The following is a 55,714-nucleotide window of genomic DNA, read 5'->3' as shown; positions in this document are numbered from 1 at the left end:
GGACGAAGGCGTCCCGGCCGAACAGTCCGGTGCGGACGGCCGCCCACTCCGGGGTGCCGGTCGCGTCGTCGAGGTACACCTCGTCGACCGTGCCGATCTTGGTGCCGTTGCGGTCGAACGCCTTGCGGCCGATCAGGCTGCGCGGATCGATATCGGTCTGCACGGTCCCTCCATTTGGTCGCAACTCCTCCGTAATGACTACGAAAGTGCATATTTGAAGAAGGGGCCACTCGAGGGAGTCCCGGCAACCTCGCTGGTAGTCTGGTTTCCGGCTGCTGACCCTGTGCGGGAGAGTCCTCCGAGAACGCTCGTACCGAGCCTCTCGGTGGCGCCGAAGGAGCAAATCCTCCCCGGAATCTCTCAGGCAGACGTACCGCACGGACGAGGCCACTCTGGAAAGCAGGGCGGGCGTCGGACCGGTGTGCCGGAACCCCTCCTCACCGACGGTGAAAGCCGGGACTCCACGGGCAACCCCCGGGAGACCCGGTGAAGCTCTCAGGTTGAGATGACAGAGGGGGAGGCCGTCCGGGTGCCCGCGCCGTGGCACCCCTCGTAGGTCGCGAGACCAGGAGGCCTCCGCAGATGACCGCCCACCGCATTCCGCTCAGCCAGCTCGAGAGCGGCATCCCCTTCGAACAGCGCCACATCGGCCCCGACGCCGAAGCGCAGGCGAAGATGCTGGCCCAGGTCGGCTACGGCTCGCTGGACGAGCTCACCGCCGCCGCGGTGCCGGACGTGATCAAGAGCGCCGAGGCCCTGGGCCTTCCGGCCGCCCGCACCGAGGCCGAGGTCCTGGCCGAGCTGCGCACCCTCGCGTCGCAGAACAAGGTCATGAGCTCCATGATCGGCCTCGGCTACTACGGGACCTTCACCCCGCCGGTGATCCTGCGCAACGTCATGGAGAACCCGGCCTGGTACACCGCGTACACCCCGTACCAGCCGGAGATCTCGCAGGGCCGCCTTGAGGCGCTCCTCAACTTCCAGACCGTCGTCGCCGAGCTCACCGGCCTGCCCACCTCCGGCGCCTCCCTGCTGGACGAGGGCACCGCGGCCGCCGAGGCCATGACGCTGGCCCGCCGGGTCGGCAAGGTCAAGGGCGGGGTCTTCCTCGTCGACGCCGACGCGCTGCCCCAGACCATCGCGGTCATCGAGACCCGCGCCGAGCCCACCGGGGTCGAGGTCGTCGTCGCCGACCTCTCCGAGGGCATCCCGGCCGAGGTCGCCGAGCGCGGTGTCTTCGGCGTGCTGATCCAGTACCCGGGCGCCTCCGGTGCGGTCCGCGACATCAAGCCGCTCATCGACGCCGCCCACGAGCTCGGTGCGATCGTCACGGTCGCCGCCGACCTGCTGGCCCTGACCCTGATCACCTCGCCGGGCGAGCTGGGCGCGGACATCGCGGTCGGCACCACCCAGCGCTTCGGCGTCCCCATGGGCTTCGGCGGCCCGCACGCCGGCTACATGGCCGTCCAGGACAAGCACGCCCGCTCCCTGCCGGGCCGCCTCGTGGGCGTCTCGGTGGACGCGGACGGCAACAAGGCCTACCGCCTGGCCCTCCAGACCCGCGAGCAGCACATCCGCCGCGAGAAGGCCACCAGCAACATCTGTACCGCGCAGGTGCTCCTCGCGGTCATGGCGGGCATGTACGCCGTCTACCACGGCCCCGAGGGCCTGCGGACCATCGCCCGCCGCACCCACCGCTACGCGGGCATCCTGGCCGCCGGTCTGCAGGCCGGCGGGGTCGAGCTGGTGCACGGCGCCTTCTTCGACACCCTCACCGCGCGCGTTCCGGGCCGGGCCGCCGAGATCGTGGCCGCGGCCGCCGAGCGCGGGGTCAACCTGCACCTCGCCGACGCCGACACCGTCTCCGCCGCGGTGGACGAGACCACCCTGCGCGCCGACATCGAGGCCGTCTGGGCCGCCTTCGGCGTCACCGCGGACATCGAGGCGCTGGACGAGACCGTCGCCGACGCGCTGCCGGCCGGCCTGCTGCGCTCGGACGAGTACCTGACCCACCCGGTCTTCCACCAGCACCGCTCCGAGACCGCGATGCTGCGCTACCTGCGCAAGCTCTCGGACCGGGACTACGCGCTGGACCGCGGCATGATCCCGCTGGGCTCCTGCACCATGAAGCTCAACGCGACCACCGAGATGGAGCCGGTCACCTGGCCCGAGTTCGGCCAGCTGCACCCCTTCGCCCCCGTGGAGCAGGCGCAGGGCTACCTCACGCTCATCCGCGAGCTGGAGGAACGTCTCTGCGAGGTCACCGGCTACGACAAGGTCTCCATCCAGCCGAACGCCGGCTCGCAGGGTGAGCTGGCCGGCCTGCTGGCCGTCCGCGCCTACCACCGCGCCAACGGCGACACCCAGCGCACCATCTGCCTCATCCCCTCCTCCGCGCACGGCACCAACGCCGCCAGCGCCGTGATGGCGGGCATGAAGGTCGTCGTCGTCAAGACCGCCGACGACGGCGAGGTGGACGCGGACGACCTGCGCGCCAAGATCGAGCAGTACCGCGACGAGCTCGCCGTGCTGATGATCACGTACCCGTCCACCCACGGTGTGTTCGAGGAGCACGTCGCCGACATCTGCGCCCAGGTGCACGAGGCCGGCGGCCAGGTCTACGTGGACGGCGCGAACCTCAACGCCCTCGTCGGCCTCGCCAAGCCGGGCCACTTCGGCGGCGACGTCTCGCACCTGAACCTGCACAAGACCTTCTGCATCCCGCACGGCGGCGGCGGCCCGGGCGTCGGCCCGGTCGCGGTCCGCGCCCACCTGGCGCCGTACCTGCCGAACCACCCGCTCCAGCCCACCGCGGGCCCGGAGACCGGGGTCGGCCCGATCTCGGCCGCCCCGTGGGGCTCGGCCGGCATCCTGCCGATCTCCTGGTCGTACGTGCGCCTGATGGGCGGCGAGGGCCTCAAGCGCGCCACGCAGGTGGCCGTGCTGGGCGCGAACTACATCGCCAAGCGCCTGGAGCCGCACTACCCGGTCCTCTACACCGGTCCGGGCGGCCTGGTCGCGCACGAGTGCATCATCGACCTGCGCCCGCTGTCGAAGTCCACGGGCGTCAGCGTGGACGACATCGCCAAGCGCCTGATCGACTACGGCTTCCACGCGCCGACGATGTCCTTCCCGGTGGCCGGCACCCTGATGATCGAGCCCACCGAGTCCGAGGACCTGGTGGAGCTGGACCGGTTCTGCGACGCGATGATCGCGATCCGCGCCGAGATCGAGCGGGTCGCCTCCGGCGAGTGGCCGGCGGACGACAACCCGCTGCACAACGCCCCGCACACCGCGGCGGCCCTGGGCGGCGAGTGGACGCACCCGTACACCCGTGACGAGGCCGTGTTCCCGGCCGGCGTGTCCACCGCGGACAAGTACTGGCCGCCGGTGCGCCGCATCGACGGTGCCTTCGGCGACCGCAACCTGGTCTGCTCCTGCCCTCCGCTGGACGAGTACGACAACTGATCCGCGGGCCGGCAGGCCCGCGGACACGGCCGAGGGCCGGTACGGGACGATCCCCGTACCGGCCCTCGGCCGTTGTGCGCAGTGCCCCGTCCTCAGGTGCCCGGCGGCCGCCCCGCGTCAGGCGGCGCGCATCACCTGCGAGGCCGCCAGCGGGCGGTGCGGGGCGATGATCTGGCCGTCCGGCAGCAGCTCGCCGGTGTCCTCGAAGAGGAGGACGCCGTTGCACAGCAGGCTCCAGCCCTGCTCCGGGTGGTTGGCCACCGGCCGGGCGGCTTCCCGGTCGGCGGAGTCGGCTGACGGGCAAGCTGGCTGGTGCTGGCACATGGATGCGTTCTTTCGCTGCGGTGTGGTGAGTGTGCTGCGGCTCGATGCGGTGTTCATGGCCGCCCCCCGTATCGTCATTCGGTCGGTCCGGGAACAGTGTTCCCCCACGGCGGTCGTTCCGCAGGGATTTCCCGGTAGCTGTCCTCACCGATTGATGACGCATCACTCGTGCGGGCGGTTCAGTTCAACTCCCCTGCCTTTTCGGGTGGTTCGCGGCTGGCCCGGGCGGGCTAGTCCGAATGGCGTACCTGCTCAGGCGGGGGTGGCCAGGGCGGGAGGCATCAGCCGGTGGGTGAGCACCGGCAGTAGTTCCGAGACCGGGTGCGGCCGGTACGCGGCGATGCCGGGCGGTGCCGGGGCCAGGGGGACCAGCAGGTCGGCGGGGGCCGGCAGGCCCGCAGCCGGGTCGGCTCCCGCGGACCGGTGCAGCCAGAGCGTCAGCATGTACAGCTCCGGCACGGACAGCAGGCGCGGCTGGAACGGCGTACCCAGCGACTCCGCCTGGCGCAGGGCGCGTTCGGTCGCGGCCACGTACGGTCCCTCGAAGAAATGGGAGAAGACCCAGCCGTCCGCCGTGAGCCGGGTGTCGGCCGCGGCCACGAACCGGTCGCCGCTGCGGATGAGGAACCGCCAGCCCGACAGCCGGGTGCGGGGCGGCCGGCCGCCGGCGGCCCGCGACAGGTTCAGCCGCTCCAGGACGTGGACGGGGAGCGGGAGTTCGGCGGTCACCGGCCCCTGCAGCGAGCGCAGGGAGGGGGTGTGCGCCTCATGGACGGCCAGGGGTGAACCGAGTGCCGCGAGAACGCTGCGCAGGGCGGGCGCGGGGGCCGGGGGGACATGCAGCGGCATGGTGGGTCGCCTCTCACTTGGGAGACCTGGGGAAACGGGGGACTGCAGAGAGTGCGGACGGCGCTGTCGCATTCTGGGGCCGGAGGGGGGCTGAGGGGCAATGGCCGCGCGCCGACTCCGTGCCTCGATTGCGAGTTTATACGACACGTGTTCACGCAGTGTTTCGGCTAGCTGTCCCGGCTATTGCCGGCAAGGCCCATACCGGACCCGCTGCGGTGGATTTCATGTCGAAGGGGCGCGGGATTGCCGCGCTGACCTCGGAGGTTACCTGAAGGGTGCTCGGCTGGAAAGCTCTGGTATTCACGGCGTGGCACGGTCTGCGGGAATGTGCGGACCGGGGATTGCAGGGGGAATATGCCGAAGCGCCCCTTCGGCCAAACCGGCGCGCGCTCCCGGCGGGAACCGCACTGCGGGCGTTATCGATCATCCGTGCGGGGCATCATCGACCGTAACGCGACGGCCGGGAACCAGGGGCCGCCCAGTCGAGGAGGGACGCTTCGATGGGGGAGAAGGTCGTGGCAGGCGATTTCGACCTGTCCGATCGGCAACGGTATCGGAGGAAGCTCCACGAGTGCCTGGAGGGACTGGGGCGCCTGTTGGCGGAGAAGAGGTTCGATCGCCCGAAGAATCTGATGGGGCTGGAGATCGAGCTGAATCTCGCGGGTTCCGACGGACTGCCGAGAATGATGAATGCGCAAGTGCTGGACCGGATTGCCAGTCCCGATTTCCAAACGGAACTCGGGATGTTCAATCTGGAGGTCAACATTGTCCCGCACCGGATCGGCGGCCGGGTATTCGACCAGCTGACCGAGGAGCTGGAGGCCGGTCTCGGCTACGCGCACCGGCAGGCCGCCCAGATCGACGCCGGGGTGGTGATGATCGGCATTCTGCCGACCCTCGCGCACGCCGATCTGGTCTCGGCCAACCTGTCCGAGGTGGACCGGTACGCCCTCCTCAACGACCAGATCGTGGCCGCCCGCGGCGAGGACTTCACCCTCGACATCGACGGGGTGGAGCGGCTGACCTGCACGACCACCTCGATCGTGCCCGAAGCGGCCTGCACCTCGGTGCAGTTGCACCTCCAGGTCACCCCGGGCCGGTTCCCCGCCGTGTGGAACGCGGCGCAGGCGGTGACGGCCGTACAGATCGCGGTGGGGGCCAACTCGCCCTTCCTCTTCGGCCGCGAGCTGTGGCGGGAGTCCCGGCCGCCGCTGTTCACGCAGGCCACCGACACCCGGCCGCCCGAACTCCAGGCCCAGGGGGTCCGGCCGCGCACCTGGTTCGGCGAGCGCTGGGTGGACTCCGCGTACGAGCTGTTCGAGGAGAACGTCCGCTACTTCCCGGCGCTGCTGCCGCTGTGCGACGAGGAGGAGCCGCTGCGGGTGCTCGACGAGGGCGGGGTGCCGCGCCTCCAGGAGCTGGTGCTGCACAACGGCACGGTGTACCGGTGGAACCGGCCGGTGTACGGGGTCGCGGACGGCGTGCCGCACCTGCGCGTGGAGAACCGGGTCCTGCCCGCCGGGCCGACCGTCGTCGATGTCGTCGCGAACGCGGCCTTCTACTACGGGCTGGTGCGCGCCCTGGCGGACGAGGCCCGGCCGGTGTGGACCCGGATGTCCTTTGCCGAGGCCGAGGCCAACTTCGACGCCGCGTGCCGGTACGGGATCGACGCGCGGCTGCGCTGGCCGCGGCGCGGCCGGGGCGGGGGGCTGGCGACGGTGCCGGCGGACCGGCTGGTCCTCGACGAGCTGCTGCCGATGGCTGCGGCCGGGCTCGACGCCTGGGGCATCGAGCCGGCCGACCGCGACCTGTACCTGGGGATCATCGAGGAGCGCTGCCGGCGCCGGGTGAACGGGGCGACCTGGCAGGTGGACGCCTTCCACCGGGCCCGGGCGGCCGGGATGTCCCGGGAGGACGCGCTCGCCGCCCTGACCCGCCGCTATGCGGAGCTGATGCGGGGCGGGGAGCCGGTGCACACCTGGCCGGCGGGGCCGGCGGAGGGGGAGCTCGCGCAGCCGGCGGCGGTCAGCCGCGGCCGCCGGCCCTGACGGTGTCGAGGGTCGCGGTGTGGATCCGGGCGGGGTCGCGGACGCGGTAGGCGGCCCCGCCGGTGGCCCGGACTCGGCCCGGGCGGCCCGGAACTCGGCCCGGAACTCGGCCCGGACCTGGCCCGGGGCGTACGCGTGCCGGGCCGCCCGGTGGTGGACGGCGCGCACGGTGTCGTGCAGGCGTCCATGCGGGTGCGGCCCTCGTGGCCGGGCACCACCGCCCTCCGGGATCCGCAGGAGAGTGCACCCACCGCGGTCACCAGCCGCGCGGGGGAAGTGCCGTGAGCGGGCAGGCGGGGACTCCGTGGCGTGTGCGCCTCCCCGTGGGGCGACTCTCCGCGGACCGCGACGACGAGACGGGCAGGCAAGATGGGGAGGCAGGCGCCCTCCCGGCCGCTCGTGTGCGCGATCCTCGTACGCGTCGGCGAGACCCCAGCGGGGCCGGCGGGGCGGAGGAACGGCACAGGTGAACGGGAGTCAGTCGTGCGGGCACAGCCGGGGCAGGACGTCGGACCTTCGCTCGGAACCGGGTCCGGCCGGGGAATCCTCAGGTCGGAGACGGCGCTCGTGCTGGCGCTGTCGCTCGGGGCCAGCGGGGTGTCCGCACTGATCAGTTTCGTCGGCTCGCTGACCCGGCCGGGCGGTCTCAAGGACCAGGCGGCCACCCTCAACGGCTCCTACGCCCCGGGCCGGCCGTGGCTGGACCTGGCCTGGCAGCTGTTCGGGATCGCCACCGCCCTCGTCCCGGTGCTCCTGGTGGCGCACCTGCTGACCCGGGAGGGGGCCGGCGGGCTGCGCGAGCTCGGCTTCGACCGGTCGCGGCCCTGGCCCGACCTCGGGCGGGGGGCCCTGGTCGCCGCCGGCATCGGAAGTGCCGGCCTGGCCTTCTACCTGGCCGCGCGGGCCTCGGGGTTCAACCTGACGGTGGTGCCCGAGGCGCTGCCGGAGGTGTGGTGGAAGTACCCGGTGCTGGTCCTGTCCGCGGTGCAGAACGCGGTGGTGGAAGAGGTCATCGTGCTCGGCTACCTGCTGCGCCGGCTCGGGCAGCTGGGCTGGGGGCCGACGGCGGCGCTGCTCGCGAGCTCCGCCCTGCGCGGCTCGTACCACCTCTACCAGGGGATCGGCGGGTTCATCGGGAACATGGTGATGGGCGTCGTGTTCGTACTGCTCTACCGCCGGTGGGGGCGGGTGGGCCCGCTGGTGGCCGCCCATGCGCTGCTCGACGTCGTGGCCTTCGTCGGGTACGCGCTGCTGGCCGGGCACGTCGGCTGGCTGCCCACCCCCGCCAAGGGCTGAGCCCGGGGGTTTCCCGGGCCCGGCGCTACGGGGTGCTGAGCAGTTCGCCGTCGATCACGGTGCGGGCGCGGCCGGTGAGCAGGGTGCGGTCGCCGCGCAGGCTGACGCGGACCAGGCCGGTGCGTGCGGAGCCCTGGAATCCGGTGAGTTCCGTACGGCCCAGGCGGGCGGCCCAGAACGGGGCGAGGGCGGTGTGCGCGCTGCCGGTGACCGGGTCCTCGTCGACACCGACGGCGGGGAAGAAGCCGCGGGAGACGAAGTCGTGGCCGCGGTCCGGGTCCTCGGCGGCGGCCGTGACGACGACCCCGCGCCGGGAGTAGGCGCGCAGCGCCTGCAGGTCCGGGCGCAGGTTCCGCACGCTCTCCTCGTCGCGGAGCTCGACCAGCAGGTCGCCGATGTGCTCGGCGGTGTCGTGCACCGAGAGGATCTCGGCCCCGAGGGCCTCGGCGATGGCGGGCGGGGTCTCGACCGGGGTCAGGGAGGAGGTCGGGAAGTCGAGGGTGAGGCTGCCGTCCCCGTGGATCTGCACGCCGAGGATCCCGCAGCGGGCGGCGAACCGGACCGTGTCCTTCGCCAGGCCGGTGGTGGCCAGGACGTGGGCGGTGGCGAGGGTGGCGTGCCCGCACATGTCCACCTCGGCGGCCGGGGTGAACCAGCGCAGGGCCCAGTCGGCGTCCCCGCCGGGCGGCAGCCGGTGGGTGAAGGCGGTCTCGGAGAGGTTGACCTCGGCGGCCACGTTCCCGAGCCACTCGTCGGCGGGGAACCCGTCCCCGTCGAGGACGAGGACCCCGGCCGGGTTGCCGTGGAAGGGGCGGTCGGCGAAGGCGTCGACGATTCGGATGCGCATGCCACCGAACCTAGGGCGCGGGCCGGACCGGGTGCCAAGGCCAATCCGGTTTCGATGGCCTTGTCGTAAGCGTTGTTCCGATATATCGTTGAAGCATCGCAAGCGATCGATGATCGGTTGTGACTGTTCTGCAACAGCGATGACGAAAGGAGCGCAGTCATGCGTTCACATGGACACGGGCAGGGTCACGGGCACGAGTACGGCCGGGGCCACGGCCACTGCGGGCTGGGTCATCAGGAAGGCGAGTTCGAGCGTCGGCGCGCGGCCTTCGGGCCGTTCGGACCGCCCTTCGGCGGCGGCGGCCCCTTCGGTCGCGGCGGCCGGGGCGGCCCGCACCGCCGGGCCCGGCGCGGCGACGTACGGGCGTCGATCCTGGCGCTGCTCTCCGACCGGCCCATGCACGGCTACGAGATGATCCAGGAGATCGGGGAGCGCAGCGGCGGGGCCTGGAAGCCCAGCCCCGGCTCCGTCTACCCGACCCTCCAGATGCTGGAGGACGAGGGCCTGATCAGCAGTGCGAGCGAGGGCGGCAAGAAGCTGTTCACGCTCACCGACGCGGGGCGCACCGAGGCCGAGGCCGGCCCGGACGCGCCGTGGGAAGAGGCCGGGCGCGGGGTCGACTGGGAGGCCGTGAACGAGATCCGCCAGGCCGGCTTCGGGCTGATGGAGGCGTTCGGGCAGGTCTGGAAGACCGGCTCGCCCGAGCAGCGCCAGAAGGCGATCGCCGTGATCGGCGAAGCCCGCAAGAAGCTCTACCTGATCCTGGCCGACGAGCACTGACGGACGAGCGCGGGGCGGACGGGTTCTCGGTCCGGCCGTTCTCCCGGCAGGCAGCAGCGCCCCGCGGACGCTCCGCGGGGCGCTCCTGTGCGTACGGGGGCGGCGGGGCCGGTCAGGCGACCAGGCCGGCGAGCTTGCGCAGGGATTCGGTGAGGGCGGCGGTGGCCGAGTCCTTGAGCTTGCCGGCCATCAGGGAGACCGCCGCGCCCGTGAACTCGCCGTCGATCCGCACGGTCGTCGCCGCACCGTCGGGGACGAGCGTGTAGCGGGTGCCGACGATCACGCCCATCGGGCCCTTGCCGCGGATGGCGAGGACCCGCTCCGGCTCCAGGGCCTCGACGGTCCAGGTCACCTCGGCCGGGAAGCCCATCATCTTCATGTTCTCCTCGAAGGTGGTGCCCACCTCCAGGGTCTCCGGGCCGCCCTTGGGGAAGGCGGTGTGGGTCTGGCTCCACTGGCCGTACGCGCCCCAGTCGGTCAGCTGGGACCAGACCTTCGCGGCGGACGCCTCGATGCGTGATTCCGCGGTGACTTCGGCCATGCGACCACCCCTTGTCGACGATTCGTGCCGCGGAAGGTAGTGCGGTCGGCGGAAACATTCAATACTGACGGCCTGTCAGAAAATCGCGGCCGGGATGCGTCCCGCGCGGGGCGCGTGCGGGGTCCGTCTCAACAGGTGTCACCAGGGTGACGGTGCTGACCTCGGCTGTCATGATGGCCGGATGCAAGCGTCAGGGAGAAATGCCGGGCTGGGACTCGCTTTGGTCTCGGCCCTCGCCTTCGGTGGTTCGGGTGTCGCGGCGAAGCCGCTGATCGAGGCGGGTCTCGACCCGCTCCACGTGGTGTGGCTCAGGGTGGCCGGCGCCGCCCTCGTGCTGTCCCCGCTGGCCTGGAAGCACCGGTCCCTGGTACGGCGACGGCCCGCCCTCCTCGCCGGGTTCGGCCTGCTCGCCGTGGCCGGCGTCCAGGCCTTCTACTTCGCCTCCATATCCCGGATCCCGGTCGGGGTGGCCCTGCTCCTGGAGTACCTCGGCCCCGCCCTGCTGCTCGGCTACATCCGCTTCGTGCAGCGCAAGCCGGTCAGCCGGGCCGCCGCGGGCGGCGCCGCCCTCGCGGTGGCCGGACTGGCCTTCGTCGTCGAGATCTGGGCGGGCCTGAGCCTGGACCTGCTCGGCGTGCTGCTCGGCCTGGCCGCCGCGTGCTGCCAGGCCTGCTACTTCGTCCTGGCCGACCAGGGCAGCGACGGCAAGGAAGAGGCGCCCGACCCGCTCGGGGTCATCGCGTACGGCATGCTCGTCGGCATGCTGGTGCTCACCGTCGTCGCCCGCCCGTGGGGGATGGACTGGGCGGTGCTCGGGGGTTCCGCCTCCATGAACGGCACCGAGGTGCCCGCCCTGGCCCTGCTGGGCTGGGTGGTCCTGGTCGCGACGGTCTTCGCGTACGTCACCGGCGTGGTCTCGGTGCGCAAGCTCTCCCCGCAGGTGGCCGGGGTCGTGGCCTTCCTGGAGGCCGTCACCGCGGTGGTCTTCGGCTGGGTGCTGCTCGGCGAGCGGCTCTCCACCCCGCAGATGATCGGCGGCGCCCTGGTGCTCTTCGGCGCCTTCGTCGCCCAGACCGCACGGCCGGCCGCCGCCGCGCCCGAGCCGGTGGCGGCCGGCGGGCCCGCCGCGGCCTCCGGTACGGGCTCCGGTCCGGCCGCGCTGGATCACGAGACCACCTCCGCATAGGCTGCGGACCATGCTGTCGACCGTGCTTCCGCCGCCCGCCGCCTAGCGGGCGGCCGGCGTTTCGTTTTCCTGCCGGCCCGCCCCGGGTTCTCCCCGGGGCGGGCTCGCGGCTGCCCGCGTCCGGAAACCAGTGACCTCCTGTCCTGCCTTCCTGATTCCGCGGAGAAGCACCCGTGTCGAAGTCCTCTTCCTCGTTCCCGATGTCCCAGGCGCCCGAGGCGTCCCAGGCGTCCCCTGCGTGCCCGGGGTCCCGTGTGTCCGCGACGTCCGCCACGACGTCCCCGCGTGCCCGGGCCGCGCGGCTGCCCGTGTCCCCGCTCGGGCGGAGCCTGCTGTCCCTGATCGTGGCCGGGGCGGCCTGGGGGACGGCCGGAGCGGCCGCCTCCCTCCTCTACCTCGCCAGTGACCTCGGCCCGCTCGGCCTCACCTTCTGGCGCTGTGCGGGCGGGCTGGTGCTGCTGCTCGGCGCACTCGCGCTGCGGCCCCGGCGGGCGGCCGCCGCCGGCCCCTCGCGGCGGTCCATGGCCCTCACCGGCCTGCTGTTCACCCTCTTCCAGGCCGCGTACTTCGCCGCCGTACTGGAGACCGGGCTCGCCGTGGCCACGGTGGTCTGCCTGGGCGCCGGACCGGTGCTGATCGCCCTCGGGGCGCGCTTCGGCATGGGCGAGCGGCTCGGGCTCGGCGGGGCGCTCGCCGTCGGCGGGGCCCTGGCCGGGCTCGCCGTCCTGGTGCTCGGCAGCGACGGGGGCAGCGTCCGGCCCCTCGGGATCTGCTACGCCCTGCTCTCCGCGGCCGGATACGCCGGCATGACCCTGCGCACGCGGGCGGCCGGCCGGCGCGGGGCCGCCGGGGACCCGCTGGTCACCACCGCCTGGTCGCTCGCGGTGGGCACCGCCGTACTGCTGCCGCTCGCCCTGGCGGAGGGGTTGCTGCCGGCCACGGCCGAGCCGGGCCGGGTGCTGGCGCTGCTGTTCTACGTCGCGGCCGTGCCCACGGCGCTGGCGTACGCGCTGTACTTCACCGGGGCGGCCGCCGTCCGCGCCGCCACCGTCTCCGTGATCATGCTGATCGAGCCGGTGAGCGCGGCCGCGATCGCGGTGCTGCTGCTGGGCGAGCGGCTGACGGCGGGCACGGTCGGCGGGACCGTCCTGCTGCTCGCGGCCGTGTGCGCGCTGACCGTGGCCGAGGCGCGCCGCCCGGCGGCGGCCGCCGCCTGACCGGCGGGCGGACAGGGCGGTGCCCGGGCAGCAGACCCCCGTCCAGCTGCCCGGGCACGTGTGCGAGGAGCCCCCGCCGTCCGGGATCGGCGACCCCGTGGCTCAGAGCGCCTTGATGTAGTCCGGGACCTCTATGCCGTCGGCCAGGTCGGCCGCCGGAATGGGGGTGCCGTACGTGCGGGGCACCGGGACCACGCCCGCCCAGTGGGGGAGCGAGAGGTCCTCGGGGTCGTCGTTCGGGCCGCCCGTGCGGATCTTCGCGGACACCTCGCGCAGGTCGAGGCGGATCACGGCGGTGGCGGCGAGCTCCTTGGCGTCGGCCGGCCGGGAGTCGGCCGAACGGCCCGGGACGACCTGGTCGACGAGGGCGTCGAGGGCCGTCCGCCGCTCGGCCTCGTCCGTGACCTGGTAGGCCGTGCCGTGCACGACGACCGAGCGGTAGTTCATGGAGTGGTGCATGGCGGAGCGGGCCAGGACCAGGCCGTCCAGGTGGGTGACGGTCAGGCACACCGGCAGTCCGGGGTCGGCGGCGGCGCCCGCCATGCGCAGCGGCCGCGAGCCGGTGGAGCCGTGGACGTAGAGGGTCTCGCCGACCCGGCCGTAGAGGGTCGGCAGGACGACCGGGGCGCCGTCGCGGACGAAGCCCAGGTGGCAGAGGTAGCCCTCGTCGAGGATGGCGTGCACGGTCTCGTGGTCGTAGGCCGCGCGCTCGCGGGAGCGGGTGGGCACCGTGCGGTCGGTCGGCTCGTAGGTCCCCGGGGGCGTGGTGGGGTCGTTGTCGACGGACATTGCGCTCTCCATTGCACTAGTGCATACTTGCGTTTGTGCTAGGAGAGTACAGGATCAGTGGGCGTCGTGCATCGGAGATCGCGGACAGCGTGGAGCAGGGGGTGGGTTCGGGCGCGCTGGCGCCCGGCGCCCTGCTGCCGCCCATGCGGGAGCTCGCGGCCGCCCTGGGGGTGAACCCGAACACCGTGGCCGCGGCCTACCGCGCCCTGCGCGAACGGGGGGTCATCGAGACCGACGGCCGCCGCGGCAGCCGGATCCGCGCCCGCCCGGCCACCGCCCCCCGCGATGCCGTACGGGTGGACGTGCTGCCCGGCGTACGCGATCTCGCCGCGGGCAATCCGGACGTGGCGCTGCTGCCCTCGCTGACCGAGGCGCTCGCCGCGGCCGCCCGGCGCAACGAGGAGCAGCCGGGGCTCTACGGGTACGGCGACACCGTGGTGCCGGAGCTGGAGCGCCTGGCGGCGGAGGGCTTCACCGCCGACGGGGTGCCCGCCGGGCCGGTCGCCGTCACCTCCGGCTCCCTGGACGCGATCGAACGGGCCCTGGCGGCCCACCTCAAGCCGGGCGACTCCGTGGCGGTCGAGGACCCGGGCTGGAGCAGCCTCCTCGACCTGCTGCCCGCCATGGGCCTGCGGATCCTGCGCGTGGGCGTGGACGAGGAGGGGCCGCGTCCCGAGGACGTGGCGAGGGCCCTGGACGCCGGGGCCCGGGCGCTGATCGTCACCGACCGGGCGCAGAACCCGACCGGGGCGGTGATCACGGCCGGGCGGTGCGCGGCCCTGCGGGAGCTGCTCGCGGACCACCCCCGGCTGCTGGTCATCGACGACGACCACGGGCACGCGATCGTGGACCAGCCCCTGCACAGCCTGGCCGGGGCCACCGGCCGCTGGATCGTGGTGCGTTCCACCGCCAAGGGGTACGGGCCCGACCTGCGGCTCGCGGTGGTCACCGGGGACGGCACCACCCTCGACCGGATCCGCGGGCGCTTCCGGCTGGGGCCCGGCTGGGTCAGCCGGCTGCTCCAGTACGCGGTGATCCACCTGTGGTCGCAGCAGGCCGTGGACCCGGCGGCCGTGGCGGCCTCGTACACCCGGCGCCGGGACGCGCTGATCGGGGCGCTGTCCCGGCGGGGGGTGGAGGCGTACGGGCGCAGCGGGCTCAACGTGTGGGTGCCGGTGGCCGACGAGACCGGGGCCGTGACCAGGCTGCTGCAGGCGGGCTGGGCGGTGGCCCCGGGGGCGCGGTTCCGGGTGGACGCGCCGCCCGGGATCCGGCTCACGGTGTCCACGCTGGCCGATGCGGACATCGAGCCGCTGGCCGAGGCGGTGGCGGCCGCGGCCCGGCCGGCGCCGCCCGGCCGCTTCTACTGACGTCTGCCGACCTCTGCTGGCGTGTGTTGACGTCTGCTGACGTCTGCTGACGGGGGTCAGGCGGTGCGGGGGCGGGTGCGGCTCTGGGTGAGGGCCGCGCCCGCCAGCACGATGAGCGCGCCGACCGGCGTGTTCCAGTGGATGGCCTCGTCCAGGAGCAGGACGCCGGCCGCGGTCGCGATCACCGGGATGAAGTAGGTGACCATCTGGGCCGTGGTCGGACCGACCTCGGTGACCAGCCCGTACTGCATCTGGAGCGCGAGGCCGGTGCCGAGGGCGCCGAGCGCGAGCACGGCCAGTGTGGGCACGAGCGGGAAGCCGGCGGGGGCCGTGGTGACCAGCGGGGTCACCGCGGCGAGCTGCACCGTGGCCAGGGCCAGCTGGCCCGCCGTGAGCGCGATCGGGGAGCCGGGGGTGCCGGCCAGGGTGCGGCGTACGTAGATCCAGCCGACGGGGTAGCAGAACGAGGCCAGCAGGGCCATCGCCGTGCCCGCGGGGTCCACCCCCGAGAAGCCCTGCCAGGCGCCGAGCACCGTCAGCACGCCGAGGAACCCGAGGCCCAGCCCCGCCACCCGGCGCCGGGTGGGCCGGTCCTCGGAGAGCGCCACGAGCGAGAGCGCCATGCCCCACAGCGGCGAGGTGGCGTTGCAGATCCCCGCGAGACCGGAGGGGATGGTCAGCTCGGAGTACGCGAAGAGCGTGAACGGGAGGGCGTTCAGCAGGACCGCGGCGACCGTGAGGTGGCCCCAGGTGCGCAGGCCGCGGGGAAGGGGCTCGCGCCGGACCAGCAGGGCCGCGCCGAGGACCAGGGCGCCGGAGAACACCCGGCCGAGCGAGACCTGCATCGGGGCGTAGCCCTCGGTGCCCAGCTTGATCAGCAGGAAGCTGAAACCCCACACCACCGAGAGGATGCCGAAGCGGATCCGCCAGTCGAGGGCGGGCCCGGCTGCGGGCTTCGCGGTGGGGGCGGTGGTGGTGGCCGGGGCGGTGGTGGTGGCCGGGGCGGCCGGTCGGTGCTGCGGGGCTGCTGGTGCGCTCATGTCCCCACCCTGCTGGCCTGGACTTCTTAGCACAAGCGAGATTTCGTGGACTGGAAAGCGTAGTGTTGCTTACATGTTGAACCTGGAGCGCCTGCGCACCCTCGACGCCCTCGCCCGCCACGGCTCGGTCAGCGGCGCGGCCGAAGGGCTCCACGTCACCACGTCCGCCGTCTCCCAGCAGATGGCCAAGCTGGAGCGCGAGGTGGGGCAGCCGCTGCTGGCGCGCAACGGCCGGGGGATCCGCCTCACCGACGCCGGCCGGCTGCTCGCCGGGCACGCGGCGCGGATCATCTCGCAGGTGGAGCTGGCCCAGGCGGACGTGGAGGCCCAGCGCGGCTGCGCGGTCGGCGAGCTGAGGGCGGCCGCGTTCCCCACGGCCCTGCGCGGGCTCTTCCCCGCCGCACTCGCCGCCCTGCGCAGGGACCACCCGGACCTGCGGGTGCACACCCGGGAGGTGGAGCCCGAGGAGAGCCTGGCGGCGGTGGTCCGCGGGGACCTCGACCTGGCCGTGGGCATCGACTGGTACAACAAGCGGATGCCGGTGCCCGGCGAGCTGCTGCGGGCCCCGCTGCTGGAGGACCTGGCCGACGTGGCGGTGCCGGCGGACCACCGGCTGGCCGACCGCCCCGAGGTCTCCCTCGCCGAGTTCGCCGAGGACGAGTGGATCTCCTGGAACGAGGGCCAGTTCTGCCACGAATGGCTGGTGTTCACCCTCCGCGGGCAGGGCATCGAACCGCGCATCCGGCACATCGCCGAGGAGCACCACACCCAACTCGCCTTCGTCGCCGCCGGACTCGGGGTCTGCGTGACCCCGAGGCTGGGCCGCGGCCCCGTCCCGGACGGGGTCCGGCTGCTGCCGGTGCGCGACCCCGTCCGGCGGCACATCTACGCGGTCTGGCGGGCCGATGCGGACCGCCGGCCCTCGGTGCGCGCGGTCGTCGCCGCGCTGGAGGCGGCGGGGGCCGCGTACCCCGCGCCGCCCCGGCTTGGCGGCCCCGGCCCCCAGGCGTAGTCCGGAGGCCACGAGACTGCCGGCGGCATCGCGGCGGTGTCCGGGTTCGGCACCGAGGAGGGCGGCGGGGCCGGCCCGCCTCTTCGAAGGGAGGTGACCTGCTGCGTGTCCGCCCTCAGCGCTTGCGGAAGTCCCAGGAGACGACCGAGTCCGGGGTGAGCCGGATCCATGCGTGACGCCCGTCGTGCGGCATCTCCGGGATGCCGAAGTTCTTGGCGGGGAAGAGGCGTTCGGCCTCCGCCAGCTCGGGGCAGGGCTCTCCGGTGCGGGGTGCCTCGCCCACGAACTCGGCCGTGCCCGAGAGCTCCACTCCGCGCAGTTCGTCGTACGACTCGCCCGCGTCCACCAGCACCGAGATCCGCGGGTCCTTGCGCAGGTCGGACCAGCGGCGGCTGCGGGTGATCGAGTACAGCCACAGGGAGGTGCCGTCCCAGGCGAACCAGAGTGCGCCGACGTGCGGCCGCCCGTCGGCGGAGACGGTGGCGACCCGGCAGGTGCGCTGCTCCGCGAGGAAGGCGTCCACCTCCTCGCCGGTCATCATGATCCGCCGGCCGCGCCGCTGGGTCTCGTCCATCCGCCGTCCACCCCTTCACATCTGACTGTGTGTCAGGAAGCATGGGGGATCGGCCGCGAGGGCGCAATCGTGCGGGCGCACCGCCCCGCGCACGGGCGTACGCCCCACCGCGCGGCCGGACACCGGACCGCGGCCGGACACCGGACCGCCGCGCACACCAGGGGGAGACCCGCCATGGACCGGGACGACCGGCTCGCCGCCCTGCTCCACCCCGCCCGCACGGTCCTGCTGACCGTCGAATGCCAGCAGGGAGTGGTGGGCCCGGACAGCGCCCTGCCCGAACTCGCCAAGGAGGCACGGGATTCGGGGATGCTCGACCGGGTGGCCGCACTGGTGCGCGCCGCCCACCGGGCCGGTGTGCAGGTCGTGCACGCGGTGGCCGAGCGGCGGCCCGACGGCCGCGGGGCCAACGCCAACGCCCGGCTGTTCCGAGCCGCCGGGCGGCTGCCCGTGCAGCAGCTGACCGGGTCGGCGGCGGTACGGGTCGCGGATCCCGTCGAGGTGGCGGGGGAGGACCTGGTGGTGCGGCGGCTGCACGGGCTCTCCCCGATGGCGGGCACCGATCTGGACGCGCTCCTGCGCAACCTCGGGTGCCGCACCCTCGTCGTCACCGGGGTCTCCTCCAACGTGGCGGTCCCCAACACCGTCTTCGACGCGGTGAACCTCGGCTACACGGCCGTGGTCCCGGCCGATGCGATCGCCGGGGTGCCGGCCGCGTACACCGCCGAGGTGGTCCGCAACTCCCTGTCCCTGGTGGCCACCATCACCACCGCCGAGGAGGTCGCGGCCGCCTGGCGGCCGGCGGGCTGACACCGCCCGTCCCGATCCTCTCCGCCGCGGCGCCCGCGCGGCGTCCGGTGGATACCCTGGGGAAATGCTTACAGAAGTGACAGCGACCCGCTACGTCACTCCCCTGCGGGAGGGCGGCTCGCTGCCGGGGATCGTCGAGGCGGACGACCTCGGCACGTACGTCATGAAGTTCACCGGAGCCGGCCAGGGGCGCAAGACCCTCGTCGCCGAGGTCGTCTGCGGCCGCCTGGCGCAGCGGCTGGGCCTGCGGGTGCCGCAGCTGGTGCAGATCCAGCTCGACCCGGTCATCGGGCTGGCCGAGCCGGACCAGGAGGTCCAGGAGCTGCTGAAGGCCAGTGGCGGCCTCAACCTCGGGATGGACTACCTCCCCGGCTCGATCGGCTTCGACCCGCTCGCGTACCAGGTGGACCCGGCGGAGGCGGGCCGGGTGGTGTGGTTCGACGCGCTCGTCAACAACGTGGACCGCTCCTGGCGCAATCCGAACATGCTGGTCTGGCACGGCGAGGTGTGGCTGATCGACCACGGCGCCACCATGATCTGGCACCACAACTGGCCGGGTGCGCGGGCCGCGGCGGAGAAGCCGTACAACGCCTCCGACCACGTCCTGGCCCCCTTCGGCCCGGACTTCGAGGCGGCGGCCGCGGAGCTCGCCCCGCTGGTCACCGAAGAGCTGCTCGGCGAGGTCGTCGCCGAGGTGCCCGACGCGTGGCTGGCCGACGAGCCCGGATTCGCCTCGCCCGACGAGGTCCGCCGGGCGTACGTGGACACGCTGCTGCCGCGCGCGGCGGTGATCCACCAGCGGATCTCGATGGAGGCCCAGGTCAAGGCCCCGTCCAAGCCGCCGGGCTGGCTGACCGACCACCTGACCGAATGGCCCCACAAGAAGAAGAGCGACAGCAAGTGAGCAAGCGGGACGTCTTCGAGTACGCGCTGGTGCGCGTCGTGCCCCGGGTCGAGCGCGGCGAGTGCTTCAACGCCGGTGTGATCGTCTACTGCCGGGCCCGGTCCTTCGTGGCCGCCCGCACCCACCTCGACGAGGCCAAGCTCCTCGCCCTGGACCCCGGGGCCGACGTGGCGGGCGTCCGGGCGGCCCTGCACGGGGTCCAGGGGGTCTGCGCGGGCGGCACCGCGGCCGGCCAGGCCGCCGGGGACGACCCGGGGCGCCGGTTCCGCTGGCTGATCGCCCCGCGCAGCACCGTCGTGCAGCCGGGTCCGGTGCACACCGGTCTGACCGCGGACCCCGAGGCCGAGGTGGAACGCCTGCTCGACCTGCTGGTCCGCTGATCCGCAGAGTCGGACCCGGGCTCGAAGCCCTGGCAGCCGGGTGCCGTTGACACCGGGTGCCAGGGCTTCTAGCGTCTCCAGCGCTGAAGCTACTAAGCGGTTGCTCACCTTCGGGCGGCCGTGTCTCAAGGGCGAGGAGATCCAGCATGTCCACCACCGAGCAGCGCGTAGCGATCGTGACCGGGGCGGCCCGGGGCATCGGCGCCGCCACTGCCGTACGCCTGGCCGCCGAGGGCCGGGCCGTCGCCGTCCTCGACCTCGACGAGGCGGCGTGCAAGGACACCGTCGAGGCCGTCACGGCGGCGGGCGGCCGGGCCCTCGCGGTCGGCTGCGACGTCTCCGACAGCGAGCAGGTGGCGGCCGCGGTGGAGCGGGTGGCCGCGGCCCTGGGCGCCCCCACGATCCTCGTCAACAACGCCGGGGTGCTGCGCGACAACCTGCTCTTCAAGATGAGCGACAACGACTGGGACACCGTCATGAACGTGCACCTGCGCGGCGCGTTCCTGATGGCGAAGGCCTGTCAGAAGCACATGGTCGAGGCGAAGTTCGGCCGGATCGTGAACCTGTCCAGCAGCTCCGCCCTCGGCAACCGCGGCCAGGCGAACTACGCCGCGGCCAAGGCCGGGCTCCAGGGCTTCACGAAGACCCTCGCCATCGAGCTCGGCAAGTTCGGCGTCACCGCCAACGCCGTCGCCCCCGGCTTCATCGCCACCGAGATGACCGCCCAGACGGCGGCCCGCGTCGGCATGGGCTTCGAGGACTTCCAGGCCGCCGCCGCCACCCAGATCCCGGTGGCCCGGGTCGGCCGGCCCGAGGACGTCGCGAACGCCATCGCCTTCTTCACCGGCGAGGCGGCCGGCTTCGTGTCCGGCCAGGTCCTGTACGTCGCCGGCGGCCCGCTCAACTGACGGAGGTAGTGGCATGACCGCAGCATCAGCGCCCGCCGACGGAAAGGTGGCCCTCGTCACGGGGGCCAGCCGCGGCATCGGCTACGGGGTCGCGGAGGCGCTCGTCGCCCGCGGCGACCGCGTCTGCATCACCGGACGCAACGAGGAGGCCCTCAAGGAGGCCGTGGAGCGCCTCGGGGCCGACCGGGTCATCGGGGTGCCCGGCAAGGCCCACGACGAGGCCCACCAGGCCGTGGCGGTCGAGCGGACGATGGAGGCCTTCGGGCGGGTGGACTTCCTGGTGAACAACGCCGGGACCAACCCCGTCTTCGCCCCCCTCGCCGACATGGACCTGGGCGTGGCCCGGAAGGTCTACGAGACGAACGTGATCTCGGCGCTCGGCTTCGCGCAGCGGACCTGGCACGCCTGGCAGAAGGACCACGGCGGGGCGATCGTGAACATCGCCTCCATCGCCGGGGTGGCGCCCTCGCCCTTCATCGGGGCCTACGGCATGAGCAAGGCGGCGATGATCAACCTGACCCTCCAGCTCGCGCACGAGATGGCCCCGGGGGTCCGGGTCAACGCCATCGCCCCGGCCGTGGTCAAGACCAAATTCGCCCAGACCCTGTACGAAGGGCGCGAAGCGGAAGCCGCTGCGGCCTATCCGCTGGGCAGATTGGGCGTTCCGGCCGATATCGGAGGTGCTGCCGCATTCCTCACATCCGACCAGGCGGAGTGGATCACGGGACAGACTTTGATTGTCGATGGTGGAATCTTTCTGAATGCCGGAGTTGGATGACCGTTATTCGGACGAATTCCCCGCCTGACCGGTGCCAAATGCATCCCTAATATGTACGGAACCGGTCAAGTGCCCCACGGGTCCTCCCCCCTTGGATTCGTGGGGCACTGCGGTATCGTTCGCCGATCCCCTGGCTGATCGAGGAGCGTGCACGTGTTCAACCGGACCAGATGTCTGCAGACCGCTGCGGCCCTTGCGTCCATATCCCTGCTCGCCGGTTGCGGCCTGCTTTCGGAAGACGACGAAAAGGGCAACCAGAAGATCGTCGTCGGAACGACAAGCAAGCCGACCACCCTCGATCCCGCAGCGGCCTGGGACGGTTCCTGGGAGCTTTACCGGAACATCTACCAGACCCTCCTGAGCTTCCCGACCGGCGCTGCGAAGCCCGAGCCGGACGCCGCCCAGAGCTGCGAGTTCACGGACTCGGGCAACGAGTCCTACCGGTGCACCCTGCGCAAGGGCCTCAAGTTCTCCAACGGCGAGGCGCTCGACGCCAAGGCCGTCAAGCACTCGTTCGACCGGATCTTCGCCATCGGCTCCAAGGTCGGTCCCAAGGACCTCTTCGGGAGCCTGGACAAGGTCGAGACCAGCGGCGACCTGACGGTGATCTTCCACCTCAAGACGCCCGACGCGACCTTCCCCTTCGTCCTCGGCTCCCCGGCCGCCTCGCTGGTCGCGCCCAAGGACTACCCGGCGGACAAGCTCCGCGAGGACGGCCGGGTCACCGGCTCCGGCCCGTACCTCCTCAAGGAGTACAAGGACGGCAAGGAGGCGGAACTCACCCGCAACCCGGACTACGCGGGCTTCGCCGACCGCAAGAACGACGCGGTGACGATCCGGTACTTCGAGGACTCCCGCGACATGGTCAAGGCCCTCAAGGCGAAGGAGATCGACGCCACCTACCGAGGCCTGACCGCCGAGCAGATCAAGGACCTCAAGAGCTCCGAGTCCCGCAAGGCGGGCGTGCAGCTCGTGGACAACGTCGGCGCCGAGATCCGCTACCTGGTCTTCAACCCGGCCGACTCGGCCGCCGCCAAGCCGGCGGTGCGCGAGGCCGTCGCCCAGATCGTGGACCGCGGGGCCCTCGTGGCCAAGGTCTACCCGGGCATGGCCGAGCCGCTGTACTCGATGGTCCCCAAGGGCGTGGCGAGCCACAAGACGCCCTTCTACGACCGCTTCGGCCACCCCGACGTGACCAAGGCCAAGCGGATCCTGCGCAAGGCCGGGATCACCGACACGGTCGACCTCACGCTCTACTACACGACCGACCGCTACGGCTCCTCGACGGCCCTGGAGTTCGCCGAGCTCAAGCGCCAGCTGGAGGCCAGCGGCCTGTTCAAGATCACCCTGCGCGGGCAGCCCTGGAAGGCCTTCCAGGCCGGCTACAAGAACGGCGAGTTCCCGGTCTTCGGCCGCGGCTGGTTCCCGGACTTCCCGGACCCGGACAACTTCATCGCCCCGTTCGTCGGCAAGCAGAACGCCGTCGGTACCCCCTACGAGGCCAAGGAGATCACCGACGAGCTGCTGCCCAGGTCCCGCCGCGAGAGCGACCGCGGGGCCGTGGACGCGCAGTTCAACCGGGCCCAGGAGATCCTCGCCGAGGACGTCCGCCTGCTGCCCCTGTGGCAGGGCAAGCTGTACGTCGCCGCCGGCGAGGACATCGCGGGCGCCGAGAGCGCCCTCGACCCGCAGACGGTCATGCAGATGTGGGTGCTGTACCGCAAGACCAGCTGGTAGCGGTTCCGGCCGGGGGGCCGGGAACGGAGGCGGGTGGGCCGCTGTCAGTGGCCGCCGGTAGGTTCGGGGTGTGCGTTGCAGAACGCCGCGAAGTGCTACCGGAGGTTGTTGACGTGACCGAGATCCTGCCCGAGTCCTGGCTCCCCGTCCTCGGCGAGGAACTGGAGAAGCCCTACTTCAAGGAGCTGACCGAGTTCGTCGAGAAGGAGCGGGCCAACGGGCCGGTGTACCCGCCCCGGGACCAGGTGTTCGCGGCGCTGGAGGCCACCCCGTACGAGCAGGTCAAGGTGCTCGTGCTGGGCCAGGACCCGTACCACGGCGCCGGCCAGGGCCACGGCCTGTGCTTCTCGGTGCAGCCCGGCGTGAAGACCCCGCCCTCGCTGCGCAACATCTACAAGGAGATGCAGTCCGAGCTCGGCCTGCCGATCCCGGACAACGGCTACCTGATGCCGTGGGCCCGCCAGGGCGTGCTGCTGCTCAACGCGGTCCTCACCGTCCGCGAGGCCGAGCCCAACTCGCACAAGGGCAAGGGCTGGGAGAAGTTCACCGACGCGGTGATCCGCGCCGTGGCCGAGCGGCCGGACCCGGCCGTCTTCGTGCTCTGGGGCGCGTACGCGCAGAAGAAGCTGCCCCTGATCGACCAGGAGCGGCACGTCGTGGTCAAGGGCGCCCACCCCTCCCCGCTGTCGGCCAAGAAGTTCTTCGGCTCCAGCCCCTTCACCCAGATCAACGAGGCCGTCGCGGCGCAGGGCCATGAGCCGATCGACTGGCGGATCCCGGACCTGGGCTGATGCCGGCCCGCGCCTGGGCGTGAATGGCACGGCGGCCCGTTAGCGTCTTGATGATCACATCGGGCGCACGCCGCAGGAGGCCGCAGTGACGGAGCAGCAGGAGGCGTCCCAGGACGCCGTCATGACCAGGATCGGCCAGGCGATCATGCTGCTCCACGCCGGGGACCGGGAGGAGGCCCGCAACCGGCTCGGCGCGATCTGGGTGGAGATCGGGGAGTACGGGGACCCCCTGCACCGCTGCACGCTGGCGCACTACATGGCCGACGCGCAGGACGACCCCGCCGACGAGCTCGCCTGGGACCTGCGCGCGCTCAACGCGGCCGACGGGCTGGGCGGCGACCGGCCCCCGGGCCCCGGGGCCGCCGCCGAGGTCCGCTCCTTCTACCCGTCGCTGCACCTGAACCTGGCGGCCGACTACGTGAAGGTGCAGCGGCCCGAGGCGGCCCGGGTCCATCTCGCCCGGGCCCGGGCCGCCTCCGCGGCACTGGCGGACGACGAGTACGGCAACGGCGTACGGGCCGCCATCGCGCGCCTGGCGCAGCGGCTGGAGCGGGACGGGGGCGGAACCGGGCCGGGTCCGTACCCGGGCCGGTTCCCGTGACCGGGCCGGGTCACTCCCCGTAGACCCCCGAGCAGATCCGCGACTCGGGGCTGTCCTTGTGCCACTTGCCGAACTTGCGGCCCAGCGCGCACACGTCCGCGGCCTCCGCCGGCAGCTGCGGCAGGTCCTTCACCCGCGGCGGCCGGCCCTTGGCGTGCTCGGGCCGGTCCGGATGCTCCGGATGCCCGCGGTGCACCCGGCCCGGCTCCGGGGCCTGCGCCTGCGCGGGCGGCTGCGGATCGGCCGGCAGACCGGCGGCGGGGATCACCGGCGTCCGCTCCTGCCGCTCGGCCGGGTCTTCCGCCCCCGCGGATCCGGCGGTCCGGCGCCCGGCGCCGGCCGCCTGGCCCCCCACGGCCTCCAGGGCCTCCAGTGCGGGCGCCTGCACGACCACCGGGTCGGGCGCGGCCCCGCCCCGTGGAGCATGTTCGGGCGGCTCCCCGGAGGATGCCGCGGGCTGCACCGCGACAGGGTTCACATTCACACAGCCGGAGACCGCGGAGACCGCACAGGCCACCCCGAGCAGCAGCTTGGTCGTGGTTCGGTTTCGATGCACTCACGCAACTCTGCTGTGCTCCGCCCCGCTTGCGGAAACCCGGAGGCGATATTCACCCCGCACGGGTGAGCGCTCATTCGCCGGTGACGCCGTCGATCTGCTCGCGCAGCAGGTCCGCGTGCCCGTTGTGGCGGGCGTACTCCTCGATCATGTGGGTGTAGATCCAGCGCAGGCTGAACTGCTCGCCCGCACGGGAGCGGTGCACCGACAGGTCGTCCAGGCCGTGCCCGGCCGCGATCTTCCGGGCCCGGGCGATCTCCGCCTGCCGGACGGCCTCGGCATCCGCGAAGGTGTGCTCCTCCGTGACGTGGAAGTCCCCGTCCCGGTCCGCCTCCGTGGAATACAGGTCGGGCAGATCCAGCCCCTCCAGCACCTCCGCGAACCACCAGCGTTCGACCTCGGCGAGATGGCGCACCAGCCCGAGCAGGGTCAGCTCGGACGGCGCCAGTGCGGCCCGCCGCAGCTGTGCGTCGTCCAGGCCCGCGCACTTGAGCGCGAGGGTGGCCCGGTGGTAGTCCAGCCAGCCTTCCAGCATCTCGCGCTCGGCGGCGGTGGTGGACGGTTCGGAGCGTTCTGTAATGGTCATGGCGGTCATCCTGGGGGAACGCGCAGCTCAGCGCCAGGGATTAAGCTGCGGGGCATCGGATCCACTGCCGTGGCGAGCGCCGCGGGACAGCACAGGGAGGCACCCGGTGAAGGTCGGCTGCATCGGACTCGGAGACATCGCGCAGAAGGCCTACCTCCCGGTCCTCGCGACCCGGCCGGGCCTCGAACTGCACCTGCAGACCAGGACCCCGGCCACCCTCGCCCAGGTGGCCGCCCGCCACCACGTACCCGCCGAGCGCTGCCACACCACCCTCGACTCGCTCATCGCCGAGGGGCTCGACGCGGCCTTCGTGCACGCCCCCACCCCCGTCCACCCCGAGATCGTCACCCGCCTCCTGGAGGCCGGCGTACCCACGTACGTGGACAAGCCCCTCGCGTACGAGTACGCGGACTCCCGGCGCCTGGTCGAACTGGCCGAGGCGCGCGGGGTGTCGCTCGCCGTCGGCTTCAACCGCCGCCACGCGCCCGGCTACGCGCAGTGCACCGAGCACCCGCGCGAGCTGATCGTCATGCAGAAGAACCGGGTCGGGCTGCCCGAGGACCCCCGCACCCTGGTGCTCGACGACTTCATCCACGTCGTGGACACCCTGCGCTTCCTGCTGCCCGGCGAGGCCGACCACATCGACGTGCGCGCCCTGGTCCGCGACGGGCTCATGCACCAGGTCGTGCTCCAGATGTCCGGGGCCGGGTTCACCGCGCTCGGCATCATGAACCGGCTCTCCGGCTCCACCGAAGAGGTCCTGGAGGTCTCCGGGCAGGACACCAAGCGGCAGGTGTTCAACCTGGCCGACATCGTCGACCACAAGGGCCAGCCCTCCGTCCGGCGGCGCGGGGACTGGACCCCGGTGGCCCGCCAGCGCGGCATCGAGCAGGTCGTCGACACCTTCCTGGAGGCCGTGGCGCTCGGCAAGACGGTCAGCGCCCGCGACGCCCTGCTCACCCACGAGCTGTGTGAGCGAGTGGTGCTGACGGCGCTGGAACAGGCCCTCTGACGGCCCGCACCGCCTCGCCCGCGCACCACAGGGCGAGCACCAGCAGGGACCCGTACACGGGCCAGTTCCCGAAGCGGACGTAGAGGGTCGTCCCCTGCACGAGGGGCAGTTCGTAGACGGCCGCGGTGCGCTCACCGGTGCCCAGCGGGCGCCCGATCCGTGCGCCCGCGGGCCCGTGGACGGCGCCGACCCCGGTCAGGGTCGCGTGCACCACGGGCCGGCCCGTCTCGGCGGCGCGCAGCGCGGCCAGGGAGGCGTGCTGCTCCGGCGCCCAGCTGCCCTGGAACGAGGAGGTCGCGGACTGCGCCACCAGGAGCGCGGCACCCTCCCGCGCCAGGTGCCGGGACATGTCCGGGAACGCCGACTCGAAGCACACCAGCGGGCCGAAGCGCACCCCCTCCCGGCCGGGCAGCGCCATCAGCACGGGGCCGCTCCCGCGCTGCCGGTCCTCGCCCGCCGCCCGGCCCACCGAGGTGGCCCAGCCGAGCAGCGCGCGGGCGGGTACGTACTCCCCGAACGGCACCAGCCGCATCTTGTCGTACCGGTCCCCGGTCGGGCCCTGCGGGCCGATCAGCAGCGCGCTCTTGTATATGCCCGCCGGCCGTCCGTCCGCGCCCCCGCCCCGGGCGTCCACGTTCACCAGCAGCGGGGCCCCGACCCGCGCCGACAGCGCCGCCAGCCGGCGCACCAGGTCGGGACGCCGGGCGGGATCCGCCCCGACGCTGCTCTCGCCCCACACGACGAGGTCCAGCTCCCGGCCCGCCAGCCCCCGGGTCAGCCGCTCCCCGGCCGTGAAGCGCCGTTCCACCGCGTCCGGGCCCTCCACCACCCCCGGCTGCACCAGGGCCACGCGCAGGCTCCCGTACGCCCCGGGCTGCGGGGCCGCCACCCAGACCGCGCCGGTCAGCACCGCGCAGCCCGCGGTCCCGGCCAGCGCCACCCGGCGGGCCCGGCGCGCCGACACCAGCAGGGTCACCGCGCAGTTGACGGCCACCACCACCAGCCCGACCAGCCACACCCCGCCCACCGACGCCAGCCGCAGGGCCGGCGGCACCTGCCACTGGCTGGCCCCCAGCAGTCCCCACGGCCCCCCGAGCCCCTGCCAGGAGCGGACCAGCTCCGCCAGCAGCCAGCCGGCCGGCAGCACCGCCAGGGCCCGGGCCGCGTCGGAGCCCGAGGGGTCCCCGCCGAGCAGCCGTCGCACCAGCAGGCCCCAGGGGATCCAGAGCAGCCCCAGCAGCGCCGCCAGCGGCAGCAGGAACACGTGCAGGCTCGGCAGCAGCCAGTGGTGCAGGGCCACGATCAGCCCGCAGCCGCCCAGCCAGGCCTCCAGGGCGGCCTGCCGGGGCGTGCGCGCGGTCCGCAGCAGGAGCAGCCACGGCACCAGGCACACGTACGCGAACCACCACAGGGAGGGGGCGGGAAAGGCGAGGGCCGGCAGCGCCCCCGCCGCCGGGGCCGCGCCGAGCCGCCACCTGCCCCCGGGGGGATCCTGCGGGCCGGCCGGGAATCGCATGACACGCCTCCGCTTACAGTGTGGGCCCGCAGGGCGGGCCGGACGACTCAGGCGGCGAAATGGCGCCAGCGCTCCGAGACCGTGACCCGGCGCAGCCGCCAGCCTTCGTAGGTGCGCGCGAGGGCGAAGGAGTAGCGGCCGCCGGCCACGAAGTTGGGCGCCGTGGCGGTGTCGGTGTCCCCGGTCAGCCGCATCGGGTTGACGAAGTCCGCGAGGACCTCGGCCCGGTCGCCGGGCGAACCCCCCAGGTCCTCCAGGGAGATCCGCCGGTTGACGATCAGGTGCTGGCGCACCGGGAACATCCGCATGGTCTCCGCCAGCCAGTCCGCGACCTCCCCGGCCGGTCCCTCGATGCCGCCCGCCGAGCGGTAGTCGGCGCGCCCGTCCGGGGTGAACAGCCCCCGGTACCCCGTCCAGTCCCCGTCGTCCACGGCCACGGCGTACCCGGTGATCACCGCGTCCACCGCCAGCCGGTCCATCACCGTCGCGAGATCCACACGCTGCGTCATCGGGTCAGTGTGGGACAGCGTGCCCGCCAGGCCAAGGGCCGTGCGGGCACCGGAATCCCGCAGCCGCCCTCAGTGGCCGGAATGCGCCTCCCGCTGCCGTACGACGACCAGGAACGCGTCCGAGGCCAGGTCCATCACCACCTCCGCCGCGACGCCCTCGCGCAGCCGCTCGGCCGCGTACTCCTCCGCCGGCCAGCTCCCGCGCGGACTCCCCGCCGGGAACCTCTCCAGTACCACTCGCCGTCCCATGGACACCCCCAACTCGTCTGCCCGGTGCCGCCCGCCCTGCCTCGTCCGGGGCGGGTCCGCCAGGCACAACGACGCGGGGCCCGCCCGGGAACGTTCCCGGGCGGGCCCCGCCGCCTGCGTCCGGCCGCCGTCAGCCGGCCGACTCGCCGGCGTGCGGGCTGAGGGCGCCCGTCGCGACCAGGGCGAACAGGGCGATGCCGAGCAGGATGCGGTAGACCACGAACGGCATGAAGGACTTCGTGGTGATGAACTTCATGAACCACGCGATGACGGCGTAGCCCACGACGAAGGCGATGACCGTCGCGAAGATCGTCGGCCCCCAGGAGACGTGCCCCTCGCCCGCGTCCTTCAACTCGTAGGCGCCGGAGGCCAGTACGGCCGGGATCGCGAGCAGGAAGGAGTAACGGGCCGCCGCCTCGCGGGTGTAGCCCATCAGCAGGCCGCCGGAGATCGTCGCACCCGACCGGGAGACGCCCGGGATCAGGGCCATGGCCTGGCACACGCCGAAGATCAGGCCGTCCCGGACGCCCAGCTCCCGCAGGGACTTGCGCTCGCGCACCACCCGGTGCCGGCCGCCCGTCTCGTCACGGGCGGCGAGCCGGTCGGCGATGCCCAGGACCACGCCCATCACGATCAGGGTGGTCGCGATGAGCCGCAGGTCGCGGAACGGGCCCTCGATCTGGTCCTTGAGCGTGATGCCGAGGACGCCGATCGGAATGGAGCCGACGATCACCAGCCAGCCCATCTGGGCGTCGTGGTCCCCGCGCATGTTCCGGTCGAACAGGGACCGGAACCAGGCGGAGACGATCCGCATGATGTCCTTGCGGAAGTAGATGAGGACGGCGGTCTCCGTGCCGATCTGGGTGATCGCGGTGAAGGCCGCACCGGGGTCGTGCCAGCCCGCGAACGCCGCGGTCAGCCGCAGGTGCGCGCTGGACGAGATGGGGAGGAACTCCGTGAGCCCCTGGACGAGACCGAGGATTAGGGATTCGAACCAGCTCATGTCGGGGTGCGCTCGTCCTTAGTGATCGTGGGCAGGTCGGGTCCGATGCTAGGGCCCGTAGGTGACGCCCCCGACCACAGGGGTGACCGCGGGGGTGACCGCAGGGGGGCGCTGCGGGGCCAGCCGGTGCCGCTTGCGCCAGGCCACCGCCGCCGCCACCAGCCCGGACACCGCGATGAAGCCGAACGAGGCCAGGAACGCCGGCGAGGCGGGGGAGGCCGCACTGCTCCCGGCGATCACGTACGCGGCCGTGTTGGGGACCGTGCCCACCGCGGTCGCGAGCAGGAACGGCAGCCAGCCCACGCGGGACACCGCCGCGCAGTAGTTGGCCGCCGCGAAGGGCACCCCCGGGAAGATCCGGACCGCGAGCACCGAGCGGAAGCCGTGCCGGCCGAGCTGCCCGTCGGCCGCCTCCAGCCAGCGGCCGCGCACCAGCGGCCGCAGGGCCTCCCGGCCCAGTCCGCGGCCGAGCCCGAAGGCGATGCCCGCCCCGAGGACGGTGCCGGCCACCGCAGCGCCCAGGCCCAGCCAGGAGCCGAACAGCGCCCCGGCCGCGAGGTTCAGCAGCGGCCGCGGCACGAACGCGGCCGTGCACAGGCCGTACAGGGCCGCGAACAGCAGCACCGCGGCCCCGGCCGGCAGCGCGGGCGGCAGGCCCTCGGCCAGCAGCCGCTGGGGCTCGTACAGCAGGACGCACGCTCCGGCCGCCGCGAGCAGGACGACGAGCAGCGACAGCCGGGTCCACGGCGCGAGCAGGAAGGACATCCGGGGAGACTAACCGACACATATGTGTGATCGCCGTAATCGGGCTCTCATACGGACGGAGGACGGAGGGGGAGGGGGTGCACGGCGGGGGGCGGCGCAGCGCCGCGCGCTGTGCCGAGGGCCGCCGCCCGCAGGGAAATCCGTTCGACGGGGACGGCCGCGGACGGCATGATCGGGGGCATGTCCCGGTCCGCCTTCGCCCCCGCTCCGTCCGCAGTCGCGGACGCGCCGAAGGCTGCCGTCCCGCCCGTCGCCACCGCGGCCGCATCGCCCTTCGACGGCGCACGAAGCTGACCCTTCCCGGATCGTCCGGCGGACCCCGCAGGGGGAGGGTCGGCCAGGCCCAGGGGTCCCGCTTCCACCACGTTCCGGGAAGGAACAGGCTTCAGCCATGCCCAAGACGGCATTCGTGCGCACCAAGCCGCACCTGAACATCGGCACCATGGGCCACGTCGACCACGGCAAGACCACCCTCACCGCGGCCATCACCAAGGTCCTCGCCGAGCGCGGCGGCGCCTCCTTCGTGCCCTTCGACCGCATCGACCGGGCCCCCGAGGAGGCCCGCCGCGGCATCACCATCAACCTCGCCCACGTCGAGTACGAGACCGGCACCCGCCACTACGCCCACGTGGACATGCCGGGGCACGCCGACTACGTCAAGAACATGGTCACCGGCGCGGCCCAGCTGGACGGGGCGATCCTCGTGGTCTCCGCCCTCGACGGGATCATGCCGCAGACCGCCGAGCACGTGCTGCTCGCGCGGCAGGTCGGCGTGGACCACATCGTCGTCGCCCTCAACAAGGCCGACGCCGGAGACCCGGAGCTCACCGACCTCGTCGAGCTGGAGATCCGCGAGCTGCTCACCGCGCACGGCTACGGCGGCGACACCGTGCCCGTCATCCGGGTCTCCGGACTCGGCGCCCTGGCGGGGGAGCCGCGCTGGACCGCGGCGATCGAGGCCCTGCTCGACGCGGTGGACACGTACGTGCCGACTCCGGTGCGCTACACCGCGGCGCCGTTCCTGCTGCCCGTGGAGAACGTGCTGACGATCACCGGGCGCGGCACCGTCGTGACCGGCGCCGTCGAGCGCGGCACGGTACGGGTCGGGGACCGGATCGCCCTGTTCGGCGGGGACGGCGAGCCGGCCGAGACGGTCGTCACCGGGCTGGAGACCTTCGGCAAGCCAATGGAATCCGCCGAGGCCGGTGACAACGTGGCGCTGCTGCTGCGCGGGGTGCCGCGCGACGGGGTCCGGCGCGGGCACGTGGCCGCCGCCCCGGGCAGCGTCCGCCCGCGCCGCCGTTTCACGGCGCAGGTGTACGTGCTGTCCGCCCGCGAGGGCGGCCGCAGCACCCCGCTCGGCACCGGCTACCGGCCGCAGTTCCACCTCCGCACCGCGGACGTGGTGGGCGAGGTGGACCTCGGGGCGGCGGCCGTGGCCCGGCCGGGCGAGACGGTCGCCATGACCGTGGACCTGGGCCGCGAGGTGCCCCTGGAGCCCGGCCTCGGCTTCGCGATCCGCGAGGGCGGGCGCACGGTGGGGGCGGGGACGGTGACGGAAGTCCTCTGAGGCGTCCGGGTGCCCGGGTGCCCGGGCACCTCCGGGTACCCCGGCGCCCCCGTGGTGCGGCGGCTGCGTCAGACTGCCGCCACACCAGCAGGCACGGGACGGGAGCGCAGACATGGGCGGTACGGCACTGGTCCTCGGCGGGGGCGGCCTCGCGGGGGTCGGCTGGGAGGCGGGCGTCCTGCACGGCCTGGCGGAGGGCGGAGTGGACCTCTCCACCGCCGGACTGGTGATCGGCACCTCGGCCGGCGCCGTGGTCGGGGCCCAGCTCGCCTCCGGGCTCCTCGGCCCCGCCGAACTGTACGAGCGCCAGCTCGGGGACGCCTCCGGGGAGGCCCCGGCCAGGCTCGGGCCCGGGGTGCTCGCCCGGTTCGCCGTGGCCATGCTGCGCGAGCGGGACCCGCTCGGGTACGCGCGCCGGGTCGGGGCCTTCGCCCTGGCCGCCGACACCGGCGCCGAGGCGGAGCGCCGCAAGGTGCTCGCGGCCCGGCTGGTCTCGCACGACTGGCCCGAGCGGCGGCTGCTCGTCACCGCGGTGGATGCCCTGACCGGCGAGCTGCGGGCCTTCGGCCGGGACGGCGGGGCCGGGCTCGTCGACGCGGTCGCCGCGAGCTGCGCGGTGCCGGGGGTGTGGCCGCCGGTCACCATCGGCGGGCGCCGGTTCATCGACGGCGGGGTCCGCTCCGCGACCAACGCGGACCTGGCCGAGGGCTGCGAGCGGGTGGTCGTCCTCGCCCCGCTGGCCGCGGGGGCCGGGGTCCTCCCGTCGGCCCGCACCCAGGCGGAACGCCTGCGGGCCGGCGGGGCGCGCGTCCTCCTCATCACCCCCGACAAGGCGTCCCGAGCCGCCTTCGGGCGCAACGTGCTGGATCCGGCGCGGCGGGATCCCGCGGCGCGGGCGGGACGGGCGCAGGCGGCCCGCCACGTGGCCGAAGCGGCGGCCCTCTGGCACGGGTGACCCCGCAGGGCGCAATCCGGCCCCGGGGGCGTTCGAGGCGCGGGGTCCGGGGCGGGCCCCGGTCCGGGAAGGGGCGGGGCGGGAAGGGCCCGCACAGCAGGGAGAATGGGCGCGTGGACGAAGCAATGCCCGTGATGCGCACCGTCGGCGGCGGCACCGCCAAACTCATGCCCGACCTGGACCGCCCCCACGCCTGGCTCCTCACGGTCGACGGCGCCCCCCAGTCGTACGTGGACCTCGACGCCCCCGGACACCTCGAGTTCGAGTACGTCCGCCGCCTCGGGCACGTCCTGGACGGCGCAGCCGAGGAGGGCCGCCCCCTGGACCTCGTCCACCTCGGCGGCGGCGCCTGCACCCTCGCCCGGTACGCGGCCGCCACCCGCCCCGGCTCCCGCCAGCAGGTGGTCGACGCCGACGCGGAACTCCTGGCCCTCGTCGCCGAGGTGCTCCCGCTCCCGCCGGACTCCGGCATCGCCGTGCACGCCGCCGACGCCCGCGCCTGGATCGCCGCCGCCCCCGCGGACAGCGCCGACGTCCTGATCGGGGACGTCTTCGGCGGCTCCCGCGTACCCGCCGCGCTCACCTCCGTCGAGTACGCGCGCGAGGCGGCCCGGGTGGTGCGCCCGGACGGGATCTACGCGGCGAACCTCGCCGACGGCGCGCCCTTCGGCTTCCTCCGCTCGCAGCTCGCGAACTTCGCCGCCGCCTTCGCGCACCTCGCCCTGGTCGCGGAACCCTCCGTGCTGCGCGGCCGGCGCTTCGGGAACGCGGTCCTGCTGGCCTCCCACCGCGAGCCCGACCTCGGCCCGCTGGCCCGCCGCTGCGCCGCCGACGCGTTTCCGGCGAGGGTCGAGGAGGGCGCCGAGCTGGCGCGCTTCATCGGCGGGGCCCGGCCGGTCGGGGACGCGGACGCGGTCCCCTCGCCCCAGCCCCCCGACGGAGCCTTCAGCCTCGGCTGAGCGGCAGACCGGCCCCCCGCTCCGGCGCGGGCCGCGGACCGCGGCCCGTGGGGCCGGGTCGTCGGCTGCGCTGCCGGTTCACGACCCCGCAGCGGCCTCCGCCGTACCGGCAGCGGTCACGGCGGGCGCCGGTCCGCCCGGTCCGCCCTGCCCCGTCGGCGCGCCCCCGCGGGCCGCGGCCGGCGACGGGCGGCGGGTCATGCGGCGTACGTCCGGGACGAGCAGCACCGCTGCGGTGACGAGGACGACCAGGCAGGCGCAGCCCCACAGGGCCTGGGTGCGGCCGACGGCCGAGGCCACCGGGCCGGCCAGGGCGGTGGCGAGCGGCAGCATGGACAGCGAGCCGAACGCGTCGTACGCGGAGACCCGGGAGAGCTTCTCCTCCGGGATCTCCTGGTGCATGGTCGTCATCCACGAGACGCCGAAGACCTCGATGGCGGTGCCGCTCACGAACATGACCGCGCACAGCCCCCACACCGGCAGCGGCACCGCCAGGGCCGCCGAGGGCAGGGCGAGGGGGAACACGCACAAGGTGGCGGCGAGCAGCAGCCGCCGCGGCTTCCAGCGCATCATGAGCAGCGCCCCGGCGAGGCTGCCCGCGCCGAACATGCCGAGCGCGATGCCCCAGGGCGCCGCCCCGCCGAGCGCGTCGCGCGCCACCAGCGGCCCGTAGACGGACTCGGCCGCTCCGACCACGGCCACCACGACGGAGAACTGGAGCACGATCGCCCACAGCCACGGGCGGCTGACGAACTCCCGCCACCCCTCGCGCAGATCGGCGAGCAGCCCGCCGCCGGGCGCCCGGTCGGGTATGTGGCTCACGTCGAGGAAGGACCGGAGCGCGCCCGCGAGGGCGAAGGCGGCCGCGTCCACGGCGAGCACCCAGCCGGGGCCCATCGCGGCGATCATCGCCCCGCCCAGTGCGGCCCCGCCGATGCCGGCGCTGTTCATCGCCAGCCGGAACACGGCGAAGGCCCGGGCCGCCTGCTCGCCGGTGACGGTGGACATCAGCATGCCCTCGGCCGCCGGGTTGAAGAAGGCCTGTCCGGTCCCGCCCAGGGCGCTGAGCAGCATCATCTGCCACAGCTGTGCCTGGCCGGTGAGGACGAGCAGGGCGAAGGCTCCCTGGGAGACGCAGTTGAGGGCGTTGGCCGCGACCATGACCCGGTGCCTGGGCAGCCGGTCCGCGATCGCGCCGCCGACGAGGAGGAACAGCACCAGCGGCAGGGTGCGGGCGGCGGCGACCAGTCCCACGTCCGCGCCCGAGCCCCCGCTCTGGATCACGGCGAAGGCCGCCGCGATCAGGGCGCCGTGGCTGCCCAGGTTGGTCACGACCGCGGCGGCCGTCAGCAGGGTGTAGTTGCGTCCCGCCCAGGCGGGGCGGCGTGCGGCGGCGGTGGGAGAGGTCACCTCGGGACTATCCCTGCCGGGGGCCGGGAATCCAAATGGATTCCCGGCCCCCGGCGGTCACCGGCGGGGCCGGGTCACCGGTTCACTGCCCGCCGACGAGGCGGACCGTGCTCATGATCTTCTTCGAGGTGGCCGAGGGGATCTCGTCCTTGACGCTGTCCGGGGCGACCAGCACGAAGCTCGCGTAGTCGCCCTTGGCGGTCTTGAAGCTGAAGGCCAGCCCCTTGCCGTCGGTGTCGCACTTGCCGGTCTTCTTGAGGCCCTTCGCGGTGGCGCTGGCCCAGTGGCCCTTCAGCCCCGACTTGCTGGTGTAGGGCTTCGCCTTGGAGACCTTCACGGTGCCCTTGGGCGCCTTCTGCGCGAAACCGGCCCAGACCCAGTTGCCGGCCTCGTTGCGCGCCGCCTCGGCGGTGCTCTTGGCGCCCTGGCCGCCCTTGGTGCCGGCGTCGGCGAGGCTGGTGTTCTCGGTGTAGCCGTCCTTGTTCGCGTCCGTCGTGCACCACTCCTCCTTGAGGGTGGCGGTGCCCGACATGCTCACGACCGGCATGCCGTCGTTCTTCTTGGCGTCGGAGAAGCCCCGGGAGACGCCCGGCTTGTCGACCTTCCACTCCGGCGGCACGTCGAAGGCGACCCCGTACTTGGGGTTGGCGACGACCTTCCAGCCCGGGATCTGCGGCGGGATCTCGCCGCCGGCCCGCGGGTTGGCGGTGGGAGAGGCCGGTGCGGAGGAGACCGGCGCGGTGGGCTTGCCGTCGGCCTCGTCCTTCTTGCCGTCGTCCTTGTTGAGGACGATGCCGGCGGTCACGGAGGCGGCGGCCACCACGGCCACGGCCGCGCCGATCGCGATCATCGCGGTCGTGTTGCGGCGCTTGGGCGGCTCGGGCTGGCCGTAGGCCCAGGACTCGGCCGTCGGCGGCTGCGGGTAGCCGAACTGGCCGAACTGGCCCTCCGGCGCGGGCTGCTGCGGGTACCCGTACGCGCCCGGCTGCTGGGCCGGCGCCTGCGGGTAGCCGTAACCCCCCGGCGGCGGGGCCTGCGGTGCAGTCTGCTGGGGGTAGCCGTAGCCACCCGGCTGCTCAGGAGCAGGCTGCTGGTAGGGGTTCGGCTGCCCCGGCTGCTGGTACGGGTTCGGCTGCCCGTTCTGCGCGTTCTGCTCGCCCCCGGGCGGCTGCTGTTCTGGCCACATGGCCAGTAACCATAAAGGGGGAGCGGACCCGGGGCTACGGCCGCCCCCCGGCGCCGGGTCTGGCCAAGCCCACCTACTCGTGGGTAACATCCTGGCCCATGAGCGCTGATCAGATGAACGTGGGCGAACTGCTCGCCGCCACCGTGCCGATGGCCCGCACCCTGAACCTGGAGTTCCTGGAGACCACCCCGGACCGCGCCGTGGTGCGCCTGCCGGACCAGGCCGCCTACCACAACCACGTCGGGGGACCGCACGCCGGCGCCATGTTCACCCTGGCCGAGTCCGCGAGCGGCGCGATCGTCCTCGCCGCCTTCGGCGACCAGCTCCACCGCGCCGTGCCGCTCGCCGTGAAGGCCGAGATCGGCTACAAGAAGCTCGCCAAGGGCGTCGTCACGGCGACCGCCGTCCTCGGCCGCCCGGCCGCCGAGGTCGTCGCCGAGCTGGACGCCGGCGGCCGCCCGGAGTTCCCGGTCACCATCAGCATCCAGCGCGAGGACGAGGCCGTCACCGGCGAGATGACCGTGGTCTGGACCCTGCGCCCCAACGGCTGACCGGCGGCCGAGGGCCGGCCGGCCCTCCCGCAGCCGCTCCGGCAGGCCCTGTCCGGGCCGGGCGGGACCCGTACCGCGACCGCCCGGCGCGCCCGCGCCGGCCCCCGCACGCCCGTCAGGGTGCCCCCGCCCGCGGGGGCACCCGGCGGGCGTGCCGCGTTGGCGCACCCGGGGGAATCGCAGCGCCCCGCGGGGCTGCGGACGGGGCGGCGACGGCGGACCGGGGCCCGCCTGGCGCACAGTGGCGGCGCGGGGGCGCCCGCCGCGGGGCGCGGCGCGGACCGCGACGTACCGCGCCCGCCGCCCCGAGGAGTGACCGCCGATGGCCGAGGCCGTCTCCCGACGTTCCGCGATCCGCCTGCTCGGTGCGGCCACCGTGGCCACCGGGCTCCCGGCCTGCGCGCCCCCGGCACCCGGCCCGGCCGCCGCCGCCCGGCCCGCCACCGCCCCCGCCGTCCGCCAGGCCGCCCGCGCCGGCAGCGAGGCCCGCGTGGAAGCCCTCCTGGAACGCCTCGCCCTCGACGAGAAGATCCGCCTCCTGCACGGGGACCGCGACCCGGCCACCCTCGGCCAGGCCGGCTACGTCCCCGGCGTGCCCCGCCTCGGCATCCCGCCGCTGCGGCTGGCCGACGGCCCCGCCGGGGTGCGCGTGGCCCGCCCCGCCACCGCCCTGCCCGCCCCCGTCCTGCTCGCCTCCGCCTTCGACCCGGCGCTCGCCCGCGAGTACGGCCGGGTGATCGGCCGCGAGGGCCGCGCCCTGGGCCAGGACGTACTGCTCTCGCCGATGGTCAACCTCATCCGCACCCCGTACGCCGGACGCAACTTCGAGACCTTCTCCGAGGACCCCAAGCTCACCGCCGACCTGGTCGGCGAGATGATCCGCGGCATCCAGGAGGAGGGCCTGATCGCCACCGTCAAGCACTACGCCCTCAACAACCAGGAGGAGGGCCGCACCACCGTCGACGTCATCGCCGGGGAGCAGACCCTCCACGAGACGGAACTGCGCGGGTTCGAGGCCGCCGTGGCCGCCGGAGCGGGCGCGGTGATGGGCGCGTACAACAAGGTCAACGGCACCCACGCCTGCGAGAGCAAGCCGCTGCTCGACGACCTGCTGCGGGGCCGCTGGGCCTTCACCGGCTGGGTCGTGTCCGACTGGGACGCCACCCACAGCACCGCGGCCGCCATCGGAGCGGGGCTCGACATGGAGATGCCCGGCGGCCGCCACTACGGCAGCGCCCTCAAGACGGCGGTCACCGCCGGCGCCGTGCCCCTGGCCGTCCTCGACCGTTCGGTCCGCCGGATCCTCACCACCCTCGACCGCTTCGGCCTCCTCGACGGCACCCCGCCGCCCCGGCCCGCCCGCGACCCCGCCGCCGGAGCAGCCGTCGCCCGCAAGGTGGCCGTGGCCGGGGCGGTCCTGCTGCGCAACGTACGCGGCACCCTCCCGCTCGCCGGGCCCGCCGCCCGCTCCCTCGCCGTCATCGGGCCCACCGGGAGCGTCCCCTTCGTCAGCGGCGGCGGCAGCGCCCACGTGGTCCCCGACCGCGCCGACAGCCCGCTCACCGCGCTGCGGGCCCGCGCCGCCAAGGCCGCCGCGGGTGCCCGGCCCGCCTACGCGCTCGGCGAGGACCTGTACGGCAGGCCGCTGCCCGCCGGGATGCTGACCCCGGCGGTCCAGCTCGACGACCGGCAGGTGCCCGCCGGCCGGGCGTGGGGCTGGGAGGGCACCCTCACCCTGCCCGCCGAGGACGACTGGACGCTGATCGTCCACTACACCGGCAAGCGGCCGTCCGTCCGCCTCGACGGGGCGGAGCTGTTCCCCGTACGCGCCGGAGTGGCCGAGTACTTCGCCGGCGGGCTGCTCGCCGCCGCCCCCGACGGACTCGCCGTCCGGCGCGCGGCCGTCCGGCTCAAGGCCGGCGCCCACCGGCTCGCCGTCACCGCCGAGGGCGGGGCCGCCGGGCAGCGCTTCCGGCTGCGCCACACCAGCCGGGCGAGCCGGGCCGAGGACCTCGCCGCGGCGGTGCGCACGGCGAAGGCGGCCCACAGCGTCGTGCTCTTCGCCTACGAGGACGCCACCGAAGGCCGCGACCGCACCACCCTCGCCCTGCCGGGCGCGCAGCAGCAGCTCGTCGAGGCCGTGACCGCCGCCAACCCCCGCACCACCGTGGTCCTCAACACCTCGTCCAGCACGGCCATGCCCTGGCTCGCGAAGACGGGCGCCGTCCTCCAGATGTACTACCCGGGCCAGGAGGGGGCCGCCGCCACGGCCGCCGTCCTCTTCGGCGACGCCGACCCCGGCGGGCGGCTCACCCAGACCTTCCCCGCCGCCGACCACCGGCACCCCGTGGCCGGAGACCCGCTCCGCTACCCGGGGGTGGGCGGCCGGCAGGAGTACAGCGAGGGGGTGCACGTCGGCCACCGCTGGTACGACGCCCGGAACGTGGCGCCCCTGTTCCCCTTCGGCCACGGCCTCTCGTACACGTCGTTCGGCTACGAGAAGCTCGCCGTGCGCCCCGGGGAGGACGGGCTGCGCGTCGAGTTCACCGTACGGAACACCGGACGGCGGCCCGGCACGGAGGTGGCGCAGGTGTACCTGGGGCCCTCGCCCGACCTGCGGCTGGACCAGCCGGTCCGGATGCTCGCCGGCTACCGCAGGCTCGCCCTCGCCCCGGGGGAGGCGCGCCGGGTCTCCGTCGAGGTCGATGCCCGGACCCTGTCCTCCTGGGACCCGGGACGGCACGGCTGGGTGCTGGGCACCGGCCGGCGGACCGTGCAGGTCGGGCGGTCCTCGCGGGACCTGCGGCTGCGCGCCGAGGCGGTGGTGCGGCCGACCGCGGAACGCTGACGTCCGCGGCGGAGCGGGTAGGCTGCCCAGCCGGGCGCCAGGGGGCGCACGGGGACGCGGGAGGACCAGGCAGTGCACATCCAGGAATGGCTCGAAACCGTACCGGCGGTCAGCATCTACCTCCTGGTCGGCGTGGTCATCGGCCTGGAGAGCCTGGGCATCCCGCTGCCCGGCGAGATCATCCTCGTCAGCTCCGCCCTGCTCGCCTCCCAGCACGGGGACATCAACCCCGTGGTGCTCGGCGTCTGCGCCACCGCCGGCGCGATCATCGGCGACTCGATCGGCTACGCCATCGGACGCAAGGGCGGCCGGCCGCTGCTCGCCCGACTCGGCAAGCGCTTCCCCAAGCACTTCGGGGAGCAGAACATCGCGGTGGCCGAGCGCTCCTTCGAGAAGTGGGGCATGTGGGCGGTCTTCTTCGGCCGCTTCGTGGCCCTGCTGCGGATCTTCGCCGGACCGCTGGCCGGCGTGCTGCAGATGCCCTACTGGAAGTTCCTCGTCGCCAACGTCCTCGGCGGGATCCTGTGGGCGGGCGGCACCACGGCCGTCATCTACTACGTCGGCGTGGTGGCCGAGGCCTGGCTCAAGCGCTTCTCCTGGCTGGGCCTGGTGCTGGCCGTGCTGATCGGCCTGACCTCGCTGCTGGTCCTCAAGAGCCGCGCCAAGAAGGCGGCGGCCGCGGCTGCGGCCACCGCCGACTGAGACGAGCGGGGCGGGCTGCCGTCCGGCAGGGCCCCGCGCCGCGTCAGCCCTCCCCGGTCACGGCCGCCCGGTGCTGCTTGGCGAGCTCCACGTACATCGCCGCGTTGACGCGGATGCCCTCGCGCTCCTCCTCCGTCAGCGGGCGCCGCACCTTCGCCGGCACGCCGGCCACCAGCGAGCCCGGCGGCACCTGCATCCCCTGGGGCACCAGCGCCTGCGCGGCGACCAGGGAGCCGGCGCCGATGACGGCTCCGTTGAGCACGGTCGCGCCCATGCCGATCAGGCAGTCGTCCTCCACGGTGCAGCCGTGCACGACCGCGTTGTGGCCGATCGACACCCGCTCGCCGATCGACACCGGGAACCCGGGGTCCACGTGGAGGGTGCAGTTGTCCTGCACGTTGCTGTCGGCCCCGAGAGTGATGGGGCCGCAGTCGGCCCGCAGCACCGCCGAGTACCAGACGCTCGTGCCGGCGGCGAGGCTGACCTCGCCCACCACCACGGACGTCGGCGCCGTGAAGGCCTCCGCGTCCACCTGCGGGGTCCTGCCGCCGACCGCCGCGACGAAGCCCCGGTCCGCCTGACTGCTCATGATCTCTCCCTTGTGCTCGCGCTGCGCGCCCCCAGCACCGTAGGGCACGGACCGGAAGGCTCCGGCGATGGGGTGAAGATCACAGCCCCGGCGGCCGGACGGGCCGCCCCGCGCGCACTACCGTGGCCGGGTGCCGAAGAACCAGAACACGTTCTCATCCCTGGCCGCCTGGCGGCGGCGCGCCGCCTCGCGGGCCGCCCACGCCGCCTGGCGCTGGATGCAGCGTGCCGGCTCGGTCTCCGCCCAGACCCCGGGCCGGCTGCGGTTCGGAGCGATCGGGGACGGCACCCGGCTGGCCTTCCCGCAGGGCACCGTCTTCGGCGAGGAGTGGATCCACCTCGGCGGCCACTGCATCATCGCCGAGCAGGTCACCCTGACCGCCGGCATGCTGCCGGGCCTGGACCTCGGGCCCGAGCCCGTGCTCGTGCTCGGCGACGGGGTGGTGCTCGGGCGCGGCAGCCACGTCATCGCCGACGCCCCGATCTCGATCGGCTCGGACACCTTCTGCGGCCCCGGGGTCTACATCACCTCCACCAACCACAGCTACGACAACCCCGACGAGCCGGTCGGCCGCCAGTGGCCGCGCAGCGCGCCCGTGGAGATCGGTCCGGGCTGCTGGCTCGGCACGGGAGCGGTGATCCTGCCCGGGGCGCGGCTGGGGCGGAACGTGGTCGTGGCCGCCGGGTCGGTCGTGCGCGGCGAGGTGCCCGACCACGCGGTGGTCGCCGGGGCCCCGGCCCGCATCGTCCGCCGCTACGACCCGGAGGAGGGCTGGCAGCCGCCGCTGCGCACCCCGGCCCCGGTGCCGATCCCCGACGGGGTCACCCCGGAGCAGCTGATCGCCTTCGCGGAGGCGGTACGGGTGTCCGGCCCGGCCGCCCAGGCCTGACGGCGGGTCAGCCCGCCGCCAGGAGGACCGTTCCGGCCATCGCCAGCCCCGCTCCCGCCGCCTGCACGGCCCGCATCCGCTCCTTGAGGACCCCGCGCGCCGCCAGCGCCGTGATCACGGGGTAGAGCGAGGCCAGCACGGCCGCGACCGTCACCGGACCGTGCTGCGCCGCGACCGCGTACGTGCCGTTCGCCGCCACGTCCGCCAGCCCGACGAAGGCCAGCGCCGGCAGCGCCCGGCGGACCGCGCCGAAGCCCTCGTCCGCGGGCAGCACGGGGTTGCCGCGCCGCGCGGAGACCCACAGGGCGGCCCCGCCGGTCAGCACGTTGGTGACCCGCTGGACGAACAGGGCGAGGAAGAGGCCGGTGAGCGTGGTGGACGCCTCCGCGATCAGGGCCATGACCGCGCCGAAGCCGAAGGCCGACAGCAGGGTGAGCCCCAGGGTCCGGCGCTGTACGGGCGCCCCGCCCAGCTCCGGTCCGCTCGCCAGCACGATCCCGAGCACGGCGATCGCGATGCCCGTGAACTGCCCGGCCCCGGGCCGCTCGCCGAGCGTGAGCCCGACCCCGATCGGTACGGCCACCCCGCCCAGGGCCGCCACCGGCGAGACCACTCCCATCGGGCCGAGGGCCAGGGCCTTGTAGAAGGCGAGCATGGCCACGGGGCCGACGACTCCGGCCGCCACCGCGAACCACAGCTGGGGCCCGGCCTCGCTCCACGCGCCGGTCGCGAGCACCACCGCGCCCAGGGTCGCGACCGCGAGCAGCTGGGAGACGACGACCACGGTCAGCCCGGGCAGGCGGCGGGTCAGCAGCCCGCCGCCGAAGTCGGCGAGGCCCCACAGCAGGGCTGTGGCCAGGGCGAAGACGGTGGTCATGGCAGGACCTCGCAGTACAGTGCAGTGAACGAGTCGGTACACCACACGCTAGTGCAGTTTATTGAACTCTGCCATCTAATATATTGGACGGAACGTGTCGGACCTCGAACAGCTGACGCAGGCGCTCGCCCGGAACCTCAAGCGCTGGCGCGGTGAGCGCGGCTACACCCTCGACGCGCTGGCGGCCCGCTCCGGGGTCAGCCGCGGCATGATCATCCAGATCGAGCAGGCCCGTACCAACCCCAGCGTCGGCACCGCCGTGAAACTGGCCGACGCCCTGGGCGTCAGCATCACCACCCTGCTCGACCAGGGGAGCGGGCCGCAGGTGCAGGTGGTCCTGCCGGGGCAGCAGGTGCGGATGTGGTCGACGGAGGCGGGCAGCGCCTCGCACATGCTCGTCGGAAACGACCGCAACGGGCCGCTGGAGATGTGGAGTTACCGGCTGCAGCCGGGCGAGGGCACGGATTCCGACCCGCACCCCCCGGGCACCTTCGAAATGCTCCACGTGACCGCGGGGGAACTCACGCTGGTCGTGGCGGGGGAGCGCTACGCGGTGCCGGCCGGGGCGGCGGTGTCCTTCGAGGCCTCTGTGGCCCACGGGTACCACAACGAGGGCGCGCAGCCGATGGAGATGACGATGACCGTGTCGGTCCCGAAGCCCGGCTGAGCGCCCCCGTCGCGCCGGTTCAGCCCAGCGCGGGGATCTCGATGGCCGGGCACCGGTCCATGACCATGTGCAGCCCGGCCGCGCGCGTGCGGTGGTAGGCCGCCTCGTCGACCACGCCCAGCTGGAACCAGACCGCCTCCGCCCCGGCCGCCGCCGCCTGGTCGGCCACCGGACCCGCCAGCCCGCTGTTCACGAACACGTCGACCACGTCCACCTTGAACGGGATCTCCGCCAGCGAGGCGTAGCCCTGCTCGCCGTGCACGGTCGGTGCACTGGGGTGCACCGGCACGATGCGCTTGCCGAACCGCTGGAGCGTGCGGGCCACCCCGTAGGCGGCCCGGTCCCGGTTGTCCGACAGGCCGACCACGGCCCAGGTGTCGCCGAGCTCGGTGAGGATCTTGCGGATGGTTGCCGGGTCGCCGTACACGCGCTGCCTCCGTTGCCGTGGCCGGGCCGGTTCCGCCCGGCCGGCCCACTGGACCTGCCCGCCGGCCGGGTGCCGGCGCGCACCGGGTGTCAACGGCGCGGGGGCCCTCCGGGATTCCCCTTAGGGTGGGTGGGTGAAGGCAGACCAGTACGTGACGGTGGCCCGCGAGGGCGTGCACGAGTCCGAGATCAACCGCTCCCGTTTCATCTGCGCGCTCGCCCCCGCGGCGACCGAGCAGGAGGCCCAGGACTTCATCGCCCGGATCCGCCGGGAGCACCCCACCGCCACCCACAACTGCTTCGCCTACGTCGTCGGCGCCGACGCCTCCGTCCAGAAGGCCAGCGACGACGGGGAGCCCGGCGGCACGGCCGGAGTGCCCATGCTCCAGATGCTCATGCGGCGCGAGGTCCGCTACGCGGTGGCCGTCGTCACCCGCTACTACGGCGGGGTCAAGCTCGGCGCCGGCGGGCTGATCCGGGCGTACGGCGGGGTGGTCGGGGAGGCCCTCGACGCGCTGGGCACCGTCACCCGGCACCGCTACCGGCTGGCCACCGTGACCGTCGACCACCAGCGGGCCGGGAAGATGCAGAACGACCTGCGGTCCACCGGCCGGGCCGTGCTGGACGTCCGCTACGGAGAGGCCGTCTCGATCGAGATCGGCCTCCCCGAGTCGGAGGTCGAGGCCTTCACGGCCTGGCTCGCCGACGCCAGCGCCGGCACCGCCGGGCTGGAGCTGGGCGGCGAGGCCTACGGGGACGGCTGACCCCGCCGGCCCCGCCGCGCCCGCCGGCCGGGACCCCGCCGCAGGGTCAGCCGCGGCGCGGGTCCAGCAGCCGTTCCGCCCGGTGCAGGGCGTGCCGGCCGACGGTCCGGCCCAGCAGCACCCCCGCCTCGTCCGCGCTGCGGCTGTGGATGCCGGACAGGACGCGGGCCTCCACGTTGTCCCGGGTCAGCTCGTGCCAGCCGGTGTACGTGCGCCGGACCCCCGGCGCGGTCGGGCTGGTCAGCGTGAACGCCCCCGGCCGCGGACCGGCCAGGGCGTCCAGCACGGTTTCGGCGGCGCCCGCGTAGGAGGTGTGCCCGCTCGGGTAGTCCGGGTGCGCCGGGGTCTGGTGCAGCGGGCTCCAGCCGGGGTCGGTGCCGATCGTGCCCGTCCGGATGGCCGTCACGGGCCGCCAGCGCACATGGGCGTACTTGCTGTCCGACGTGGCGATCTGGGTGTCCACGAGCGCGGCGTGGAACACCGCGATCAGCGCCGCCCGCCCCGCCGCCGACCGCGGGGAGCGCGCCACGGCCACCCGCAGCGGCTCCGTGAACAGGGCGAGCGACCCGCCGTACCAGAACTGCGCGGTCTCGGTCTGCCGCGGCGTGCGGACCTTGCTGTCCTTCGCCCCGTACGCGCGGACCTCGGCCAGATCGGCCCGGTAGCGGCGGGAGCCGAGGGCGGGCGGCGGGTCCAGGCGGAACTGGTCCGGGCGGGTCAGCAGGAAGGGCCGGGCGATCCGGTTGCCGTACTGGATCGCCGGGGCGTAGCCGTCCGGGGTGGGCTGCCAGACCCCCGGCGCGGCCGGCGGCACCGGGAACGGGGCGTTCACCGAGGCCGGGTCCAGGCCGTCGTCCCGGCGGGCGGCGAGCAGGGCCCGGGCCTGCCGGGAGCCGGCCGCCGCACCCGCCGCCTTGGCCGGGCCGTCCGGAACCGCGGCCAGCGAGCCCGCCAGGGCCGCGTCCAGGTCGGGGGCGCTCGCCGGGACCAGGGCCACGAGCGCGTCGTGCACCGCGGAGGCGACGGCCGCGGTGCGGAAGGCGGCGCGCGCCGGACCGGCCGGGGCCTCGCGGGTGGCGCGCGCGGCGGCGATCCAGGCGATCGCCCAGGTGCGGCTGTTGGTGATCTGGGTGGTGATCCCGGCGGCCGCGACCGTGCGGGCGGTGGCGTCGTACCAGTCGAGTACGACGGATCCCGTGTCCCGGCCGGCCGGGTCCGCCGGGTCCGGCGGGGCGGCGGCGGAGGAGGTGCCCGCGCCGGTCAGTGCGAGCAGGGTCGCGGAGGCAGCGGAAAGCAGGGTGGTGCGGCGATCGAGAGGCATGCCGCGACGCTAACCAGGCCCCCGGAGCCCGTACAAGCGGCCGAACCGGCCACGGCGGACCGGCCACGAGACGTTCGCACCCCCGCCACGAACCGGCAACAGCCGCCCCGGTCCGCGCCCGCCGCCGCCCGGCCCCGTCAGTGCGCGAACAGCGCCCCCGCGGGGGCGAAATGGGCCTCGACGGCGGCGTCCGAGACCTCCGCGAGGGTCGCAGGGGACCAGCGGGGGCGCCGGTCCTTGTCGACCATCTGGGCACGGACGCCCTCCGGCAGGTCGGGGCCGGCCAGGGCGGCCCCCGACACCCGCCACTCCTGCTCCAGGACCTCTTCCAGGCTGCCGAGCCCCCGGGCCCGCCGCAGCGCGGCCAGAGTGACCTTCACGGAGGTGGGGGAGTGGCCCAGGATCCGCTCCGCGGCCTCCTTCGCCGCCGGCTCCCCGTAGGCGCCCAGCCGCTCGACGATCTCCTCGACGGTGTCCGCCGCGTAGCAGTGGTCGATCCACTCCCGGTGCCGGGCCAGCTCCCCGGCTCCCGCGGGCACCGCCACGGCGGCCGCCGCCCGGTCCGCCGGCACCCCCGCGACCAGCGCTCCGACGAGCTCCGGCAGGCGCTCCGAGGGCACCAGGTGGTCGGCGAACCCGCACAGCACGGCATCCGCCCCGCCCATCGCGTCCGCCGTCAGCGCCAGGTGCGTGCCCAGTTCCCCGGGGGCCCGGCCGAGCAGGTACGTGCCCCCGACGTCCGGCACGAACCCGATGCCCACCTCCGGCATCGCCACCCGGGACCGCTCGGTGACGATCCGCACCCGGCCGTGGGCCGACAGGCCCACCCCGCCGCCCATCACGATCCCGTCCATCAGCGCCACCCACGGCATCCCGAGCCGGGCGATCCGCGCGTTCAGCCGGTACTCGTCCCGCCAGAAGGACAGCGCCAGGGTCCGGTCCACGAGCGCCGACTCGCGGATCGCCCGGATGTCCCCGCCCGCGCACAGGCCCCGCTCCCCGGCCCCGTCGAGCAGCACCGCCGTCACGGCCGGATCGCGCTCCCAGGCGTCCAGCGCCCCGTGGATCCGGCGCACCATGTCGTGGGTGAGGGCGTTGAGCGCCTTGGGGCGGTCGAGGGTGATGCGCCCGATGGCGCCGGCCGTGCGGATGAGTACGGACATGCGGCCGAGCATACGAGCGGTCCCCGGCATCTGGCAGGCTTGGGGGCGGCAGTGCGAGCAGGCGGGAAGGTCGGAGCGGGTCGAGTGAAGTTTCTGCACACCTCCGACTGGCACCTCGGCCGCTCGTTCCACCGCGTGAACCTGCTCGACGCCCAAGCCGCCTTCATCGACCACCTGATCGAGACCGCCCGCACCCACGAGGTGGACGCGGTGCTCGTCGCCGGGGACGTCTACGACCGGGCCGTGCCCCCGCTGCCCGCGGTCGAGCTCTTCGACCGGGCCCTGCACCGGCTCGCCGACCTCGGCGTGCCCACGGTGATGATCTCCGGCAACCACGACTCGGCCCGCCGCCTCGGCGTGGCCGCCGGCCTGATCGGCCGGGCCGGCATCCACCTGCGCACCGACCCGGCCGGCTGCGCCGACCCCGTCGTGCTGTCCGACGTACACGGGGACGTGGCCCTCTACGGGCTGCCGTACCTCGAACCGGCCCTGGTCAAGGACGAGTTCGGGACCGCGCAGGCCGGACACGAGGCGGTGCTCGGCGCCGCCATGGACCGGATCCGCGCCGACCTCGCGGGCCGCCCGACCGGTACCCGCTCCGTGGTGCTCGCCCACGCCTTCGTCACGGGCGGGGAGCCCAGCGACAGCGAGCGCGACATCACCGTGGGCGGGGTCGCGTCGGTGCCCGCGGGGCTCTTCGACGGGGTGGACTACGCGGCCCTCGGCCACCTGCACGGCTGCCAGACGATCACCGAGCGGGTCCGCTACTCGGGCTCGCCGCTGGCGTACTCCTTCTCCGAGACCTCGCACCGCAAGACCATGTGGCTGGTCGAGCTCGGCCCCGCCGGGGAACTCGCCGCCGAGCGCCTCGACACCCCCGTCCCCCGCCCCCTCGCCCGGATCCGCGGCCCCCTCGACACCCTGCTCACCGATCCGGACCTCGCCCGCCACGAGCACGCCTGGGTCGAGGCCACGCTCACCGACCCGGCGAGGCCCGCCGAACCCATGGCCCGCCTCGCCGCCCGCTTCCCGCACGTCCTCAGCCTCGCCTTCGACCCCGAGGGTGCGGACAGCGGCCCCGACGCCTCGTACGCCGAGCGCATCAAGGGCCGCTCCGACCAGGAGATCGCCGAGGACTTCGTGGTCCACGTGCGCGGCGGCAGCGCACCCGACGACCGGGAGCGCGAGGTCCTGCGCCGGGCCTTCGACGAGGTGCGCACCCACGACGCCCTCCAGGAGACGGACCGATGAGGCTGCACCGGCTCACCGTCACCGCCTTCGGGCCCTTCGCCACCGCCCAGGAGATCGACTTCGACGCGCTCTCCGCCGCCGGGATCTTCCTCCTGCACGGCCCCACCGGCGCCGGCAAGACCTCCGTGCTCGACGCCGTCTGCTACGCCCTGTACGGCTCGGTGCCCGGCAGCCGCCAGGCCCCCGGCACCAGCCTGCGCAGCGACCACGCCGACTCCGGCACCGCCACCGAGGTCCGCCTCGAACTGACCGTCGGCGGCCGTCGCCTCGAACTCACCCGCCGCCCCGAGCAGCAGCGGCCCAAGAAGCGCGGCACCGGCACCACCCGGGACAAGGCGCAGACCTGGCTGCGCGAGCACAGCCCGGAGCACGGCTGGCAGGCCCTCAGCCGCTCCCACCAAGAGGTGGCGGCCGAGATCGAGCAGCTCCTCGGCATGAGCCGGGAGCAGTTCTGCCAGGTGGTCCTGCTCCCGCAGGGCGACTTCGCACGCTTCCTGCGCGCCGATGCCGAGGACCGCGGCAGGCTGCTGGGCCGGCTCTTCGACACCCGCCGGTTCGCCGCCGTCGAAAAGCGCCTCGCGGAACAGCGCCGGGCCGCGGAGGAACAGGTGCGCGCCGGGGACGAACGCGTCCTCGGCACGGCCCAGCGGCTCGCCCAGGCCGCCGGGGACAGCGCCGACCTGCGCGCCCGCCCGCTGCCCCCGCTCTCCCCGGGCGACCCCGGCCTCGCCGAGGAGGTGCGCTGCTGGGCCGCCGTGGCCCGCGCGGACGCCCGCGAACGCCTCGCCATCGCCCGCTCGGCCCTGGCCGCGGCCGAACGGCGCCACGAGCAGGCCGTGCAGGACCTGGCCGAGGCCCGGGAACTCGACCGGCTCCAGCGCCGGCACGCCGAGACCCTGCGCCGGGCCGCGGACCTCGCCGCACAGGCCCCCGAGCAGGACCGGGTGCGGGAACTCCTCGACCGGGCCCGCCGCGCCGACCGCGTCACCCCCGCCCTCGACCTGCGGCAGGCCGCCGCCGACGCGCACCGCGCGGCCGCGGCCGCCGACGCCCACTGCCGCTCCCGGCTGCCCGCCGCCCTCGCCGAGGCCGGGGCCGAGCAGCTCGCCGCCCTGGAGCTGCGGCTCAGCGGGGAGCTGGGCGCCGTCACCGCCGCCGAGCGGGCCGAGCGCCGCAGCGCCGAGATCACCCGCGAGCGCACCGCCCTGGACCGCGAGGCGCGGGCCGCCGAGGACCTCCTGCACGAGACCGCGGCCTGGCTCGCCGGCTGGGAGACCGGCCGCACCGCGCTGGCGGCCCGCGTGGAGGAGGCCCAGCAGGCCGCCACCCTCGCCGAGCAGCTCGCCGGCCGCCTGGAGCCGGCCCGTCTCCAGCTCACCGCCGCCCGCCGCCGCGACGCGCTCGCCCGCGACGCGGAGGCCGCCGCCGCCGCCCTGCTCGCCGTACGGGAGGAGGCCGGCGCCGCCCGTGAGCACTGGCTGGAGCTCAAGGAGGCCCGGCTGCGCGGGATCGCCGCCGAACTCGCCGCCGCCCTCACCGCCGGGCAGCCGTGCACCGTGTGCGGCTCCGCCACCCACCCGGACCCGGCCCGGCCCGCGCCCGGCCACGTGGACCGGGCCGCCGAGGACGCCGCCCGCGCGCGCTACGAGCAGGCCGACGGGAGGAGGGCGGAAGCGGAGCGGCGGCTCGCCGCCGTGCGCGAGGCGGGGGCCGAGGCGGCCGCCACCGCCGGCGCGGTCCCCACGGCCGAACTCCTGGCCCTCACCGAGAAACTGACGCGCGATCACGCGGCCGCCCATGCCGCGGCCGGCAGCCTGCACGCGGCCCGCGAGGCCCTCGCCCGCGCCGAACGCGAGTACCAGGTACGGCTGGAGAACCGCCGCCGCGCCGAACAGCAGTCCGCCGCCCGGAACTCGCACCGCGAGGCCCTCGACAAGGAGCAGCGCGCCCTCGAAGCGGAACTGGCCGAGGTCCGCGGGGACGCCGCGAGCATCGCCGACCGGGCCCGCACCCTGGAGACCCGTATCCGCCTGGTCGCCGAGGCCGGCGCGGCCGCCCGGCAGGCCGAGTCCGCCGCCCAGCGCCTCAAGGAGGCCGACGGCCGGCTCGCCGACGCCGCCTTCAAGGCCGGGTTCGCCACCACCGACGAGGCCGTCGCCGCCGTACTGCCCGACCACGAACGCAGCGCCCACCAGCGCCGCATCGACGGCTGGCAGGCCGAGGCGGCCGCACTCGCGGAGCGCCGCGCCGAGGCGGAGACCGCCGCCGCGGCCGAGCTGCCGCCCGCCCGGCCCGACGAGGCGCAGGCGGCGGCCGAGCGCACCGCAGCGCAGCTCCGCACGGCAGGCTCCGCCGCCGACGCGGCCCGGCTGCGCTGCACCGAGCTGGACCGGCTGTCCGCGCGGGCCGACGCGGAGCTGCGCGCCCTGGGCCCGCTGCGCGCCGACTACGAGCGGGTGGCCCGGCTGGCCGCCCTCACCGCGGGCACCTCGGCCGACAACGGACGCCGCATGAGGCTGGAGTCGTACGTGCTCGCCGCGCGGCTGGAGCAGGTCGCCGCGGCGGCGACCCTGCGGCTGCTGCGGATGTCGGGCGGCCGGTACACCCTCGTCCACTCCGACGAACGCGCGGGCGGCCGCGGACGTTCCGGACTGGGGCTGCACGTGGTGGACGCCTGGACCGGCCGGGCCCGGGACACGGCCACCCTGTCCGGTGGCGAGACCTTCTTCGCCTCGCTCGCCCTGGCGCTGGGCCTGGCCGACGTGGTCACCGACGAGGCGGGCGGGATGCGGCTGGACACCCTCTTCATCGACGAGGGCTTCGGCAGCCTCGACGACCAGGCCCTGGACGAGGTGCTCGACGTACTGGACTCGCTGCGCGAGCGCGACCGCAGCGTGGGCATCGTCAGCCACGTCGCCGACCTGCGCACCCGTGTGCAGGCGCAGTTGGAGATCGTCAAGCAGCGCGGGGGCTCGGCCGTACGGCAGCGCACCGGCGGCGGCGCCGGTCCGGCGGCCTGAGCCCGGCACCGGTCCCGCCGACCGGGTCCCGGGCCCGTCTCACGGACTGAGCGGGCGTCGCGCCAGCGGCGAGGAATAGACGATGCTGGTGGTGACGGGGCCCAGGGCAGCGATCCTGCCGGTGATCTCCTCCAGGTGCGCCATGGACCGGGCCGCCACCTTCAGCACGAAGCAGTCGTCCCCCGTGACGTGGTGCGCCTCCAGGATCTCCGTGGCGACCTCCAGCAGGTCGTGGAACGGTTTGTAGTTGCCGTGCGGATAGCGCAGCCGGACCAGCGCGAGGATCGCCTTGCCCAGCTTCTCGTGGTCGACCACCGCCGTGTATCCCGTGATGATCCCGGCCTCTTCGAGGCGGCGGACCCGCTCGGTGACGGCGCTCGCCGACATGGAGACGGCGCGGGCGAGTTCGGCGAAGCTGGCCCGTCCGTCGTGCTGGAGGGCTTCGAGGATGCGCCAGTCGGTGGCGTCGGGGGAATAACCGGTCATCCTCCATGGATACCAGTGGAATCCACGGCCGATCAAGGAAAAGGCCGGGGAAACTCACTTCCCCGGATGATCAACCGATCGTAGATTTCTTGGCATGACGACGACGCAGAACACCACCGCCCCCGCCCCCGTCAACCCCGTGCTGCGGGTCCCGCCGGCCGCCCCGGCCGCGGCCGCCGCCTACTTCGCGGCCAGCCTGGCCTTCCACGCGGACGTGTCGGATGTCGCCGCCGCCTTCAAGGCGCACCGCGAGCAGGGCGCCGAACTGGGCTTCGTCCTGATCGACTCCCGCTCCACCCCGTCCTGGGACCAGGCGCACGTGCCCGGCGCGATCCACCTGCCCACCGCCCTCATCCCGGAGCAGGCGGAGAAGCTCCTCGACAAGAACGTCCCGGTCGTGACCTACTGCTGGGGCCCGGGCTGCAACGGCGGCACCCGCTCCGCGCTCGCCCTCGCCGAACTCGGCTTCCAGGTCAAGGAGATGCTCGGCGGGATCGAGTACTGGATCCGCGAGGGCTTCGAGGTCGAGACCTGGCAGGGCCCGCAGCAGCGCACCGAGGCCGACCCGCTGACCGCGCCCACCGACTCGGACGACTGCGGCTGCTGAGGCCGCGAGAACGCGCGACGCGGCTGCGAGAAGGACGCGAAAGCGCGGCCAAGCGCGGCGCACAGCGCGGCCGAGCGCGGCAGCGCCGTGAACGCCCGTGCAGGGCCCGCGAAAAGGCCGGTGGGCCGGCCGCCTTCACGAAGGCGGCCGGCCCACCGGCCGTTCACCGGTCCGACGAGACCCGGATCAGAGCTTGGACAGCTCGTCCACCAGGTCGTCCAGACCCAGCGAGCCCTGCGAAAGGGCCGCCATGTGCCAGGCCTTGAGGTCGAAGTCCTCGCCGTGCGCGGCCCGCGCGTTGTCGCGGCCCAGCAGCCAGGCCCGCTCGCCCAGCTTGTAGCCGATGGCCTGGCCCGGCATCGACAGGTAGCGGGTCAGCTCGCTCTCCACGAAGTCCCCCGGCCGGCCGCTGTGCAGGCCGAAGAACTCCTGCGCGAGGTCCGGGGTCCAGCGCTCGCCCGGCCGGAACGGCGAGTCCGCCGGGATCTCCAGCTCCAGGTGCATGCCGATGTCCACGATCACCCGGCAGGCGCGCATCATCTGGCAGTCCAGGTAGCCGATCCGCTGCTCGGCGTCCTTGAGGTAGCCCAGCTCGTCCATGAGCCGCTCCGCGTACAGGGCCCAGCCCTCGGCGTTCGCGCTGACGAGGCCCACCGTCGCCTGGTAGCGGGACAGCCGGTCGGCCACGTGCGTCCACTGCGCGAGCTGCAGGTGGTGGCCCGGCACGCCCTCGTGGTACCAGGTCGACACCAGGTCGTACACCGGGAACCGGGTCGCGCCCATGGTCGGCAGCCAGGTCCGGCCCGGCCGGGAGAAGTCCTCCGAGGGGTTGGTGTAGTACGGCGCCGCCGCGCCACCGGGCGGGGCGATGCACGACTCCACCCGGCGCACCCGCTCGGCGAGCTCGAAGTGCGTGCCGTCGAGCGCCTCGATGGCCTCGTCCATCAGGCCCTGGAGCCAGTCCCGGACCTCGTCCACGCCCTCGATGTGGGTGCCGTGCTCGTCGAGGTGCTTCAGCGCCTCCCACGGGCCCGCCCCCGGCAGGATCTTCGCCGCCTCGGTCTTCATCTCGGCGAGCAGCCGGTGGTACTCGGACCAGCCGTACGCGTACGCCTCGTCCAGGTCCAGGTCGGTGCCGTTGAAGTAGCGCGACCAGCGGGCGTACCGCTCGCGGCCCACGGTGTCCGGACGGCCCTCGACGGCGGGCGCGTACACGTCGCGCATCCAGTCGCGCAGGGCCACGACGGAGGCGGTGGCACCGGCGGCGGCCTCCGCCAGCTCGGCGCGCAGGACCTCCGGTCCGGCCGCCGCGAACTCCTCGAAGAAGGCCGGGTCCTCGGCCTCGCCCGCCCAGGCGGTCAGCTGGCCGATGAAGGTGGCCGTCGGCCGCGGGGCCCCGTACAGCTCGCGCTCCAGGCCGAGTTCCAGGCAGGAGCGGTAGCCCTCGAAGGCCGCCGGCACGGCGCGCAGGCGCTCCGCGATCGCCGCCCAGTCCTCCTCGGTCTCGGCGGGCGTGAGGGTGAACACCTCGCGCACCGAGTGCGCGGGGGAGTGGATGTTGCTGACGGCGCGGAGGTCCTCGTCGGCCTCGTGGACCGCGAGTTCGGCCGTCAGCCGCTCGCGCAGCAGCCGGCCGCAGCGGCGCTCGGCCTCGCTGTCGGCGCCCGGCAGCTGCTCGGCGGCGGTCAGCTTCTCCAGGGTGGTCCGCGCCAGCCGGGCCAGGGCCTCCCGGCCGGCCGGGGAGTAGTCGGGGAGCTTCGAGGAGCTCTCCGCGACACCGAGGTAGGTGCCGGTGATGGGGTCGAGCGCGATCAGGTCGTCCACGTACGCGTCGGCGACCTGGCGGGGCAGCTGGCTGCCGGAAAGGGTGTCTGACATGGGGACATCTTCGTACGAAGACGTCCCCCGCGTCACTACCGTTTCGACTCAGCCACCTGACGTACGGCCCGTTCCCCCGTCGGGGGCACTCCCCGGCCCAGGGTCTACGGCACGTGCGCGGCCGGTCCGGCGCCGGACCGGGAGCGTACGGGCGCGGCGGCGAGCCGCGCCGTGATCACCAGCGTGCCCTCCTCGATCTGGTAGTCGAGGGGCAGTCCCAGCCCGCGCATGGCCGCCACCATCCCGGTGTTGGAGGACTGGGTCACCGCGTAGACGCTGTCGCAGCCGGCCTCGACCGCGAGCGCGACCAGCCGGCGCAGGAGCTCGGAGCCGATGCCCCGGCGCTGCCACTCGTCCTCGATGAGCAGGGCCACCTCGGTCTCGTCGCCGTCCCACAGCAGGTGCCCGAGTGCGACCAGGCGGCCCGAGGCGGTCCGGACCGCGAGGGTGCGGCCGAAGCGCGGGCTGAGCAGGTGCGCGAGGTAGCGGTCGGCGTCCGCGACCGGGCCGTGGTAGCGCAGCCCGAGGGTGCGCTCGGAGCAGCGGTCGTGCATGGCGCGGGCGGCCGCGAGGTCCGCCGCGTCCGCGCGCCCCACCGTGATCTCGTTGCCCTCGGGCAGGGTCAGCACGTCCCGGCTGCGCGGCACCCGCGGACCGAGCCGCGCGTCCAGCTCCACCAGGGCGCGGGCCCGGGCGAACTCGGTGGGGGTGAAGGGGAGGTACGGGCGCTCGACGGTGATGACCCCGCCGGCCGGGTCGCGCAGCCGCATCACCGTCGTTTCGAGGACCCCCTCGACGGGCGCGAACACGCCGGACGGCCGACCGGACAGGGTGGTGGCCGGGATCGAGTGGATGGTGCAGCGGCCGAGCAGCTGCCGCAGTGCGAGCGGGAGCTCCGCGGCGTCGAGCGCGGTGCGGGTGGCCAGGCCCAGGATCCGGGTGGGGGCGTCCACCAGGTCGTGCGCATCGGCCCGCTCGATCCAGGTGCTGCGGCCCCCGGCCCGGGCGACGACCCGGGACAGCTCGGCGGCCGGCAGCCCCTGGGGCGCGCGCAGCAGGAACTCGTCCACCGTGCCGTCGGCCAGCGGGTGCGTCTGGAGGGTCAGGATGTCCACCCGGCGGGCGGCGAGCGCCGTGCACAGGGCGGCC

At 74.3% G+C, this 55,714-nt stretch carries 54 protein-coding genes and 1 riboswitch (2 of these 55 running past the window's edge); of the genes, 29 read left to right on the top strand and 25 right to left on the bottom strand.

Annotated elements, in window-relative coordinates; genetic code table 11:
• On the bottom strand, positions 1-163 hold the 5' end (the start) of the coding sequence (locus ACZ407_RS02640; RefSeq protein WP_468124880.1) for a PRC-barrel domain-containing protein. Its footprint begins 230 nt before the window's first position; the window shows 163 of its 393 coding nt (coding positions 1-163); it begins with the start codon at positions 161-163; the stop codon falls past the left edge of the window.
• Between the two features lie 113 nt (positions 164-276).
• Positions 277-386: riboswitch (glycine riboswitch) on the top strand.
• 196 nt (positions 387-582) lie between these two features.
• On the opposite strand from ACZ407_RS02640, the gene gcvP reads away from it, so the two are divergent.
• Positions 583-3,468 (top strand): aminomethyl-transferring glycine dehydrogenase, encoded by a 2,886-nt coding sequence (gene gcvP / locus ACZ407_RS02635; RefSeq protein WP_468124879.1) that lies wholly within the window; start codon positions 583-585, stop codon positions 3,466-3,468.
• A gap of 117 nt (positions 3,469-3,585) precedes the next feature.
• Here the strand turns inward: gcvP and ACZ407_RS02630 are convergent, their stop codons facing one another.
• Positions 3,586-3,792 carry a DUF5999 family protein gene (locus tag ACZ407_RS02630; RefSeq protein WP_468124918.1) on the bottom strand — a complete coding sequence of 69 codons (207 nt, stop codon included), beginning with the start codon at positions 3,790-3,792 and terminating at the stop codon, positions 3,586-3,588.
• Between the two features lie 252 nt (positions 3,793-4,044).
• Complete coding sequence (locus ACZ407_RS02625) at positions 4,045-4,641, bottom strand: hypothetical protein (RefSeq protein WP_468124878.1); 597 nt, start codon at positions 4,639-4,641, stop codon at positions 4,045-4,047.
• 500 nt (positions 4,642-5,141) lie between these two features.
• On the opposite strand from ACZ407_RS02625, the gene ACZ407_RS02620 reads away from it, so the two are divergent.
• Complete coding sequence (locus ACZ407_RS02620; protein WP_468124877.1) at positions 5,142-6,689, top strand: glutamate-cysteine ligase family protein; 1,548 nt, start codon at positions 5,142-5,144, stop codon at positions 6,687-6,689.
• A 483-nt stretch (positions 6,690-7,172) separates the two neighbouring features.
• The gene (locus ACZ407_RS02615; RefSeq protein ID WP_468124875.1) at positions 7,173-7,985 is read left to right on the top strand and encodes a CPBP family intramembrane glutamic endopeptidase; all 813 of its coding nucleotides are present in this window, start codon (positions 7,173-7,175) and stop codon (positions 7,983-7,985) included.
• Between the two features lie 25 nt (positions 7,986-8,010).
• On the opposite strand, the gene ACZ407_RS02610 is transcribed toward ACZ407_RS02615, so the two are convergent.
• Positions 8,011-8,832, bottom strand: a complete 822-nt coding sequence (locus ACZ407_RS02610; protein ID WP_468124874.1) for a PhzF family phenazine biosynthesis protein — start codon at positions 8,830-8,832, stop codon at positions 8,011-8,013.
• 159 nt (positions 8,833-8,991) lie between these two features.
• On the opposite strand from ACZ407_RS02610, the gene ACZ407_RS02605 reads away from it, so the two are divergent.
• Complete coding sequence (locus ACZ407_RS02605) at positions 8,992-9,612, top strand: PadR family transcriptional regulator (protein WP_468124873.1); 621 nt, start codon at positions 8,992-8,994, stop codon at positions 9,610-9,612.
• Positions 9,613-9,724: 112 nt separating this feature from the next.
• Here ACZ407_RS02605 and ACZ407_RS02600 read toward each other — a convergent pair whose 3' ends face one another.
• Entirely contained in the window at positions 9,725-10,153 is a 429-nt protein-coding gene (locus ACZ407_RS02600; protein WP_468124872.1) for a type II toxin-antitoxin system Rv0910 family toxin, read from the bottom strand.
• A 181-nt stretch (positions 10,154-10,334) separates the two neighbouring features.
• Between ACZ407_RS02600 and ACZ407_RS02595 the strand changes: the two genes are divergently transcribed.
• Positions 10,335-11,339: an EamA family transporter gene (locus ACZ407_RS02595; protein WP_468124870.1), complete on the top strand. Its 1,005-nt coding sequence runs from the start codon at positions 10,335-10,337 to the stop codon at positions 11,337-11,339.
• A 254-nt stretch (positions 11,340-11,593) separates the two neighbouring features.
• Positions 11,594-12,556 (top strand): DMT family transporter, encoded by a 963-nt coding sequence (locus tag ACZ407_RS02590; RefSeq protein ID WP_468124868.1) that lies wholly within the window; start codon positions 11,594-11,596, stop codon positions 12,554-12,556.
• Positions 12,557-12,658: 102 nt separating this feature from the next.
• Here ACZ407_RS02590 and ACZ407_RS02585 read toward each other — a convergent pair whose 3' ends face one another.
• Positions 12,659-13,345, bottom strand: a complete 687-nt coding sequence (locus ACZ407_RS02585; RefSeq protein ID WP_468124866.1) for a pyridoxamine 5'-phosphate oxidase family protein — start codon at positions 13,343-13,345, stop codon at positions 12,659-12,661.
• Positions 13,346-13,380: 35 nt separating this feature from the next.
• Between ACZ407_RS02585 and ACZ407_RS02580 the strand changes: the two genes are divergently transcribed.
• Positions 13,381-14,715: an aminotransferase class I/II-fold pyridoxal phosphate-dependent enzyme gene (locus ACZ407_RS02580; RefSeq protein ID WP_468124864.1), complete on the top strand. Its 1,335-nt coding sequence runs from the start codon at positions 13,381-13,383 to the stop codon at positions 14,713-14,715.
• A gap of 56 nt (positions 14,716-14,771) precedes the next feature.
• Here the strand turns inward: ACZ407_RS02580 and ACZ407_RS02575 are convergent, their stop codons facing one another.
• Positions 14,772-15,755 carry a DMT family transporter gene (locus ACZ407_RS02575; RefSeq protein ID WP_468124862.1) on the bottom strand — a complete coding sequence of 328 codons (984 nt, stop codon included), beginning with the start codon at positions 15,753-15,755 and terminating at the stop codon, positions 14,772-14,774.
• A 73-nt stretch (positions 15,756-15,828) separates the two neighbouring features.
• On the opposite strand from ACZ407_RS02575, the gene ACZ407_RS02570 reads away from it, so the two are divergent.
• Positions 15,829-16,767 carry a LysR family transcriptional regulator gene (locus tag ACZ407_RS02570; RefSeq protein WP_468124860.1) on the top strand — a complete coding sequence of 313 codons (939 nt, stop codon included), beginning with the start codon at positions 15,829-15,831 and terminating at the stop codon, positions 16,765-16,767.
• Positions 16,768-16,882: 115 nt separating this feature from the next.
• On the opposite strand, the gene ACZ407_RS02565 is transcribed toward ACZ407_RS02570, so the two are convergent.
• A complete protein-coding gene (locus ACZ407_RS02565) occupies positions 16,883-17,341 on the bottom strand; it encodes a pyridoxamine 5'-phosphate oxidase family protein (protein WP_468124858.1) in 459 nt (152 codons plus the stop codon).
• A 174-nt stretch (positions 17,342-17,515) separates the two neighbouring features.
• Between ACZ407_RS02565 and ACZ407_RS02560 the strand changes: the two genes are divergently transcribed.
• The 8 genes from ACZ407_RS02560 to ACZ407_RS02525 all read left to right on the top strand — a co-directional run bounded on the left by ACZ407_RS02560 (position 17,516) and on the right by ACZ407_RS02525 (position 24,250).
• Positions 17,516-18,151 (top strand): cysteine hydrolase family protein, encoded by a 636-nt coding sequence (locus tag ACZ407_RS02560; RefSeq protein WP_468124857.1) that lies wholly within the window; start codon positions 17,516-17,518, stop codon positions 18,149-18,151.
• Between the two features lie 64 nt (positions 18,152-18,215).
• Positions 18,216-19,055 carry a HipA family kinase gene (locus ACZ407_RS02555; RefSeq protein ID WP_468124855.1) on the top strand — a complete coding sequence of 280 codons (840 nt, stop codon included), beginning with the start codon at positions 18,216-18,218 and terminating at the stop codon, positions 19,053-19,055.
• Positions 19,052-19,435 carry a DUF3037 domain-containing protein gene (locus tag ACZ407_RS02550; RefSeq protein WP_468124853.1) on the top strand — a complete coding sequence of 128 codons (384 nt, stop codon included), beginning with the start codon at positions 19,052-19,054 and terminating at the stop codon, positions 19,433-19,435. Before ACZ407_RS02555 ends, ACZ407_RS02550 begins: the two co-directional genes overlap by 4 nt.
• A 146-nt stretch (positions 19,436-19,581) precedes the next feature.
• Positions 19,582-20,343, top strand: a complete 762-nt coding sequence (fabG, locus tag ACZ407_RS02545; protein WP_468124852.1) for a 3-oxoacyl-ACP reductase FabG — start codon at positions 19,582-19,584, stop codon at positions 20,341-20,343.
• Between the two features lie 13 nt (positions 20,344-20,356).
• On the top strand, positions 20,357-21,121 hold the full coding sequence (locus tag ACZ407_RS02540) for an SDR family oxidoreductase (protein ID WP_468124850.1): 765 nt from the start codon (positions 20,357-20,359) through the stop codon (positions 21,119-21,121).
• 153 nt (positions 21,122-21,274) lie between these two features.
• On the top strand, positions 21,275-22,858 hold the full coding sequence (locus ACZ407_RS02535; RefSeq protein ID WP_468124848.1) for an ABC transporter substrate-binding protein: 1,584 nt from the start codon (positions 21,275-21,277) through the stop codon (positions 22,856-22,858).
• A gap of 113 nt (positions 22,859-22,971) precedes the next feature.
• The gene (locus ACZ407_RS02530; RefSeq protein WP_468124847.1) at positions 22,972-23,649 is read left to right on the top strand and encodes a uracil-DNA glycosylase; all 678 of its coding nucleotides are present in this window, start codon (positions 22,972-22,974) and stop codon (positions 23,647-23,649) included.
• A gap of 85 nt (positions 23,650-23,734) precedes the next feature.
• Positions 23,735-24,250, top strand: a complete 516-nt coding sequence (locus ACZ407_RS02525; protein WP_468124846.1) for a hypothetical protein — start codon at positions 23,735-23,737, stop codon at positions 24,248-24,250.
• 10 nt (positions 24,251-24,260) lie between these two features.
• On the opposite strand, the gene ACZ407_RS02520 is transcribed toward ACZ407_RS02525, so the two are convergent.
• Together ACZ407_RS02520 and ACZ407_RS02515 are read right to left on the bottom strand one after the other, a co-directional pair.
• Positions 24,261-24,806 (bottom strand): hypothetical protein, encoded by a 546-nt coding sequence (locus tag ACZ407_RS02520; protein WP_468124844.1) that lies wholly within the window; start codon positions 24,804-24,806, stop codon positions 24,261-24,263.
• Between the two features lie 73 nt (positions 24,807-24,879).
• Positions 24,880-25,401, bottom strand: a complete 522-nt coding sequence (locus ACZ407_RS02515; protein ID WP_468124842.1) for a DinB family protein — start codon at positions 25,399-25,401, stop codon at positions 24,880-24,882.
• 97 nt (positions 25,402-25,498) lie between these two features.
• Between ACZ407_RS02515 and ACZ407_RS02510 the strand changes: the two genes are divergently transcribed.
• Positions 25,499-26,404: a Gfo/Idh/MocA family protein gene (locus tag ACZ407_RS02510; RefSeq protein WP_468124841.1), complete on the top strand. Its 906-nt coding sequence runs from the start codon at positions 25,499-25,501 to the stop codon at positions 26,402-26,404.
• Here ACZ407_RS02510 and lnt read toward each other — a convergent pair.
• From lnt to ACZ407_RS02485, 5 genes are all read right to left on the bottom strand, one after another.
• Complete coding sequence (lnt, locus tag ACZ407_RS02505) at positions 26,349-27,920, bottom strand: apolipoprotein N-acyltransferase (RefSeq protein WP_468124839.1); 1,572 nt, start codon at positions 27,918-27,920, stop codon at positions 26,349-26,351. The genes ACZ407_RS02510 and lnt overlap by 56 nt on opposite strands.
• Positions 27,921-27,967: 47 nt before the next feature.
• On the bottom strand, positions 27,968-28,429 hold the full coding sequence (locus ACZ407_RS02500) for a nuclear transport factor 2 family protein (RefSeq protein WP_468124837.1): 462 nt from the start codon (positions 28,427-28,429) through the stop codon (positions 27,968-27,970).
• Positions 28,430-28,498: 69 nt separating this feature from the next.
• Positions 28,499-28,678, bottom strand: a complete 180-nt coding sequence (locus ACZ407_RS02495; protein WP_226737656.1) for a hypothetical protein — start codon at positions 28,676-28,678, stop codon at positions 28,499-28,501.
• Between the two features lie 130 nt (positions 28,679-28,808).
• A complete protein-coding gene (locus tag ACZ407_RS02490; RefSeq protein ID WP_468124835.1) occupies positions 28,809-29,681 on the bottom strand; it encodes an undecaprenyl-diphosphate phosphatase in 873 nt (290 codons plus the stop codon).
• Between the two features lie 48 nt (positions 29,682-29,729).
• The gene (locus tag ACZ407_RS02485) at positions 29,730-30,446 is read right to left on the bottom strand and encodes a TVP38/TMEM64 family protein (protein WP_468124834.1); all 717 of its coding nucleotides are present in this window, start codon (positions 30,444-30,446) and stop codon (positions 29,730-29,732) included.
• A 391-nt stretch (positions 30,447-30,837) separates the two neighbouring features.
• On the opposite strand from ACZ407_RS02485, the gene tuf reads away from it, so the two are divergent.
• The 3 genes from tuf (at position 30,838) to ACZ407_RS02470 (ending at position 33,930) form a co-directional block, all read left to right on the top strand.
• A complete protein-coding gene (gene tuf / locus ACZ407_RS02480) occupies positions 30,838-32,016 on the top strand; it encodes an elongation factor Tu (RefSeq protein WP_468124832.1) in 1,179 nt (392 codons plus the stop codon).
• Between the two features lie 112 nt (positions 32,017-32,128).
• A complete protein-coding gene (locus tag ACZ407_RS02475; RefSeq protein WP_468124831.1) occupies positions 32,129-32,971 on the top strand; it encodes a patatin-like phospholipase family protein in 843 nt (280 codons plus the stop codon).
• A 113-nt stretch (positions 32,972-33,084) separates the two neighbouring features.
• Positions 33,085-33,930, top strand: coding sequence for a spermidine synthase (locus ACZ407_RS02470; RefSeq protein ID WP_468124829.1), 846 nt, complete (start codon positions 33,085-33,087; stop codon positions 33,928-33,930).
• A gap of 78 nt (positions 33,931-34,008) precedes the next feature.
• Here the strand turns inward: ACZ407_RS02470 and ACZ407_RS02465 are convergent, their stop codons facing one another.
• Both ACZ407_RS02465 and ACZ407_RS02460 read right to left on the bottom strand, forming a co-directional pair.
• On the bottom strand, positions 34,009-35,340 hold the full coding sequence (locus tag ACZ407_RS02465; protein WP_468124827.1) for an MFS transporter: 1,332 nt from the start codon (positions 35,338-35,340) through the stop codon (positions 34,009-34,011).
• Positions 35,341-35,422: 82 nt separating this feature from the next.
• On the bottom strand, positions 35,423-36,526 hold the full coding sequence (locus ACZ407_RS02460; RefSeq protein ID WP_468124825.1) for a DUF8017 domain-containing protein: 1,104 nt from the start codon (positions 36,524-36,526) through the stop codon (positions 35,423-35,425).
• Positions 36,527-36,639: 113 nt separating this feature from the next.
• On the opposite strand from ACZ407_RS02460, the gene ACZ407_RS02455 reads away from it, so the two are divergent.
• From ACZ407_RS02455 to ACZ407_RS02445, 3 genes are all read left to right on the top strand, one after another.
• Entirely contained in the window at positions 36,640-37,077 is a 438-nt protein-coding gene (locus tag ACZ407_RS02455; RefSeq protein ID WP_468124917.1) for a DUF4442 domain-containing protein, read from the top strand.
• Between the two features lie 322 nt (positions 37,078-37,399).
• A complete protein-coding gene (locus tag ACZ407_RS02450) occupies positions 37,400-39,925 on the top strand; it encodes a beta-glucosidase (protein ID WP_468124824.1) in 2,526 nt (841 codons plus the stop codon).
• Between the two features lie 72 nt (positions 39,926-39,997).
• The gene (locus ACZ407_RS02445) at positions 39,998-40,627 is read left to right on the top strand and encodes a DedA family protein (protein WP_468124823.1); all 630 of its coding nucleotides are present in this window, start codon (positions 39,998-40,000) and stop codon (positions 40,625-40,627) included.
• Between the two features lie 43 nt (positions 40,628-40,670).
• On the opposite strand, the gene ACZ407_RS02440 is transcribed toward ACZ407_RS02445, so the two are convergent.
• On the bottom strand, positions 40,671-41,216 hold the full coding sequence (locus ACZ407_RS02440) for a gamma carbonic anhydrase family protein (RefSeq protein WP_468124822.1): 546 nt from the start codon (positions 41,214-41,216) through the stop codon (positions 40,671-40,673).
• A 130-nt stretch (positions 41,217-41,346) separates the two neighbouring features.
• Here ACZ407_RS02440 and ACZ407_RS02435 point away from each other — a divergent pair, with 130 nt between their 5' ends.
• Positions 41,347-42,105 (top strand): acyltransferase, encoded by a 759-nt coding sequence (locus ACZ407_RS02435; RefSeq protein ID WP_468124821.1) that lies wholly within the window; start codon positions 41,347-41,349, stop codon positions 42,103-42,105.
• A gap of 7 nt (positions 42,106-42,112) precedes the next feature.
• Here the strand turns inward: ACZ407_RS02435 and ACZ407_RS02430 are convergent, their stop codons facing one another.
• Positions 42,113-42,982 (bottom strand): EamA family transporter, encoded by an 870-nt coding sequence (locus ACZ407_RS02430; RefSeq protein ID WP_468124819.1) that lies wholly within the window; start codon positions 42,980-42,982, stop codon positions 42,113-42,115.
• 94 nt (positions 42,983-43,076) lie between these two features.
• Between ACZ407_RS02430 and ACZ407_RS02425 the strand changes: the two genes are divergently transcribed.
• Positions 43,077-43,649, top strand: coding sequence for a helix-turn-helix domain-containing protein (locus ACZ407_RS02425; protein ID WP_468124817.1), 573 nt, complete (start codon positions 43,077-43,079; stop codon positions 43,647-43,649).
• A 19-nt stretch (positions 43,650-43,668) separates the two neighbouring features.
• On the opposite strand, the gene ACZ407_RS02420 is transcribed toward ACZ407_RS02425, so the two are convergent.
• Positions 43,669-44,076 (bottom strand): CoA-binding protein, encoded by a 408-nt coding sequence (locus ACZ407_RS02420; protein ID WP_468124815.1) that lies wholly within the window; start codon positions 44,074-44,076, stop codon positions 43,669-43,671.
• A 133-nt stretch (positions 44,077-44,209) separates the two neighbouring features.
• On the opposite strand from ACZ407_RS02420, the gene ACZ407_RS02415 reads away from it, so the two are divergent.
• Positions 44,210-44,839 carry a YigZ family protein gene (locus ACZ407_RS02415; protein WP_468124814.1) on the top strand — a complete coding sequence of 210 codons (630 nt, stop codon included), beginning with the start codon at positions 44,210-44,212 and terminating at the stop codon, positions 44,837-44,839.
• 46 nt (positions 44,840-44,885) lie between these two features.
• Here the strand turns inward: ACZ407_RS02415 and ACZ407_RS02410 are convergent, their stop codons facing one another.
• A complete protein-coding gene (locus tag ACZ407_RS02410) occupies positions 44,886-46,160 on the bottom strand; it encodes a vanadium-dependent haloperoxidase (RefSeq protein ID WP_468124812.1) in 1,275 nt (424 codons plus the stop codon).
• A gap of 137 nt (positions 46,161-46,297) precedes the next feature.
• Positions 46,298-47,323: an enoyl-CoA hydratase/isomerase family protein gene (locus ACZ407_RS02405; protein ID WP_468124810.1), complete on the bottom strand. Its 1,026-nt coding sequence runs from the start codon at positions 47,321-47,323 to the stop codon at positions 46,298-46,300.
• A gap of 84 nt (positions 47,324-47,407) precedes the next feature.
• On the opposite strand from ACZ407_RS02405, the gene ACZ407_RS02400 reads away from it, so the two are divergent.
• Positions 47,408-48,574 carry an exonuclease SbcCD subunit D gene (locus ACZ407_RS02400; protein WP_468124808.1) on the top strand — a complete coding sequence of 389 codons (1,167 nt, stop codon included), beginning with the start codon at positions 47,408-47,410 and terminating at the stop codon, positions 48,572-48,574.
• The gene (locus tag ACZ407_RS02395) at positions 48,571-51,594 is read left to right on the top strand and encodes an AAA family ATPase (RefSeq protein ID WP_468124806.1); all 3,024 of its coding nucleotides are present in this window, start codon (positions 48,571-48,573) and stop codon (positions 51,592-51,594) included. Before ACZ407_RS02400 ends, ACZ407_RS02395 begins: the two co-directional genes overlap by 4 nt.
• Positions 51,595-51,633: 39 nt before the next feature.
• Here ACZ407_RS02395 and ACZ407_RS02390 read toward each other — a convergent pair whose 3' ends face one another.
• Positions 51,634-52,080: an Lrp/AsnC family transcriptional regulator gene (locus ACZ407_RS02390; protein ID WP_468124805.1), complete on the bottom strand. Its 447-nt coding sequence runs from the start codon at positions 52,078-52,080 to the stop codon at positions 51,634-51,636.
• 94 nt (positions 52,081-52,174) lie between these two features.
• On the opposite strand from ACZ407_RS02390, the gene ACZ407_RS02385 reads away from it, so the two are divergent.
• The gene (locus tag ACZ407_RS02385) at positions 52,175-52,687 is read left to right on the top strand and encodes a rhodanese-like domain-containing protein (RefSeq protein WP_468124803.1); all 513 of its coding nucleotides are present in this window, start codon (positions 52,175-52,177) and stop codon (positions 52,685-52,687) included.
• A gap of 186 nt (positions 52,688-52,873) precedes the next feature.
• Here ACZ407_RS02385 and ACZ407_RS02380 read toward each other — a convergent pair whose 3' ends face one another.
• Both ACZ407_RS02380 and ACZ407_RS02375 read right to left on the bottom strand, forming a co-directional pair.
• Positions 52,874-54,565, bottom strand: coding sequence for a DUF885 domain-containing protein (locus ACZ407_RS02380; RefSeq protein WP_468124801.1), 1,692 nt, complete (start codon positions 54,563-54,565; stop codon positions 52,874-52,876).
• A 104-nt stretch (positions 54,566-54,669) separates the two neighbouring features.
• Positions 54,670-55,714, bottom strand: the 3' portion of a protein-coding gene (locus ACZ407_RS02375) for a GNAT family N-acetyltransferase (RefSeq protein ID WP_468124799.1). It continues 407 nt past the right edge of the window; 1,045 of the gene's 1,452 nt are visible here — the last part of the coding sequence; the start codon falls outside the window, past its right edge — the gene reads right to left on this strand; the stop codon is at positions 54,670-54,672.

The organism is Streptomyces sp. NPDC030809 (assembly GCF_055572195.1).
This window is presented reverse-complemented; position numbering and strand designations above follow the sequence as displayed.

Coding starts and splice junctions, on each gene's coding strand:
- ACZ407_RS02455 (WP_468124917.1), top strand. CDS start 36,640: ATGAACGTGGGCGAACTGCTCGCCGCCACCGTGCCGATGGCCCGCACC.
- ACZ407_RS02495 (WP_226737656.1), bottom strand. CDS start 28,678: ATGGGACGGCGAGTGGTACTGGAGAGGTTCCCGGCGGGGAGTCCGCGC.
- ACZ407_RS02575 (WP_468124862.1), bottom strand. CDS start 15,755: ATGAGCGCACCAGCAGCCCCGCAGCACCGACCGGCCGCCCCGGCCACC.
- ACZ407_RS02390 (WP_468124805.1), bottom strand. CDS start 52,080: ATGACCGGTTATTCCCCCGACGCCACCGACTGGCGCATCCTCGAAGCC.
- fabG (WP_468124852.1), top strand. CDS start 19,582: ATGTCCACCACCGAGCAGCGCGTAGCGATCGTGACCGGGGCGGCCCGG.
- ACZ407_RS02605 (WP_468124873.1), top strand. CDS start 8,992: ATGCGTTCACATGGACACGGGCAGGGTCACGGGCACGAGTACGGCCGG.
- ACZ407_RS02385 (WP_468124803.1), top strand. CDS start 52,175: ATGACGACGACGCAGAACACCACCGCCCCCGCCCCCGTCAACCCCGTG.
- ACZ407_RS02555 (WP_468124855.1), top strand. CDS start 18,216: ATGCTTACAGAAGTGACAGCGACCCGCTACGTCACTCCCCTGCGGGAG.
- tuf (WP_468124832.1), top strand. CDS start 30,838: ATGCCCAAGACGGCATTCGTGCGCACCAAGCCGCACCTGAACATCGGC.
- ACZ407_RS02380 (WP_468124801.1), bottom strand. CDS start 54,565: ATGTCAGACACCCTTTCCGGCAGCCAGCTGCCCCGCCAGGTCGCCGAC.
- ACZ407_RS02410 (WP_468124812.1), bottom strand. CDS start 46,160: ATGCCTCTCGATCGCCGCACCACCCTGCTTTCCGCTGCCTCCGCGACC.
- ACZ407_RS02565 (WP_468124858.1), bottom strand. CDS start 17,341: ATGGACGAGACCCAGCGGCGCGGCCGGCGGATCATGATGACCGGCGAG.
- ACZ407_RS02450 (WP_468124824.1), top strand. CDS start 37,400: ATGGCCGAGGCCGTCTCCCGACGTTCCGCGATCCGCCTGCTCGGTGCG.
- ACZ407_RS02625 (WP_468124878.1), bottom strand. CDS start 4,641: ATGCCGCTGCATGTCCCCCCGGCCCCCGCGCCCGCCCTGCGCAGCGTT.
- ACZ407_RS02595 (WP_468124870.1), top strand. CDS start 10,335: ATGCAAGCGTCAGGGAGAAATGCCGGGCTGGGACTCGCTTTGGTCTCG.
- lnt (WP_468124839.1), bottom strand. CDS start 27,920: ATGCGATTCCCGGCCGGCCCGCAGGATCCCCCCGGGGGCAGGTGGCGG.
- ACZ407_RS02490 (WP_468124835.1), bottom strand. CDS start 29,681: ATGAGCTGGTTCGAATCCCTAATCCTCGGTCTCGTCCAGGGGCTCACG.
- ACZ407_RS02630 (WP_468124918.1), bottom strand. CDS start 3,792: ATGTGCCAGCACCAGCCAGCTTGCCCGTCAGCCGACTCCGCCGACCGG.
- ACZ407_RS02460 (WP_468124825.1), bottom strand. CDS start 36,526: ATGTGGCCAGAACAGCAGCCGCCCGGGGGCGAGCAGAACGCGCAGAAC.
- ACZ407_RS02610 (WP_468124874.1), bottom strand. CDS start 8,832: ATGCGCATCCGAATCGTCGACGCCTTCGCCGACCGCCCCTTCCACGGC.
- ACZ407_RS02430 (WP_468124819.1), bottom strand. CDS start 42,982: ATGACCACCGTCTTCGCCCTGGCCACAGCCCTGCTGTGGGGCCTCGCC.
- ACZ407_RS02515 (WP_468124842.1), bottom strand. CDS start 25,401: ATGACCGCCATGACCATTACAGAACGCTCCGAACCGTCCACCACCGCC.
- ACZ407_RS02600 (WP_468124872.1), bottom strand. CDS start 10,153: ATGGCCGAAGTCACCGCGGAATCACGCATCGAGGCGTCCGCCGCGAAG.
- ACZ407_RS02620 (WP_468124877.1), top strand. CDS start 5,142: ATGGGGGAGAAGGTCGTGGCAGGCGATTTCGACCTGTCCGATCGGCAA.
- ACZ407_RS02440 (WP_468124822.1), bottom strand. CDS start 41,216: ATGAGCAGTCAGGCGGACCGGGGCTTCGTCGCGGCGGTCGGCGGCAGG.
- gcvP (WP_468124879.1), top strand. CDS start 583: ATGACCGCCCACCGCATTCCGCTCAGCCAGCTCGAGAGCGGCATCCCC.
- ACZ407_RS02475 (WP_468124831.1), top strand. CDS start 32,129: ATGGGCGGTACGGCACTGGTCCTCGGCGGGGGCGGCCTCGCGGGGGTC.
- ACZ407_RS02485 (WP_468124834.1), bottom strand. CDS start 30,446: ATGTCCTTCCTGCTCGCGCCGTGGACCCGGCTGTCGCTGCTCGTCGTC.
- ACZ407_RS02570 (WP_468124860.1), top strand. CDS start 15,829: ATGTTGAACCTGGAGCGCCTGCGCACCCTCGACGCCCTCGCCCGCCAC.
- ACZ407_RS02395 (WP_468124806.1), top strand. CDS start 48,571: ATGAGGCTGCACCGGCTCACCGTCACCGCCTTCGGGCCCTTCGCCACC.
- ACZ407_RS02540 (WP_468124850.1), top strand. CDS start 20,357: ATGACCGCAGCATCAGCGCCCGCCGACGGAAAGGTGGCCCTCGTCACG.
- ACZ407_RS02585 (WP_468124866.1), bottom strand. CDS start 13,345: ATGTCCGTCGACAACGACCCCACCACGCCCCCGGGGACCTACGAGCCG.
- ACZ407_RS02405 (WP_468124810.1), bottom strand. CDS start 47,323: ATGTCCGTACTCATCCGCACGGCCGGCGCCATCGGGCGCATCACCCTC.
- ACZ407_RS02500 (WP_468124837.1), bottom strand. CDS start 28,429: ATGACGCAGCGTGTGGATCTCGCGACGGTGATGGACCGGCTGGCGGTG.
- ACZ407_RS02560 (WP_468124857.1), top strand. CDS start 17,516: ATGGACCGGGACGACCGGCTCGCCGCCCTGCTCCACCCCGCCCGCACG.